Source organism: Streptomyces sp. NPDC001980 (assembly GCF_040296885.1).
Taxonomy (GTDB): domain Bacteria; phylum Actinomycetota; class Actinomycetes; order Streptomycetales; family Streptomycetaceae; genus Streptomyces.
Map to the genome: position 1 here is coordinate 1 of NZ_JBEOYD010000056.1, position 54,134 is coordinate 54,134.

The following is a 54,134-nucleotide window of genomic DNA, read 5'->3' on the forward strand; positions in this document are numbered from 1 at the left end:
CCGCCCGCCTGGACCAGGCGGGCGGTTCCCTACGGTTCGGCAGCGCCCCAAAGGGGCGCTGGGGGTACCCCCGGCCGAAGGCTGGGGGAGGAACTGCGCGACCAGCCACGACGGCGCCGCAGTCGGCAGACGGCGGCACTTCCAGCGGAGCGCCTAGGCAAGCGCCTAGGCCCGCGGCCGCGTCGACACCAGCTTCCCCCACACCACCATCCGGTACCGGGACGTGAACTCCGGCGTGCAGGTGGTGAGCGTGATGTAGTACCCCGGCTCCTTGTACCCGTACGACGGCTTCACGATCGAACGCGGTACGGGCCGTACGACCCCCGAATCGCGCGCCGACGTCTGCGGCAGGATCTGGTCCACGACATACGTGTAGGTCGCCGACTCCGTCTCCACCTCGATCGGATCCCCGAGCCGGAGCCGCGGCAGATACCGGAACGGCTCGCCATGGGTGTTCCGGTGCCCGGCGAGCGCGAAGTTCCCGGCCTGGCCCGGCTGTTGGGTGCCGGGGTAGTGGCCGACGTACCCGTGATTGAGCACCTTCGGCTTGCTGACGCCCTCGGCGATCGGGACCCGTAGCCCGAGCCGCGGGATGACGAGGATGGCGTACGCCTGGGAGGCGACGACACGGGTGGTGTACGACGTCTTCGCCCCGCCGGCTCCGGAGGACCCGGCGGACGACGAGGCCCCCGCCGTACCGGAACCGCCCTTCCCCCCGCCACCGCCCGATCCCCCGGAGCCGTTCGCCGCCCCTCCACCACCCCACTCCCGCTCCAGGGCCTCGACCTTCCGCTCGGCCCCCTGCTTCGCCTCCCGGTTGGTCCACCACAACTGGTGCACGACCAGAAGCATGAGCACCACGCCCACCGTGACGAGGAGTTCGCCCCCGGTCCACAGCACCCGCCGACGCCGGGCCCGCCACCGCCGCTCACCGTGCCCCACGACCCGCACCGCGCACCTCCCACCGCCCCGGTCGGTCCCGCACGATAAGGCGCCGGCCTCCAACTCACCAGACCCGCTCGGCCCCCGTCACCGCACCTCCCCACACCCTCTTCCTCCACGGGTTTTAGAAACCACTATCAGAAAGCACTGTCACAACCCTCGACAACCTCACACACCACACCTGATGCTTCCTGTTGGCATGCGGGGGGACGAGTCAACGCCGGTCCGGGAACCGGCGTTTGAGCCGCACGGAGAGGTTGAGAAACAGCCATGATCCGACGCAGAACACTCCTGGCCGCCGCGGGAGGCGGCCTCCTGGGCAGCGCCCTGGCGACCGGCACGGCCCACGCCGACGCCACGATCGCCGTCAGCCCGTCCACCTCGTACGGCACGTGGGAAGGCTGGGGCACCTCCCTGGCCTGGTGGGGCAACGTCTTCGGCACCCGCGACGACTTCGCCGACATCTTCTTCACCACCAAGTCGACGACGTACAACAGCACTTCGCTCCCCGGCCTCGGCCTGAACATCGCCCGCTACAACCTCGGCGCGTCCAGCTGGAACAGCGTGAACGGCGAGAGCATGGTCGCCTCCGCCAACATCCCCGCGTTCAAGCAGATCGAGGGCTACTGGCAGGACTGGAACAACGAGGACCCCACCTCCTCGGCCTGGGACTGGACCGCCGACGCAACGCAACGAGCCATGCTCGTAAAGGCGGTGAACCGCGGCGCGACGGCCGAACTCTTCGCCAACTCCCCCATGTGGTGGATGTGCCTCAACCACAACCCGTCCGGCGCCTCCGACGGCGGCAACAACCTCCAGTCCTGGAACTACCGCCAGCACGCCTCCCACCTCGCCTCCGTGGCCCTCTACGCCAAGAACAACTGGGGCGTGAACTTCGCGACGGTGGAGGCCTTCAACGAACCGTCCTCCTCCTGGTGGACGGCGACGGGCACCCAGGAGGGCTGCCACATGGACGCCACGGTCCAGTCGGCCGTACTCCCGTACCTCCGCAGCGAGTTGAACAGCCGGGGCCTGACGAGCACGAAGATCTCGGCATCCGACGAGACCAGCTACGACCTGGCCCGCACCACCTGGAGCTCCTTCTCCTCCACCACGAAGGGCTACGTGGACCGCGTGAACGTCCACGGCTACCAGGGCTCGGGCGGCCGCCGCGACCTCCTCTACACCGACGTCGTGACGACGGCCGGCAAGGCCCTGTGGAACTCCGAGACCGGCGACAACGACGGCACCGGCTACACCCTGGCCTTCAACCTGCTCTACGACTTCCGCTGGCTGCACCCCACCGCCTGGGTCTACTGGCAGGTCATGGACCCGTCCACGAACTGGGCGATGATCGCGTACGACGCGGACACCCTGGCGGCGGGCGCGGTCACCACCAAGTACTACGTGATGGCCCAGTTCAGCCGCCACATCCGCCCGGGGATGAAGATCCTCGACACGGGCGTGAGCAACGCGGTGGCCGCCTACGACTCCTCAGCCAAACGCCTGGTGATAGTGGCGTTGAACACGGCCACCGCCGCCCAGACCTTCACCTTCAACCTCTCCGGCTTCACGACGGTGACGGGCGGCACGAACGGCCTGGTCCCCCGCTGGAACACGGTGACGACGGGCGGCGACGCGTACAAGTCGTACTCGGACACCTACCTGTCCGGAAAGACGGTGGCGGCGTCCTTCCCCGCGAAGTCAGTCCAGACCCTCCAGATCGACGGCGTGACGATCTGACCCGAACCGTCCCGGCCCGGCGGCGGGGCCACACAGCTCACCGTGCCCCCGCCGCCACCGCTACCGCTACCCGAGCCTCACCCGCATCTCCACCCGCACCTCATCCCCCGCCTCCACCCCCTGCGACTTCCGCACCGCACTCTTCAACGGCAGCAGATACCCCCCGTCCTTGGGAAACAAGGACGTCTCGAACACCACCCCGCCCAAGGTCACCTCAACAGGAACGACCCCCCACCCGTACGAGGCCATGCCCGCCACGGCCCGAACCTCCTCGCACTCCTCCTCAGGCACCGGCACGAAGTAATAGGGAGCAGGCCCCCGCCACTCCACAACACACCCACCGAACTCAAACCGCACCGAACAACTCCCCTCGCTACCAACTGCACCGACTGCCCCCTATCCCTATCTCTTCTTTGTCACCGCCGGGCAGTACGGTGTCGTTCATGCGCCCCGACACGCCTGCCGAGAACGTCGACCACACCGCCGAAGCGGCACGCCTGGAGCGGACCGCCGGCCGCTACCCCGAGGACGCGGAAGCACTGCTCTTGCAGGCCGCGGCCCACCTGGAACTGGCCGACGACCGCCCCGCCGCCACCGCGCTCTACGACCGCCTCCTCTCCACCCCGGACACCCTGGAGAACGGGCCCCTCGTCCGAGCCCTCAAGGCGTCGAACCTGTGGGAGTACGACCACGAGGCAGAGGCCAGGGCGATCATCGACGGCATCCGCACCACGGCCCCCCGCGACCCGGCCCCCTGGGTCATCGTCGCGGAGTCCCTGGAATCCCACGACGAGTTGGAAGCGGCCCACGACACGTTCACGGAGGCGGCGACCCTCCTCCTCACGGACGTGACGGAACCCCCCTACGCCACGCACCCCCTCCTCTTCGGCCGCCACCGGGTCCGCCGCATGCTCGGCCTCCCCCACGACGACTGGGACGCCCGCGCCGACACCCTCCACTCCTCGTCCGTCTCCCTGGACGAACTCCACGACCCCAAGCGCGTCTGGTCCCTGGGCTCCGACAACCCGGAGGAACTGGAGGCGGAGATCTCCCGCCTACGCGCCGAACTCGGCGCCTACCGCGAGGCCCTCTCCCGCCCCTTCCCGGTGGCGGTCCTCCACTGGCCGGCAGGAGAACTGGCCGAGTTGCTGTCGGCGTACCCGACCCTGACCACCGAATACCCCTCCCACCCCGAGCACCTCTCGACCATAGAGTCGTCCCTACGCGAACTCTCCACCTCCGGCACCCCAAACCTGGGCATCGTCACCGGCACGGTCCCCTCCTACGAGGCCTTCGCCGCCTCAGAGGGCTCGTCCCCATCGGACACGACCCTGCTCCCGCAGTACGCGACGACCCTGGCGGCCCGCGGCCGGGCCGTGGTCTGGCCCCCTCAGCGCACCTCTGACTGCTGGTGCGGGGTGGAGCAGACGTACGCGGAGTGCCATGGGAGTCCCTCCGCCTGAGTCGATCTCCTCGCCGACGACGTCAGGGACGGCCGCCACCGCTGAAACGCAGACTCCGCAGAATGCCGGCGACGACTGGGGCGTAGCACTTCTCCCAGTGGGCGACCTGAGGTGTCGAGAAGACCAGCAGGCACATGTGCAGTCCCTCTCCGCCCGCCTCGGGCGGAATCGGGATCATGGCGTGGAACTGCGCGGTAGGCAGCTCTGCGCGCCCGGTACCTCCGTCCGAGGAGAACGCGGTGGAGAGGACCTGGGTCTGGCCACCGGTGAAGACGGCGGCCGGACCGCACGGGGCATGGACGACCGCTCCGCTCCAGCCCTCTCCCCTCGATCCGAGGACAGCCTGCACGGCTCCTCGTGCCGCCGTGGTGGCGCTGTGGCCGTACGGGTAGTCGACGACTGCGACAGCGAGCGACCCGAGCGAGAGTCGGCCCTCGAAGGTGTGCAGACAGTTGGCCGCGTACACCACGCCGACATCGCTCAGGAAGCGCGAGACGCGCCGCAGGACCCGAGTCGCCTCGTTCGTCGGCCCCTCCCCCTCACCGGCCGTGGCGACCGCCCCCAGAGGGATCTCCTGGAACTCCACGGGCAGCGAGAAGTCGACCCGTATCACTGCTCTACCCTCCCTGGCCGAAGTGGCCGGGAGGCGATCCGGGTGTCGGTCCGGGAGGCGGTGGCGGAGGCCCCACCCGGCCGGCCCGCTGCTGGTCGTAGAGATCCACCAGCCGTCGGTTCTTCTCGTACCAGCGCCTCGTCAGCGAGGGGACGAGTGCCGCAAGGACGGCCAGGGCCACGGCGATCAGCACCGCCAGCACAACGGCTGCGACAGGTCCGTGGCGCAGCGCCCAGGCCAGGACGAGACAACCGACACTGAGCACGGCGACGAGGCCGACCAGCCCTCGGATGCCGTTGCTCTCGTAGGCGGCCAGGCCTCGGCGTTTCGACGCCACCTCGACGGCGGTGAGGGTGGTCTGCGGTGCCGCTTGTCCCGCGCCGGGCGCCTGGATCGCCCACGCCATGAGAAGCGGGCCTCCTGCGCGCAATCGGTCATGGGTCTGCGAGGCCCGCTGACGAGCTGTCGGGGAATCGTTCCGTACGAAGACCAGGCGCATCGTGCTCCTGCTCCGTACTTCGGTCGCCGCGAGGTCGTAGCCGAACTCGAACCCGATCGCGGTGATCGTGTCGGACTGTCCCGCCTCCAGACCGCTCAGGCTGAACTCGACGCGGCCCCGCCCGTCGAAGTGGCCAGGAATCTCCGCTTCCTTCATCGCGACGCCTGCTCCTTCTCCCGAGCCGCCCTGTCCTTCTCGCTTCCGGCGTGCCAGGCGTTCTCGAAGGCCACCAGCAGCGCCCCACCGGGAACGACCACGTCCTCCGCGACCTGCCGCTCGTTCTCCGGAGCCCAGTATCCGAGTGCGGTCGGATCCCCCATGAATGCCGCAACGGTGTCCACGAGGCCGAAGTTGGCGGCTCCGACGGCAAGGCGGCTTTCGGCGGCCACGCGGGAAACGCCTTTGAGGACGCCCCCGAAGGGAAGCACACCCAGAGCGTCCTCAGCCAGCGTCCGGTCGGAGACCACGTCATCCCCACCGACGGCACGTGCAGTACCGTGCACCGCCAGCGCGCCGAGCGAGAAGCCCCCCGAGGCGAGCCCGCTCACCTCAGCCCCGCCTCATCGTGCAGTCAATCGTTCACACGCAGCACCCATCCGCGCGCAGACAGGCGGCATGTCCACCGGTCCGTGGCCAGACCCAGCTGCGCTACGCCTGCCACGGCCCACAATCCGCCCGCCACCACAGGCGCCCAAGCCGCCGCCCAACCACCCGGCGTGCCCAATCCACCAGACGCGCCCCAACCCCGGCCACGACCGCAGCCCACCCGAGGCACACTCCGGAAAGCCGCCCACTTTCCCCGGGCCGCCCGCTCGCTTCTACCCCGTGCTGGAGCGGCCCGGGTCAAGGGTGGCCCGGAGGGCCATCGGCGCAGCCGACGCGGACGCGGAGCGCAGCGGAGCGGGAGCGCCCTTGAGGCGGGCCGCGGAGGCACGACACTGAGAAAGAAGCGGGCGGCCCAGCTTCAGTCGTGGATGTCCAACAAAAACCAGGGCGACTCCCTCATTGCGCTTGATTCACCCTCGGCTGGCAAAATACTCCCGTGCCAGACGTCACCCCGTCCTCTCCTGCCGTTTCCGCCCGCATGAGCCGCCAGGGCTCTCGTGACACGGCCCCCGAGGTCGCGGTCCGGAAGCTCCTGCACTCGGCCGGCTTCCGCTACCGGGTGAACGTGCCGGTCCCCGGCATGCCACGCCGCACTATCGACATCGTTTTCAGCAAGGCAAAGATCGCGATCTTCCTGGACGGCTGCTTCTGGCACGGCTGCCCCGAACACGCGACGCAGCCGAAGGCCAACGCAGCCTGGTGGCGCGCGAAGCTCGACAAGAATGTCGCTCGCGATCTAGAGACGACCGAGCACCTCACCACCGCAGGGTGGAAGGTCCTGCGCTTCTGGGAGCACGAGTCTCCTGCGGACGTGGCTCATCGCATCGCAGCCTCTTTGGCATCTGAGCGACCCGTCACGTGTGAGCCTCCCGGCACGTCCGACCTCACTCAGAGCGAAGAAAACAATCATCAATCGTAACTCTGATTCACTTATCAACTACCACCTCACCCCATAATGTGTAGGAGTTGTGCAAGAGGGGTGCCGACCCACACAGCGGAGCAGTCTGACGACGTCAGGGCTCTACCGCGGGGCCGGCGTGACGAGCGAGAGCGGGGGCGGTCGAGTCCTGTGACCGACGAATTCGATGACATGTACGAGACGTTCAAGGCGATCCTGGACGCTTTTCCCCCGTCCGAGGCCGTGAAGCGCTTGGAGCTGATGGGAGTCCGCGAGGACGTCATCCAGCGGATCCGTGATCGTCACGAGCAGCAGACGATACGCATCAAGGAACTCGAAGAACCTCACGCCGTCGTCCTGGGCAACCGGGACACCTGGTACACAGGCCCGCAGCCAAAGGACAAATGCTGGCCGGCAATCGAGGAACTGCTGCTCAAGGACGGGTGGTCCAGGGACATCGCCATCCGAAACCTCGACGATTCCTCCACCCGCGTCGTCTCACTGCTGAACCATCCAAAGGAAAAGAAGTTCTCCACGCGGGGCCTCGTAGTCGGCTACGTCCAGTCTGGCAAGACCACGAACTTCACCTCGGTCATGGCAAAGGCAGCCGACCGCGGCTACAAGTTGTTCATCGTCCTCGCGGGCATTCACAACGGCCTGCGACGCCAGACACAGGCACGTCTCGTCCAGCAGCTCGTGGAACCCAACCCTTCCCTGTGGTCCCAACTGACCGACCTTGACAAGGACTTCACCCCTACGGCGAATCCGGCCTCGTACTTCGGAAACAGCAACAAGACGCGTGTGCTCTGTGTCGTGAAGAAGAACGCGACGGTTCTGCGCAAGCTCGCCGTGTGGCTCGACAAGGCAGCGGACTACCTCAAAGACTGCCCGGCACTGATCATCGACGACGAGGCGGACCAGGCCACGGTCGCCACGAAGTCCATCAATCCGTTGATCCTCAGCATGATGAAGAGCCTGCCGCGTTCCGCGTACGTGGGATACACGGCGTCGCCGTTCGCCAACCTACTGATTGACCCGAGCGCCGAGGATCTCTATCCGCGAGACTTCGTCGTCAATCTGCCAAAGCCACAAGGGCACTTTGGTACGGAGGTTCTCTTCGGACGTTATGCCTTGGACGGAGAGGATCCCGGCCAGGTCGACGACGGCTATGACATGATCCGATCCGTACCGGACGACGACATTCCGTGCGTGCGCCCCCAGACGAAGGACGACGTCGAGGGCTTTGAGCCTATCATCACCGACACACTCCGGAGGGCGGTCGAGTACTTCTGGCTCGTCACAGCAGCTCGCCGCGTTCGCCGCACCGGTAATCCGCACAACACGATGCTGATCCACACGAGCGTAAACACTGCCGTACACAACAGCTTTGAGCGTCCTCTGCAGCGCCTGTTGAACCGGACGGCGGAGACCTTGACCGACACGGCCTTCATCTCCCGATTGCGCGACCTTTGGGATGAGGAGACGGCGCTCGTTCCCGCCGAGGACTTCGGCGAGACGAAGGTGTCGTTCGACGACCTCGTGTCCGAACTTCCGGGAGTTCTCAGCAGTTGCCGCATCATCATGGACAACTCCGGTAGCGAGGCTCGTCTCGATTACGAGAACGGTCCAGTCGTCGCAATAGCCGTGGGTGGCAACACCCTCTCTCGTGGACTCACCCTCGAAGGTCTGTCGGTCAGCTACTTCGTGCGCGCCGTCTCTGCCTACGACACCCTGCTTCAGATGGGACGATGGTTCGGCTTCCGAAACGGGTACGCCGATCTGCCCCGCATCTGGATGACCGACGAATTGGCCGAGTGGTTCCGCCACCTCGCCACGGTCGAGACCGAGATGCGCCGCGACATCGACATCTACATCACCGAATCCGAGACGCCTCTGACCTTCGCCGTGCGTCTGCGCACCCACCCTGCCCTTCGCGTGACTGCAGCTGCCAAGATGCGCGATGCGGTCACGGCAGCATCCTCGTACGGGGGCCAGCGGGTCCAGACTCACTACTTCCACACGAACGCGGACTGGCTCAGTGGCAACACCGCCGCCGCACGGAATCTGGTCGCTGCAGCGCTGTCGAATGCCGTGCGGGTGGAAGATCGCTCGGCCGAGGACCGCTTCGTCATTCGTGACGTGCCGTACGACGTCGTGACCGACTTCCTGGCGTCTTACAAGTTCCACGAGAAATCACCTGAGAATGATGCCGACCTGATCAGTGGCTACATCCGAAAGCGGGTCGCAGTCGGCTCGCTGCGCCGGTGGAACATCGCGATTGTCGGGAGTTCGGCAGGGCAGCCATTCGATTTCGCGCCTGGTGTGTCCGTCGGGCGCAACCTCCGTAGTCGTGTTGCCACAACTACGCCCACTCCAGATTTCGCTGACATCAAGACGCTCATGAGCCGTCGTGATGCGGCAGTGGATCTAGCCGGAGACACGGCGAAACTCACCGAGGATGGCATTATCAACGAACGTCGCGTCCAACTTCCGGACACCGGCCTCTTGGTTCTGTATCCGATCGACAAGACGTCTGAGCCAGATCCGGGAAAGAAGTTGCGTGCTCCTCTGAACGCAGAAGAAGACGTCATAGGCGTCGGCCTCGTCTTTCCGAAGCCGCAGCGCGGGGATAGCACCGTGGAGAAATACATCTCCGCAGACTTGTCCGGCGTGCGATTGGAGGACGAAGACCTCAGTCTCCTCGAAGGTGAGGACGCGTGAACGGCGAAACGTTCCGGGTACTCGTGGAGGAGCATTGGTCCGCACTGGAGGCAGCTCCGGCCAGCGGCGAGCGTCGACTCCGGGTTTCACAACTTCCTGTGGCAACAGGGCAGGGCGCCCTGGTGGCAGCGGTCGATCACGACGGGCACCGTCACATACTGGTACCAGTCCACTCGCACCTGAAGTTGCGTTCCGCGCTCGATGGTCCTGTCCTCCACTTGCGCAGGCGAGCTTTGGAAGACGAGGACACCTATCAGACATACGCCGATCTCACCTGCCTCCGCTCAGACTTCAATGATCTGTTCACGGAGCTGTGCACAAACATACTGAGTGCGACGGAGAAACTGCCGGACAATCCGATCAAGGCTCTCTACCAGGTGCTCGATCGCTGGAAGGCGCTAATCCAGGCGCAGGGCGCAGTGCTGGGTCCTGAACAACTCGCAGGACTTTTCGCAGAGTTGCTTGTGCTCGACCGACTCCTGCACCTGGATTCCAGCGCACACCGCCTGTGGCACGGGCCGGAGGGTCATCATCACGACTTCTCCAACGGGAACCTGGCCATCGAGGTGAAGGCGAGCACCAGAGGGGAAGGGCGAAGGCTGCGAGCGCACGGGCTCGACCAACTCGATGCCCCCAAGGACGGAACCCTGTGTCTGACCTGGTTCCGGTTGCAACGAACCATGTCGGGCGGTGTTGGCTTCCTGGAACTGATTGAAAGAGCCCTGCGCTCCGCCGACGACGAGGTCAGTCTCCTTGAACTTCTCGCCCAGGCCGGTTACCAGCCCAGCGACGACGACCGATACCGCGACGCACGCTTCGTCGTTGATGAAGAGCGTTGGTACGAAGTAACCCCCGCCTTCCCCTCCCTGACCCGCCGATCACTTCTGGACGCAGGGGTACCGATTTCCGTTCTGGACGTCGAATACACCGTGGACCTTTCCGGCGCGCCGGCACCCATGACAGTCGATGCGGTGACGCGAACGATCGACCGCATGATCCAGGAGTCGGCGTGACGGAGCCCCGCTGGTTCTCCCAGCCCTACCCGCCCGAAGGCGCGAGCGCCGCCGAGGGCATTCGCAATCAGCTCGGCCGGCCGGAACTCGACCTGCTCACGATCTTGGTGCGCGAGTCGGCTCAGAACAGCTGGGACGCCCGGCTCAAGCAGTCGCAGGCACCCGTGGACTACCGCATCGACATGTGGACGGTCGGGCCCGCCCACGCTGCTGCCTGGCGAGAACTTCTTCTCTCAGGAGCGCCCGCCAATGCCGACCATTTCCCGCTGCGCGACACGCTCAAGCGAGGCTCGATCCGTGTTCTCGCAGTGTCGGATCGTGGTACCCGCGGTCTCGGCGGTCCGACGCGCGCTGACAATGCGGTAGGTCCCGACCGTGACTTCGTTGCCTTCATTCGCAACATCGGCGAGCCACGCGACAGGGCACTCGGTGGCGGCACTTACGGATTCGGCAAAGGGATCTTCTACCTACTGTCCAAGCCCGGCACAGTAGTCGTCCACACCCGCTGCCGAACCCCGCAGGGAACGCACGAGACCCGCCTCATCGGCTGCACGCTCTGGAAGAGTTACACCGACGCCGAGCGCCGGTACACGGGCAGGCACTGGTGGGGCGACACCTCGGGCAGCGTGGTCGAACCGTTGGTGGGCGACAAGGCGGAAGCCGTGGCTCAACGTCTCGGTCTGAGAGCCTTCGGGCCGGACGAGACCGGAACGACGGTTGCGGTGATCGACCCAAACCTGGACGACCTCGAACCAGCCCAAGCCGCAGAGTATCTGGGCGACACCATTGCCTGGCATCTCTGGCCCAAAATGATCTCCACTGCGGGCAACCCACCCGCGATGCGCTTCTCCATGACCTACGACGGAGTTCAGCACCAGGTACCCGATCCGCGTTTCACCCGGCCTCTCAACATGTTCGTCGCGGCGTACGAGGCGATGCTCGGTCCGACCGGCAGCAACCTGGAATGCCTCAGGCCCAAGAAGCACCTCGGACGACTCGGCTTGGTGAAGCGCATCATGCCAGCGCTTGAGCCAACACGTGCCTCGCTCATGCTCGACATCGATGGCCTGATCCATCATGTCTGTCTGATGCGACCTGCCGAACTGGTCGTCACCTATCACGCCGGGCCGAAACCACCGAGTACAAATCAGGGCTACGCAGGGGTTTTCAGGGCTGACGAGTCCATGGACGAGGTGTACGCCAAAGCCGAGCCTCCCACCCACGACGCATGGCATCCTCAGTCACTCGACAGGCCCGAAAGCACTTATGTGCATACGACATTTCGGCGCATTAGTGACGCCCTGGAACAACTGCTCTCCTTGAGCGGCACGGCTCGTCCCGGCGCAAGCCAGGTCGCCCTGGGCGCTGCCAGTTCACTCTTCTCAGGCCTGGTCGGCGGCGCCTGGGGAATCGGTGGCGCCACCGCCTACTCCAAGCCGGGAAGCACTGCTATTGCCTCATCCAGGTCGGATGAGGCCCACGAGGCAACCGCACCCCGGGTGGCCGGTCGTCCGAGTACCGATCCACGAGGCACCGGTGGAACAGGTAGCACCTCCGCCTCCCAGGTCGGAGGCTTTCCGAATGACGACCACCCGTTCCTTGAGACATCGGTCGACGGCAGCCGCAGTGCTCCACGTCGTCGCCCCCGAGTGCAGTATCTCGGTGATCCTTACTACGACGACCGCGAAGATACCTCCGTGCTCGTTCAGGAATTCCGGCTGCCCGTTCCCGGACCGCAGCTCCTACGCATCGATCTCGCTGTCACATTGCCCGGTTCCGGCGGCCGAGAGACCGATCCACCGATCGGTGCGAGCATGCCAGAGCTCATCGGATGGGAGGACGAGACCGGGCGGCTCCACACGTCGGATCCCCAGGTGGTGGAAGGCGGAGAGTCCGTCTGGCGTGCCGTGGTACGACCGGCGCCGGACACCATGACGGAGATCGGCGTCAAGGTCGAGGCGGTGAGGACAGCATGACGCGGCGCGTACTCCCGTACCGGGCGCCGGCTCAGGATGTCGTGGTGACGGAGCCGTGGCGTTTGATGGTCGAGGACGGCGAGGTGTCTCTGCCCGAGGCATTGCCGGACTGGGACTACCAAATGGATCTGCATCTCCGCAGAGCGCTCCGCGTGGACCTGGACCAGGTTCGCCGTCAGACAGGGCTTCCTGAAAGTGCTGCTCTCATGCTCTCGGTTGTCTGGACGGCCACGGGTTCCAACCTCAGCGGTCCCGCGCAACAGTTGCGCCTGTCCGAATCCGGCACAAGCTCAGTGGAATTCGACGTCCGACTCCGCGGTGCCGACCTTGGTGGCCTGCTGCTCCTGGACACAGCCCTCGTGCTGGCCGAGCGCATGCCTCACGCCCGGCCGTCGGCGCCGCGACGAGCAGGATCCGTGCTGTGGAGCGACCGTGAGACTCTTCGTCTACAGGGCGACGCGCCACAATTCCCCATGGCAGTCATCGACTTCGCACGAACCTCGTTTCCCGACGACGCCGCCTGGCACCTTCAGATCAGCGGAGGTCTGGAGAGCGCGACCATGGGCGCACTCCTGCTGCTTGTCAACGAGCAAAACACCGTCACCGCCACAGCGTTTCAGAACGCAGCCAGACCTCGCCCTGTGGACCGTATCGTCCTATCGGCCGTGTACGCGGACGCAGCCCGGATCATGGTCGAACACGCCCTGGCGCAGGAAGAATTCGCGGAGGATTCCGACTTCCCCGACGGGTCGCTGGGCTCCACACTGCTAAGCCTCTTCGATCAGCTGTTCCCCGGCCAGTCGATCACTGACATACGTCTCCGTCACCGGCAGTCGCCCGCGCTGTTCTCGTCGGATCTGCAGGCAGCCGTCAAGATCTTCGAGGTGTCATGACGAGTTTTCTCTACCCTCGACTCCTCGTCGAACAGGCCAGACCGCTGTTCGACGAGTATCGGGAGCTCACGCCGGCAGAGCTGTCCCTTCACGTGGCATTCACTCACGACTCCGCTGTGTATGTGGCGACAGGCGGCGACCGGGTGCCCACCGATCAGCTCCGCGAACTGCGCGAGGGTGTGTTGGAACTCGCGACGCAAGCCGGCTTCCCCAACGATTCCGACCGAGCGCGCAACGCGGAGTTCGACCTTCGACTAGCTGCCCTTTTGCATGCCGAAATGGGAATGGTTCCCGCCGAAGCGGCGGCACGCGACGTCTGGGCCTTCGTCGCTCTCGTCGTGCTTCCCGACGTCGCGTTCTGGCGCTATCCGCAACCGCCGAGGGACCGAGTCCTCGGTACCGACCTCACCAGGCATGTCTTCGGTCGACTCTGGTGGCGGGCACAGCTGGTTCGCGCGCCCGAGGAGGCGGAGCCATACAGCGCCCTCCGAATTCTCGGCGAGGCGGCCTTCGACCAGATCTACGCCCGGCGTGCCGCGCTGGGCGGAAGTCCTCACCTGGTCCGGGCGATCCTGCGAGTCTGGGCTGAACTTGACCTGACAGGACTGAACGAGCGCGAGACGCTCCGCGACTTCCTCAAACGCCTGCTACGACTCGCTCCGTTCGTACTGTTCGACGGAGTTGAGGAGCACGCCCTGGACAGTGAGTTGCGGGCCGTGGCGCAGGAGTCTGTGAACGCTCAGCGCCCCGAGCCCTCTGCGGACGCAGTTTCAGAACCAGCAAATTCCCACATCCGCGTCGTGAGAACCACGCCTTCAGAGTCGCTCAATGCCGAACCGTCGCCCGTTGTCGTACCGCGTCAGATCTCCCCGGCAGACCGGCGACTAACCTCCCTGGAGATCTGCGCAGGGGCAGGTGGACAGGCGCTCGGCCTTGAGCGTGCCGGATTCGATCCCCTACTGCTCATCGACAGTAAAGCCGATGCTTGTTTCTCCATCGACCTCAATCGACCCGCTTGGAACGTCGTATGCATGGACGTCGTCCAATTCAACCCCGGCATGCGGCCGGACGTGATCGAGGTCGACCTCATCAGCGGCGGACTGCCTCGTGTGAGGTCATCAGCGACCGTCGGGCGGACGGAGGACAACGAAGAACGACGAGTTCTGCGGGCCGCCATCAAGCTTACCCGCGAAATTCGCCCCAGGGCCGTTCTCTTCGAGAATGTTCCTGACCTAATCGACGGCCCGGAATTTGCCGCCGATCGCGCCTGGATAGATCACGAGCTACAAAAAAATGGTTTTCGCACCAGCTGGAAGATCCTCAACGCGGCAGACTTCGGCGTTCCGCAAAACCGAAAGAGTGGCTTTCTGGTCGCTCTTCGAGATCCATACTTCGGGCGTTTCTCGTGGCCTCAGCCGAGCGAGAATCCGCCTCCCACTGTGGGCGAGGTGCTCGGCCGCTCCATGTCTGCCGGCGGATGGCTCGGCTCCGAACGCTGGATCAAGAACGCGGACCGCATCGCGCCGGCGCTCGTCGGCGGCTCGGATCGCAGAGGTGGAGCCGACCTCGGCCCGACAGGCAGCAAGAAGGCCTGGGCCGCACTCGGAGTCAATGGAAACAGCCTTGGGGACGGGCCACCGGGCCCCGACTTCCCTGCGGACGAGTTGCCCAAGCTGACAGTGGAACAGGCAGCGACGATTCAGGCCTTCCCAGAAGACTGGAAGCTCTTCGGCGGCAAGACCTCCAGGTATCGTCAAGTTGGTCATGCGATGCCGCCTCCGTTGGCCGCAGCCGTCGGCCACGCCCTCGCAACCGCACTACGAAGCTAAGATCGCCCTATGCTCACGCCCCGTTCCGACACCCCCGAACCCATCACCGTCGTCGACCTGTTCAGCGGCTGCGGGGGTTTCACCCAGGGGTTCCACGAGTTCCGGCCCGCAGGGAAGCACGATGGCGGCCCGGCCTTCCACAGCATCGCTGCCGTCGAACACAACCGCGCTGCAGCAGCCACGTACGCTGTGAACTTCGGGCGGCTTCGGCGAGACAAGCGGATGCCCGCAGCTCGTCTCCATGTCGGAGACATCGAGGACTGGGAGCCGACCCCGGAAGCGCTCCACGCGGATGTCGTCGTCGGCGGTCCGCCGTGCCAGGGCTTCTCAGCCTTGAACCGAGCCAAAAAGGGCACGGAACGCAACCGCCTATGGGAAGAATACGTCCGCATCGTTGCGGAAATCCGCCCCAAAGTGTTCGTCATCGAGAACGTGGACCGCTTCCTTAAGTCGGACGAGTTCCGCAGTCTCCTCAACGAAGTGCAGGAGGGGGGCCAGCTCGCGGATTACCGACTCGTCGCCCCTCCCGGCCACGAGCCCACGGACTCCGAAGAGTCGAAGACCAAGCGATATCTTCTCAACTCTGCCGACTACGGCGCAGCACAGGCTCGGCGCAGGGCCATCGTCATCGGGATTCGGCGTGACATCGAAAACGGCCGCAGAATGGCCTATCCCTCGAGATCACACTTCCGCCGCCCAAAGGGGTTTGCTGCATCAAGTCGGCCGATTGAAAGTGTCGATGCAGCGATCTCGTACTGGGAAGCCGTCGACGACATCTTCCGGGAATCCTCTAAGAGGAAGCTCGGCGATCTCCCCACCATTGAAAAGCGAGTTCCCGAACTGAAGGCCGAACTCCCTGGAATATTCAGCACCGAGGATCTTCATTTCGGCCGCAACCCAGAAACGCTCTCTCTCGCCCGCTACAACCGCATTCCAGCCGGCGGGAACCGGAAGAACCTCAGTGGCTGGTGGTACACCCAGGACGAATCCGGTGAGTTCGTCTACTTCAAGACGTCAAATCCGCCCGGCGTGAGGACGGATGTCGAATACCTCTCAACAACCAGTTGGGACAACCACAACTCAGGAACCGGCGATGTCATGGGCCGACTTCGCCTCGGCGAACCGTCGGTGACCATCCGAACGGAATTCTTCAAGCCCGAAAAGGGGAGATATCTCCATCCCTGGGAGAATCGACCCATCACCCACTTCGAGGCCGCCCGCATCCAAGGATTCCCTATGGATTTCCGATGGTGCGGCACAAAGACCGAGATCGCGACACAGATCGGCAACGCCGTACCCATCCCTCTGGGTAAGGCCATCGCAGCTGCAATTCATTCCTTTTTGCGCGATTAGTCGCGACAAGGAAGACAATGCCGAGATCGACGCACTGTGCGGCCAAGGCTGCTTCTACGGCAGGGACACCGCCAGCAGCTGCTCCACTGACAAGTCCACCTGACCAACAAGATCACGTTCTTCAACTGGAGTACTAGCCTGGACCCCATGATTCGCGCAGTGGTCTTCGACGTAGGTGAGTGTCTGGTCGACGAGACCCGGGAGTACGGGACCTGGGCCGACTGGCTCGGCGTGCCTCGTCACACCTTCCACGCGATGTTCGGCGCGGTCATCGCCCAAGGCCGCGACTACCGAGAGGTCTTCCAGGGATTCCGACCTGGGTTCGACCTCTACGAAGAGCGGGAGAAGCGGGCCGCCGCCGGGCAGCCGGAGTCCTTCGCGGAGGAGGATCTCTACCCGGACGTCAGGCCCGCGCTTGCGACTCTGCGGGCTCAGGGGCTCTGGCTCGGGATCGCCGGGAACCAGACCGTTCGGGCGGGGCGGATTCTGCGTGAGCTGTTCTCACGCGATGTCGATCTGATCGGTACGTCGGACGACTGGGGGGCGAGTAAGCCCGACCTGGAGTTCTTCAAGCGGGTCGCCGACGCCGTGCCGTTTGCCGTCGGCGAGATCCTGTACGTCGGGGACCGCTGCGACAACGACATCCGTCCCGCCCGGCAGGCCGGCATGCACACCGCCCTCGTGCGCCGCGGGCCTTGGGCCACCATCCAGTGGAACGATCCCGAGGTCAGGGAACTCCCGACCTTCCGGGTCGAGGGACTGCTCGAACTTCCGGAACTGGTACGGAAGTTCAACGGCCCAGTGCGCTGAGCGTCGTCGACCAGTCGTACAGGCGGTCATCGAGGTCACGGACGCAGCGCTCGGCCTGGTGAGGCGTAAGTGCTCGGCGTACCTCTCGTACCCGGTCCATGCCGGTCGCGTACCAGGTGACCGCCAGCTGGTCGAGGGCCTTGCCCGCGTACTCGCACGCCTGCTCCGGGTTCCCGGAAGTCGCCTCGACGGCAGCCAGGTCGCCATAGACCACCGAGCGTTGTTTGTCCTCGGCCGGTGTCATCGCGGTCAGGGCTCGCAGCAGGCTTTCGCGGGCCTGCGGGAGGTGGCCGGCGATCATCTGGGTGTTCCCCTTGAAGGCCGCCAGACGGGCCGGGGAGAACCAGTCCAGCCATTCCGGCGAAGGGTGTTCGTTGCCCGCCGTCAGGACGTCCTCCGCGTGGCCCAGGAGGTGCAGCGCGGTACGGCTGCTACCCGACCTCGTCTCGCACTCGGCCTCCACCGCGTCCAGCCAGGCCAGGAACTCGGCGGAGGCGGGGGCCCGTCGGGCGTAGGTGCGCGCGGCCGTCATACGCTCAAGCGCGCCGTCACGATCCGCCGCCCAACCCGGGACGAACGCCATGTGCGCGATGATCGCCGACCCGAGCAACGCGTCGTCCGCCTCCCCTGCTGCCTGCAAGGCCAACAGGAGGGTGTCGTTGGCCGTGGTCGGCTCGCGGAGATCGAAGAACTCGATACGGCCTGCCAGGAGGTAGGTTTCCGCCATCGCGGCCGCGATCTCACGACGTGTCGAGTCCGTCGTCTCCGGCAACAGGGCGCATCCCAGCGTCGCGTGCGCGACAACGGCCGGGTGCAACTCGGCCGGTGCGACCGACCAGTAGAGCCGGCGGTGGGCGCGGGTCACCGCCATGAAATCGGCGCCGGCTGTGGAGGGTTGAGGGGCCATCGCGACCTTGCGGGGCATCGATACCCGGCCGCCGATGGCCAGGGGCCGCCGAGCGTGCTCTGCGTGCTGTGGCCCGTCCGTACCCCATGGGGGCGTGAATCCCAACGCCTCCATGTTCTGTCCGAGCAGGTGCACGAGAACGCGTTGGCAGTCCGGTTGCGGCCAGGGCGGGTTGTCCGACTCCCAGCGGCGGACCTGTCGTACACCGATCGACAACCCTCGAACGCCCATCTCCTTGGCGTGCTGGGTGAGTGCATCGGCCAAATGCTGCTGGGAGTTGAAACCCGCGGCTACGCGGGCGGCCTTGAGTCGGACGTTGCCGGTGGGCCTGGGCATGGGAGCACCTCCTGCTACGGCTTTTCCAACTCTCCCACACAGAGTCCTTTTTCAGGCATGGCCTCCCTCTTAAGGAGTCGCAGAGGCCCCTATGGAGTCCCTTCAACGACCTCTTCGAGTCCTCGAATCTGACGCTTGGTTACTGGAGGCTTCGTGTTGTTCCCAGGACAGGAGGCAGGTTGTGGACACGCAAGAGGCTCTGGACAGAGCGATCTCCGAATGGCTCGCACGAGCCCATCCGACGCCTGCGCAGGCCTGGCACGAGTGGACGGTTCAGGGTGTGGCCCTATTACCGCTCGGCGATCGGTTCGCAGCGGTGCGGATGGCATCGGACGAGGTGCACGCCGCCGTGGATTCGAGCGACCCGGACCAGGTCGCCGTCTGCCTCGGCCTCCTCCTCGGCGGCTCGATCATCTACGACCGCCGCGTGGCGGGCGGCACGTACTACGCCTTGATCCAGGGACACGCCGGTCTGGTCTGGGCGTACGACGACATCGCGACGTGTTTGGGGCATGGCACCTATCTCGGTGTCCCACGGCTCGACCGGCAGCAGTCCCCGGGCACCTACTGGCTGGTTCCGCCGCGCTACGAGGGCGATCTCTGCACCCCGCGTTCCATCACGGCCCTGGTCAAGAGGGGGCGGTCACGACTGGCCGCCCGCTCGGATGTCTGATCCTCCTCCGCGAAGAACCTCGAAAGGAATGGTGAGCAATCACATGACGACTACGGCCGTTCAGGCTCCCTGGGCCATGCGGTTGGTGACCGATCGGCTGCCGGTCGGGGCTCCGTCGTACGTTTCCGTGGTGCTGGATGCTGCCTCGCAGACCGCCGTGTACACGGACGCCGCCGGGCAGGTGGTCGAGATGGGGAAGCACGGGACGTCGAAGACGACGGGTACGGCGTCGGTCTCCGGTGGTGGGGACGGGCAGAAGCCCCAGCCGCAGACGCAGGACGACAACACCACCGACTACGAGTCGGACTGAGCTGTGGAGTCGGTCGTTCTGGTGCTCACCGCATTGGAGGACGTCACCGCGGACCGGGTCATCGAGGCTCTGAACGAGCGCGGCGCGGCCGTCGTACGCGTTGATCCGGGGGATGTCGGGCCGGACCTTGGTTTCGGATTCCGGCTCGGGCAGGGAGGCGGCTCGGCATGGGGCGGGCGGTTGCGTACCGCGAGCCGGGAGGTGGATGTGGAGGCTGTGACGGCCGTCTACTGTCGTCGGCCGACCCCGTACACCGCGCGCTTTCGGCAGCTGCCACGTCAGTCGCGGGAGTTCGCCGTCGCCGAGGTACGTCATGGACTGGGGGGTGTGCTTCACGGTCTGCGGGGTGCGTTGTACGTCAACCATCCGTCCGCCGTGGCCCGCGCCGACTTCAAGCCCGCCCAGCTCCAGAGGTTCGCCGCTCTCGGTCTGCGTGTTCCGGCGACCCTGGTCACCAATGACGTTGTGGAGGCACGGAAGTTCGCAGCCGAGCACGAGCGCGTCGTCTACAAGTCGTTCCGTGGGCTGCCGGAGGGTGAGGACGGGCGTGCCGGGGCGATCTGGGCCCAGCGCATCGAGCCCGGTGCGCTGGACGACTCGATCGCGGTGACCGCGCATCTCTTTCAGGCCGAGATTCCGAAGAGCGGGGATGTACGGGTCACCGTGGTCGGGCGTCGGGTCTTTGCCCAGCGGATCGCTGCTCCGGACGGTGCGCTGGACTGGCGGCGGGGTGACTGGGACCGTCTCGTCCACACCCCCGTCGCCGTGCCGGAGTCCGTTCGGGGCGCTCTGCACAGCTACTTGGCCTCGTTCGGGCTGGTTTTCGGCTGCTTCGACTTCGCGCTCACCGGTGACGGGACGGCTCCGGAGGACTGGTGGGCGATCGAGTGCAATCCGAACGGGCAGTGGGGCTGGCTGCCGGACGCCCCGGCCATCGCCGACGCGTTCGCCGAGATTCTGAGCAGAGAGGAAATCGAAGACCTTGACGACACCAAACGGGCTTGAGGGCAACGCCGTTCTGCTTCGGCGGAAGATGGCGAAGGGGCTCGCGGGGGACGGAGCGGTGGATGATCCGCGCTGGTTGGCGGCGGTGGAAGAGGTGCCCCGGCATCGGTTCGTGCCGGGCTTCTATCTGGCGTCCGGCGAGACCGACGAGAACGGGCTGGTGGTGTGGGAGCCCGTCACTGCTGAGCTCGACCACGGCAGGTGGCTGGCCGCCGCGTACTCCGATGCCACGCTGATCACCCAGTTCGACGACCGGGAGCCGGACTGGAGCGCGCCCGAGGTGCGGCACGGTGGGGCGCCCACCTCCTCCTCGACCCTGCCGTCGCTCGTCCTGAGGATGTGGGCCGACGCCGAGGTGAGTGAAGGGCACACGGTGCTGGAGATCGGCACCGGCAGCGGCTACTCCACCGCGCTGGCCTGCGAGCGCCTCGGGTCCGCCGACGTCACCAGCATCGACGTCGATCCCGACCGGCTGGCGGTGGCGGCCGACGCCCTGTACGGCTGCGGTTACACGCCGACGCTCGCCGTGGCGGACGGGCGGTACGGCTACTGGCCCGAGGCTCGCTTCGATCGGATCGTGGCCGCTTGCTCGTTCCGTTCCGTGCCCGGCGCGCTCATCGCGCAGACCCGACCGGGCGGGAAGATCCTGCTCACGCTGTCGGGCTGGTTGTACGGCTATGCGCGGGTCCTTCTCACGGTCGCGGAGGACGGTACGGCGGAAGGGCCGCTGCTGCCGGGCACCGTCTCCTTCATGTCGGTCCGGGCACACGCCGCTCCGGCCTTCGGGAACCCCGCCCACTGGGCTGCGGGGCTGCCTGAGAAGGCCAGGGCAGCGCGGTACGGGCCGGAGCGGATCACGGCTGCCAGCCCGGAGGCGTTCCATCTGCGCTTCCTCGCCCAATGCGCGGTGCCCGATGCTCAGATGACCTCCGTGGGGAAGGTCGTACATCTTGTCGACGTCGTCCATGGCTCTGCCGCGTCGCTCACGCCGTGCGACGGTGGGTGGGAGGTGCGGGAGGCCGGACCGGTGCGGTTGTGGGAGCGCGTCGAGGAGGTCGTCGACGCCTTTGACTCTGCTGGGCGCCCTGGGCCGGAGACGTTCAGACTGCGGGTGTCCGGGAGGGAGCGGAGGCTGGTCCACGCGCAGGTGTCCGGGCTTGAGTTGCCGGGGGCTTGAACTGCTTCTGGGGTAGGGCCCGGTATCGAGGTCACCTGCCGAAACGTCGCCTGCAAGGTGCCCCAGCCGCCCGGAAGGGTGGGGTGGGGCTTGCGTTGGAGGCCCTTGGGTGGGCTGCGAGGGGCCGTCGGCGGGGGCGGCATGGTTCAGGGGGGTTGGGGGCCAGGCGTGCAGTTCGGGGGTGCCGGTGTCGGGCGGGTGGGTGGTCCTTTCCTGCGCCTCATCGGGCAAGGTTCCGAGGTTTCCTCGGGTAGGGGTCCGGAGTCTCCACGGGCAGAGTTTTGGAGCGCTTGTCGGTCGCTGCGCCCGTGGGCCCGGCGGTGGCCGTCGTTGTGTGGGGGTCTCCTTCACGCGTTCAAGTGCCGTTTGAAGAGGTGAAGTTGACTCGCCTTCACGCAGAGGGGGATCATCCACTTCCAGGCGTCGACGGACGGAGCCCCGCGTAGGGCGCGGAGCCGTGCGCGTACCGGGTCGGTCGATGAACCGATGTCCCGTCGTATGCATCCTCCATTCCGCCATTTGATCCTCCGAGGTCCGGGGACTTTTTCATGAGCACAAGCAATTCCAGACGCGGGGACGCCGCGTCGAAGCGCCGTCGGCCAGCTCTGCTGACTGCTGTTGCCGCGCTGGCCGTTGTAGGTGGGGCGGGCGTGCCGGTGCCGGCGTTGGCGGCCGGTGGGGCCGAGGGCACGGGCGCGGTGAGCACGCTGCAGCAGGAGTTCGCGGCCGCCGCCGACGCGTACCACGTGCCGCGGCAGGTGCTGCTGGCGGTGGCGTACCAGGAGTCGGCCTGGGACACACATGCCGGGCAGCACAGCACCGACGGCGGGTTCGGGCCGATGCATCTCACGGACGTCACCCCGGCGATGATGGCCGGCGGCGACGCGGGGGCGGCGGGGCGAGGGGACGTGGCGAAGCTCGCCGCCGAACCGGCCCTGCACACCGTTCAGGCCGCCGCGAAGCTGACCGGGCTGTCGGTGGAGGAGTTGCGTAGCGATCCGGCGGCCAACATCCGCGGGGGTGCGGCGCTGCTCGCCTCGTACCAGAAGGACGTGACCGGCTCCGTAGCCGCCGCGGATCCGGGTAACTGGTATGGGGCCGTGGCCCGTTACAGCCAGGCCACCGAACGGCAGGGCGCGACGGCCTTCGCCGACCGGGTCTTCGCCACGGTGGGGAAGGGCGTCGGTCGTACGACAGCTGACGGCGAGCACGTGAAGCTGGCGGCTGACAGCGATGTCGACCCGGCGACCGGCCAGTTGGCCTCGTTGGATCTGAAGTCCGCGGCGGACACCAGCACCGAGTGCCCGGCCACCGTCGCCTGTACGTTCGTGCCGGCGTCGCCGTCCAACGGCCAGGTCTCCAACCGGCCCGCCAACGGCATCCGGATCGACAGCATCGTCATCCACGACACCGAGGGCTCGTACGACTCCGCCATCACCAGCTTCGAGCAGCCTGGCGGCTCCGCAGCGCACTACGTCATGCGGTCCTCGGACGGCGCGGTGACGCAGATGGTGCCGACGAAGGACCTCGCCTTCCACGCGGGCAACTACTCCACCAACATGCACTCGATCGGCATCGAGCACGAGGGCTACGCCGCGCACGGTGCGACCTGGTACACCGAGGCGCAGTACGAGGCCACGGCCGACCTGGTGAAGTACCTCGCCGCGCGGTTCGACATACCGCTGGACCGGCAGCACATCATCGGTCACGACAACGTCGCCGGGCCGAAGTCGTCACTCGTCTCCGGCATGCACTGGGACCCGGGCCCGTCGTGGGACTGGAACCACCTCATGAGCCTGCTCGGGGTGCACACCGGTCGGCACGGCGTCGGCCCCGTCGGCTCGGTGGTCACCATCGCCCCCCGGTTCGAGGAGAATCTGCAGACCGTGCAGATCTGCCCCTCCGACGACCCGACCGGCGCCACCACCGCCTGCACCGAGACGCAGCAGGCGTCGGACTTCGTCTACCTGCGCACCGCGCCCAGCGACACCGCGCCCCTCTTCGGGGACCAGGCGCTGCACCCCGGCGCGGCCGGCACCGACCGGATCAACGACTGGGGCAGCACGGCCGCGGCGGGGCAGCAGTTCGTGGTCGCCGATCAGGACGGCGACTGGACGGCCGTCTGGTACAGCGGCGCGAAGGTGTGGTTCTACAACCCGCACGGCTGCAACACCGCGCCCGCCCACGGCGTGAAGGTGATCTCGGCGGCCGGCGACTCGGCGGTGGCGGTGTACGGGTCCAGCTACCCGGACGCCTCCGAGTACCCGGCGGGTCTGTCGCCGTCGACGCAGGCCGCGCTGAGCATGTACACGGTCCCGGCCGGTCAGGCGTACGTGGCCACCACGGCGCCGTCCCTCACGGACGACTTCTTCCCGTCCAGCGGCGCGGTCGTCACCGGCGCCAAGGCGATGTACACCATCCAGTACAACCACCGGGTCGCCCTCGTGTACGCCTCGGACGTCACGGCGACGGACAACTGACGGTCCGCCGACTCCCGACCGTCCGCGGACGTCTGATGTTCCGCGGACGCCTGACGGTCCGCTGACCGCACACCGGCGCGCGCGCATGTGGTGCCCAGGAGGTTCGTTCCGGCCTCCTGGGCACCACTCGTTCAGCGGTCGTCGCGCGCGGCGAGCCGCCTGGTGACCTCGGTCTTGACGGTCTCGTGCAGCTCCTCCGACGTGAAGCCGAGGTCGCGCAGGATCTGCGCGGCCGGGCTCTCCGCGACGCGGATCAGGCCCAGGAGCGTGTGTTCCGTGCCGACCCAGTCGTGGCCGAGGTCTGCCGACGCGCGGCGGGCCTGGCCGATGGCCTCCTTGCTCTCCTCCCGGAACGGGATGTGGCCGCGCAGCGCCTTCTCCCCTGCCGGCGGCAGCGCTTCCTGGATCGCGTCGCGGACGCGTTGTTCCGACTCGGTTTTCGCGACCAGCACCTCGTACGCCAGGCCCCGCGGTTCGCCGAGCAGGCCGAGCAGGAGGTGTTCGGTGCCGATGGAGTCGTGCCTGTGCGTGCGGGCGGCCTCCTGTGCCAGCACGATGCCGTGCCGGTTCAGATTGGTGAACCGCTCGAACGCGGCGGGCGCGTGGCGTTGCTGGGCGGCCTGTTTGGACACTCCGATGGCGTCGCCGATCTCGGTCCACGACGCGCCGGTCTGCTTGGCCTTGCTGACGTAGTGGTCGATGAGCTGGTCACCGAGGTCGGACAGGGTCTGGGCGCGCAGCCGGGCCTCGCTGATGCGGGCCAGTGCGCCGGCTTCGGGGAGTTCCTCGTCGAGTCGGGCGATCAGGTCGGCGAGACTGATGTCGAGTGGGCTCATGCGTCAACTTTAAATTGACGATCCCTCATCGTCAACTTGTAATTGACGATTTCGGCCACCGTCTCGTACGGCTCCGCCTCCCTTGCGGCCCGAGTTCACCGGAGGCGGGCACGGTGGACGCCGGAGCCCTGGGCACGCGAAATCCTGCGCACCCAGGACACCTTCCGCTCGCCTACCGGAACGCCGGCAGGTTGCGCCCGACCCATCCCCCGAACCCGCCCGCCGGGCGCCCCAGCACGGTCTCCACGTCCGCGCTGATCCTCAACTCCGCGGCAAGCGGCGCCCCGAGGACGTCCAGCGTGCCCGCGACCGCCTCCTGCGGCATGAAGCGGGACATGGCCGCGTGAGCCTCCTCCCGGGGAAGCTCCACGAACGTCACCTCCTCGCCCAGCGCGTCGGAGATGACCGCCGCCTGCTGACGCGGGCTGATCGGTTCCGGGCCGGTCAGCTCGTAGACGCGGCCACCGTGGCCGCCCTCGCCGTCCTCGCGGGGCGCGCGGAGCGCCTTCGCCGCCACCGCCGCGATGTCCGCCGGGTCGACGACCGGGAGGGCCACGTCGGCGAAGGGGGCGAAGACCGTGCGCTTGGCGCGGATCGTGTCGGCCCACGCGAAGGCGTTGGAGGCGAAGCCGCCGGGGCGCAGGATCGTGAAGTCGAGGCCCGATGCGCGTACCGCCGCCTCGAACTCGCGCAGGCGGGCGTGCGAGGGTGCGTCCGGGCGGGTCGCGCTGACCTGGGAGGAGACCAGGACGACCCGTTCGACGCCGGTGTCCGCGGCCGCCCGGAGCAGCAGCGTCGGGTTCTCGCCGAAGGCGTTGAGTTCGCCGCCCAGGACGATGAACAGGGCCCGGGCGCCGGTCAGCGGCGCCCGCATGCTCGCCGCGTCCCCGACATGGCCCTCGGCCCACCGGACGCCGGGGACCGCGGACGAGGCTTGCCGGGGGTGCCGGGACACCGCCACCACCTCCTCGCCCGCCTCGGTCAGCAGGTCCACCAGCGTCCGGCCGATGTTGCCGGTCGCGCCCGTCACCGTGATCATTGCCGTCTCCTGTGAGTTAGTTAGCTGACTGACTTACTCGACTGACGCAGACGCTAGCACGAACGGCTCCCGGGTTGTCTATAGTCAGTTGGGTGACCAACTCAGTGGACCGGCGGGTGCGGGCGTCGCAGAAACGGCAACGGCTGATGGCGGCTGCCGCCAAGGTCCTGCACGAGCAGGGCGTCGAGCGCACCACCCTCGCCGACATCGCGAGCGAGGCCGACGTCCCGGTCGGGAACGTCTACTACTACTTCAAGACCAAGGACGAGCTGGTCCAGGCCGCGCTCAGCGAACACACCGCATACCTCGACGAACTCACCGACCGGCTCGACCGGTTGCCCGACCCACGCGACCGGCTCAAGGCGCTGGTCCAGGCGTGGGTCGAGCAGCGGGACGTCGCCGCCCGGTACGGCTGCCCCACCGGCACCCTGGCCGCCGAGCTCGGCAAGCGGACCGAAGGGACCCTCGACGCCGAGGCCGGCGCGGTGATCCGGCGGCTGCTCGACTGGGCGGCACGCCAGTTCCGTGAGATGCGGCTGTCCGGCGCGGACGACCCGGACGGCCCGGACGACCTGGCCCTCACCCTCGTCTCCGGCTACCAGGGCATGTCGCTCCTGGCCAACGCCCTGCGCGATCCGGGCATCATGACCCGCGAAGGCGCCCGCCTCCTCGACTGGCTCGACTCACTCCGATGACGGGGACGGTGACGGGGACGGGGACGGTGACTGTGACCGGGGCAGTGACGGGGGCAGTGACGGGGGCAGTGAAATTCCCCTGAGAATCCTTTGAAACATTTCCCCCGGTCCACCGCATCAATGAGGTGAGCGGCAGAGCGCCGGGGGCGGGGACGGGGACGGGGAGCTTGCGGATGAGTCTGAGAGCTGGGGAGGACTACGCCGAGTTCGCCGCGGCGCGGGCCGGGCATCTGTACCGGTCCGCCTGTCTGCTCACCGCCGGGGACACCTACCTCGCGGAGGACCTGGTGCAGGAGGCCCTCGGACGGATCTACGTCCGCTGGGGCCGGGTCTCCCGCGCCGAGAACCCCGCCGGGTACGCGCAGACCGTCCTCACCCGGACCTTCCTCGCCCACCGGCGGCGGTTCAGCAGCAGGGAGCGGGCCAGGGACTCGTTCCCCGAACTGGCCGACACCCGCGCCGATCCCGGCGGCACCGATCCCTCGCTGCGGCTGACCCTCCTCGACGCGCTGGCGCGGCTGCCCGCCAAGGACCGGGCCGTCGTCGTCCTGCGGTACTGGGAGGACCGGTCGGTGCACGAGACCGCGGACGTGCTCAACATGAGCTCGGCCGCCGTCCGCACGCGGTGCGTGCGCGCCCTCGGCCGGTTGCGCGAGTTGCTGGGCGAGGACCTCGCCGAATACGCCCGCCCCTGACATCAACCTTGTGGAGACGGTGGTTCGTCATGCCCGTGGAGCGGCAGCACAACGACAGCGACAGCAGTGATGACCAGGCCTTCGAGGTGCGGCTCTCCGCCGCCCTGCACGACGCCGGCGACACCTTCGACGCCGACCGGGGCGCGCTCGCCGCCGCCGGTACGGTGCGAGGGCGGCGGCTACGGCTGCGGCGCCGGACGACCGTGCTGGGCGGCGCCGCCGGGGTCGCGCTGGCCGGGGTCGGCGGGGCGCTGCTGGTGCCCTGGAGCGGGTCGCCGGCCGGACAGCCGCGGCCTCCCTCCTCCGTGAGCACCACCCCGCACCCCACGTCCTCCCCCGCCGCCCGCGCCGTCACCTCGGACGAGATGATCAGCACGCTGGAGAAGCTGCTGCCCAAGGGGAAGTTCGGCAAGGCGGTGGGGCGGGGTGTCGACGCGAGCGAGCCGCTCGTGGCGCCGTACGCGCAGGTCGTGTTCGAAGACGGGCACGGCCCCGGCGCCATCAGCGTCGCCGTCAACCGGGTACTGCCGGGCGGGTACGACGCCCAGCAGGCCGTCCGGTGTCCGGACAAGGTCTTCTCGCCGTACGACAGTTGCGTCACCAGCCATCTGCCGGACGCGTCCGTCGTCACCGTCGTCAAGGGGTACGAGTATCCCGACCGGCGGGTGGACACCAAGCTCTGGACGGCGAACCTCGTCACTCCGGACGGCCATCACGTCTCCGTCAGCGAGTGGAACGCCGCCGCCGAGAAGGGCCTGCCGGTCAGCCGGGACGAACCGCCGCTGTCCGCCGCCCAGTTGACGGAGCTGGCGGCCGCGAAGGAGTGGCGCGGGGTCGTCGACGCCATTCCGGAGGACCCCCGGCAGACCCAGGAACCGCCCATGGCGCAGGAGGACGGCAAGGCGATCCGGCAGACCCTCGCCTCGCTCGTTCCGAAGGGGCTGAAGGTGGTGGCGCACGGGAGCGATGACGACGACCAGTTCACCTACGTCGTGGTCGACGACGGCAAGGGGCGGAGTCTCGTCCAGATCAATGTGCAGCCGGACATGTCGGACGTCGCGAGTCAGTTGTTCGGGGCCGGGTCCGAGACCCTCGCCGACGGGACCAGGGTCGCCGAGCGGAAGCAGCCCGGGGAGAAGGGCGGCGCCGGGGTCGTCATGTGGACCGTCGACACCATGCGCACCGACGGCTTCCGCGTGGTGATCAGCGCCTTCAACTCCGGCTCCCAGCAGACCGCCGCGACCCGCACCGCCCCGGCCCTGACCATGAAGCAGCTCCGCGCCATCGCGCTCAGCCCCAGGTGGCGGGCCTAGGCCCAGAAGAGTCACGGGTTGACATGAGTTGACTAGGGTCGACTCAGGTTCGCTCGGTTCGGGTGCCGTCGGGCTAGCCTCGGGAGATCCGGACCGAAGGCGGCAGCAGCAGGAGGCAGGCATGGCCAGGGTTCCCAGTTCGGTGATCGCCGCGGGTGGGCTCGTCGGAGGGTACGGCGTGGCCCGGTGGACGAAGCAGCGGCCGCTGGGCGGAGCCGTGCTGGCCGTCGCCGGGGCCGCTGCCGCGCAGCAGTGGCGGCAGCGGGCGGGCGGGAAGGCGGCCGGGGCGCTGTCCGCCGCGTACGTCGCCGCGTTCGCCGCGTCGCATCCGCTGGCCAAGAAGGTCGGTGCCTGGCCGTCCGTGCTCGGCGTGGCGGGGGCGGTGGCGCTGGCGTCCTGGGCCGTGGCGGATCGGCGGGGCTGAGCCGGGCGCCTAGGCGTCCGAGGTGCGGAAGGCCCGGCGGTAAGCCTGGGGGCTGGTGCCGACCACTCTTCTGAAGCGTTCGCGGAAGGCCGTCGGGGAGCCGAAGCCCGACTGGGTCGCGATGCGCTCGACGGGGTGGGCGGTGGTCTCCAGCAGATGCTGGGCCCTGCGTACGCGGGCCCGGTGCAGCCACTGCAGCGGGGTCGTGCCGGTCTGGTCGCGGAAGCGGCGGTTGAGGGTACGGGTGCTCATGCCGGCCTGTGCCGCGACCTCCTCCAGGGTGAGGTCGCGGTCGCAGTTGTCCTCCAGCCAGGCCAGGAGCGGCTCCAGGGTGGCACCGGCCGGGGCCGGCGGCTGGTCGTGGACGATGAACTGGGCCTGGCCGCCCTCCCGTTCCAGCGGCATGACCGACATCCGGGCGGTGTGCGCGGCGACCGCCGAGCCGTAGTCCCGGCGGACCATGTGCAGGCACATGTCCATGGCCGCGGCCGCGCCCGCCGAGGTCAGGAACTGGCCGTTGTCGACGTACAGGACGTTCGGGTCGACGTCGACGCGCGGGTGCAGCGCGGCCAGGGTGTCGGCCGCGGCCCAGTGCGTGGTGGCGCGCAGGCCGTCCAGCAGGCCGGTGGCCGCGAGGACGAACGCCCCGACGCAGACCGAAGCGATCCGCGTGCCGTTCGCCGCCGCCGCGCGCAGGGCGTCGGCGACCTCGGCCGGCAGCACACAGGCGGGATCCGCGACGCCCGGCACGATGACCGTGTCCGCCTCGGCGAGCGCGTCCAGCCCGTACGGCGCCTTCACGGTGAACGCGCCGCCCGCCGCGGTCACCTCGCCCGCGGGCCCGCACACCCGCACCCGGTAGGCGTCGCGGCCGTCGGGCAGCCGGGCCCAGCCGAAGGTGTCGATCGGCACGGTGAAGTCGGACGGGATGACCTGGTCCAGGACGAGAACGGCGACGGTGTGCATGGCAGGAACGTAGCCGTTCGACGGGTTGTCGCCAAACATCGGTCCGGTTTCGCAGGAGGTGATACCTGCTGTCTGGCGAAAATCCGTCGAAGGGTGGCAGTATTGCCGCTTCTGCGCGATCATCGGGCCGCCTACGGTCGTCGCCGTGACCAAGTTCCTCCTCGCCGTCCATGTCCTCGCGGCGATCGTCGCGATCGGTCCCGTCGCCGTCGCCGCCAGCATGTTCCCGCCGGCCGCCCGCCGCGCCATCGAGGCGCCGGACGACGTCCGGGCCGCCGAGACCGTTCAGCTGCTGCACCGGATATGCCGGGTGTACGCCGTCGTCGGCGTCGTCGTCCCCGTCTTCGGGTTCGCCACGGCGAGCACCATGCATGTGCTGGGCAGCGCCTGGCTGATCACGTCGATCGCGCTCACCGCACTCGCCGCGCTCGTCCTCGCCGCGCTGGTGCTGCCCCGGCAGAGCGCGCTGGTGGAGGCCGGCGCGGGCGGCGGTACGCGGCAGATGACCGTCCAACTGGCCATGTTCACCGGGGTGTTCAACCTGCTGTGGGCCGCCGTGACGGTGCTGATGATCGTGCGGCCGGGATCGACGACCGGCGCCTGAGTGCCGTACCGGAGCGTCGTACCTGAGCGTCGCACCACGTCGTGGGGAGCGTCGTACCGGACTGCCGGGTTTCTGTTATCGGGAGGCGGGCCGGTCCGTCTCCCGGGGCATGCACGTGACTCGACAGATCAGCCGCCGGAGCATGTTGAAGGCCTCGGGCGCGGCCGCGGGTGTCGCCGCCGGGATCGCCGTGGTGGGCGCGCCCGCTCCCGCGGCCGCCGCCGGGGCCTTCGCCCATCCCGGCCTGCTGCACACCCGTACCGACCTCGACCGGATGGCCGCCAAGGTGAAGGCCGGCGCCGCGCCCTACACGGCCGGGTTCGCGAAGCTCACCGCCAACCGGCACGCGCAGAGCGGCTGGCAGGCGCGGCCGCAGGCCGTGGTGTACCGGGGGTCGGGCACCCCGGAGAACTACTCGCTCCTCTACAACGACATCCACGCCGCGTACCAGAACGCCCTGCGCTACCACGTGACCGGCGAGAGCGCGTACGCCGACACCGCGGTCGCCGTCCTCAACGCCTGGTCCGCCACGCTCACCGCGGTCAACGGTTCCGCCGACCGGTTCCTGGCCGCCGGGCTGTACGGCTACCAGTTCGCCAACGCCGCCGAACTCGTCCGGGACCACGGGGACTTCGAGCTGGCCCGCTTCCAGGAGATGCTCGGCAGGAACTTCGGCGCGATGAGCGACGACTTCCTCGTCCGGCACAACGGCGCCGTCGTCTCCAACTACTGGACCAACTGGGACCTGGCCAACATGGCCTGCGTCCTCGCCACCGGCATCTTCTGCGACGACCGCGCCCAGGTCGCCCGCGCGGTCGACTACTTCAAGCACGGCGCCGGGCTCGGCGCGATCCGGAACGCGATTCCCGTCGTGTACAACGACGAGGACGCGGACGAAGGCGGGCTCGGCGAGTGGCTCGAGGCGGGGCGCGACCAGGGGCACGCGCTGCTCGGGGTCGGCCTGATGGGCACGTTCTGCGAGATGGCGTGGAACCAGGGGATCGACCTGTACGGCTACGACGACAGCCGGTTCCTCAAGGGGGCGCAGTACGTCGCCAAGTGGAACCTGGGCGGGCAGGTGCCGTTCACCGCGAGCACCCGGCGGAAGGGGGCGATCGGGGGATGGTCGGGGAGTGAGACGGTGACGGCCGCGGCGGGCGTCGATCCGTCCATGATCCGGCCCATCTGGGCGATGATCGCCAACCACTACACCAGGCGGCGGGGCATGTCGGCGACGTACGTCACCCGGATCGCGGCGAAGGCGGCGCCGGAGGGCGGAGGCGGCGACTACGGGCCGAACAGCGGGGGGTACGACCAGCTGGGCTTCGGGACGTTGACGTTCACGCGGGACCGGGTGAGCGCGGGGGGCGGGGGTACGGCGGGGGGTACGACGTCTTCCCCGAGTCCGACGGCATCCGCGTCCGCGTCGGCGTCCGCGTCGGCATCCGCGTCCACGCCCGCGTCGTCTCCCTCGGCCATGGGCAAGGGGGACGACCTTGCCGCCACCGGGTCCGGGGACGTCGTGGGATGGGCCGCGGCCACGGGGATCACCGCGCTGGCGGGTGGTCTGCTGTTGCTGCGGAGGCGAGGGCGCAGGGACGGCTGAGCGCTCCGCTGGAAGTGCCGCGACATGCCGTCGGGCGACTGCGGCGCCGTCGTGGCTGGTCGCGCGGTTCCTCCCCCAGCCTTCGGCCGGAGGTACCCCCAGCGCCCTTCGGGGCGCGGCCGGACGCGCCCGGCTTGCTCCACCCGTGGGTCCTGGCCGCCCGTTCGGCCGTATGCGGGCGGCTCAGGGCCTTCTCTCCAGGCCCCGAGCCGCCAGGATGGCCGGAGGATCACGCCATGGTCGCCATGCTCGCCATGGTGCGGGTGAACCGCGAGCGTCTGGAGACACACACCGGTGACCGTTCTCAACGAGCCCGAGCCCTCGGCCGTCCCCCATTACGACAGCGAGGTGCCGCTGCGGGGCCGGCAGCCCGGCAACGTCGTGGTGAAGTGGATGACCACCACCGACCACAAGACGATCGGCACGCTGTATCTGATCACGTCGTTCGCGTTCTTCCTGATGGGCGGCGTGATGGCGCTGCTGATGCGCGCCGAGCTCGCCCGGCCGGGTCTGCAGATCATCTCGAACGAGCAGTTCAACCAGGCGTTCACGATGCACGGCACGGTGATGCTGCTGATGTTCGCGACGCCGCTGTTCGCCGGCTTCACGAACTGGATCATGCCGCTCCAGATCGGCGCGCCGGACGTCGCGTTCCCGCGGCTGAACATGTTCGCCTACTGGCTCTACCTGTTCGGCTCGACCATCGCGGTCGGCGGCTTCCTCACCCCGCAGGGAGCCGCGGACTTCGGCTGGTTCGCCTACTCGCCGCTGTCGGACGCGATCCGCTCGCCGGGCCTCGGCTCCGACCTGTGGATCATGGGGCTGGCCTTCTCCGGCTTCGGCACCATCCTCGGCGCGGTCAACTTCATCACCACGATCATCTGCATGCGGGCCCCGGGCATGACCATGTTCCGGATGCCGATCTTCACCTGGAACGTGCTGCTGACCGCGACCCTGGTCCTTTTCGCCTTCCCGGTCCTCGCGGCCGCGCTGTTCGCCCTGGAGGCGGACCGCAAGTTCGGCGCCCACGTGTTCGACGCGGCGAACGGCGGAGCACTGCTCTGGCAGCACCTCTTCTGGTTCTTCGGCCATCCGGAGGTGTACATCATCGCGCTGCCGTTCTTCGGCATCGTGACCGAGGTGTTCCCGGTCTTCTCCCGCAAGCCGGTCTTCGGCTACATGGGCCTGGTGGCGGCGACCATCGCGATCGCCGGTCTGTCCGTGACGGTGTGGGCGCACCACATGTACGTCACCGGCGGCGTACTCCTCCCCTTCTTCGCGTTCATGACCTTCCTGATCGCGGTCCCGACCGGGGTGAAGTTCTTCAACTGGATCGGCACCCTGTGGAAGGGCTCGGTGTCCTTCGAGACCCCGATGCTGTGGGCGACGGGCTTCCTCGTGACGTTCCTGTTCGGTGGTCTGACCGGTGTCATCCTGGCCTCGCCGCCGATGGACTTCCACGTCTCCGACTCGTACTTCGTCGTCGCCCACTTCCACTACGTGGTCTTCGGTACGGTCGTCTTCGCGATGTTCTCCGGCTTCCACTTCTGGTGGCCGAAGATGACGGGCAAGATGCTCGACGAGCGCCTCGGGAAGATCACCTTCTGGACGCTGTTCATCGGCTTCCACGGCACCTTCCTGGTCCAGCACTGGCTGGGCGCCGAGGGCATGCCGCGCCGGTACGCCGACTACCTGGCGAGCGACGGCTTCACCGCCCTGAACACGGTCTCGTCGATCGGTTCGTTCCTGCTCGGCCTGTCGATCCTGCCGTTCCTCTACAACGTGTGGAAGACCGCCAGGTACGGCAAGCCGGTCGGCGTCGACGACCCGTGGGGCTACGGCCGTTCGCTGGAGTGGGCGACCTCCTGCCCGCCGCCGCGGCACAACTTCGTCACCCTGCCGCGGATCCGCAGCGAGTCCCCGGCGTTCGACCTGCACCACCCCGACATCGCCCTGGCCGAGGCCGAGGCCCACGGCGTCCACTCATGACCGACCCGGGGCACCGGGTGGGCGGCGGACCGCGGCCGGGAGCCGGCGGGGACCTCGGCAACGAGGTGGAGGGATACCTGCTGTGGCGGGCCAGGGTCGTGGAGGCCGAGCAGCGGGCGCGGGAGTTCACCGGGCGCATGGACTGGCTGACCACGGGCCAGCGCGACGAGGTCGAGCGCCACTACGTCGACGACGGCCTGCGGCGCGCCCGGCAGGACCTCGAACGGATCGCCGCCCGGTGTGTGTCCCTGCGGGACGAGTACGAGCGGCGCTACCAGGGGCTGCGGGCGCGCTGCGTGGGGTGGGCGGTGGCCGTGTGCGGGGGCGTCGCCTTCGCGGCGACGGCGGTGACGGCCGTGGCGTTGAGCCGGTGAGCCGGTGAGGGTCCTTTCCTACGCGGACGCCTTCGCCGGCCCGCCCTCCTCCGCGACAGCCGTCAGCGGACGCGCGATGTCCTCCAGGGACCGGCGCTCCGCGTTCACCGCGCACGCCACCGCCACCAGCCCCGCCGCGCACATCAGACCCGCCCCGATCTGGAACGCCAGCGCCGTGTCGGCCACCTTCCCGGTCCCCGTGAGGTCGGCGAAGAGCAGGGGGCCGCTGATGCCGCCGGCGGCCGTGCCCAGGGCGTAGAAGAACGCGATGGACATCGCCCGCGTCTCCATCGGGAAGATCTCGGAGACGGTCAGGTAGGCGCTGGACGCTCCCGCCGAGGCGAAGAAGAGGACCGCGCACCAGCATGCCGTCAGGGTCCCCGCCGTCAGCACACCCCGGCCGAACAGCCAGGCCGTGAGGAAGAGCAGCAGGCCGGACAGGATGTACGTCGACGAGATCATCACCCGCCTGCCCACCGTGTCGAAGAGCTTGCCCAGGAGCAGCGGGCCGAGGAAGTTGCCGACCGCGATGACCGCGAAGTAGTAGCCCGTGTCCCCCGTCGGCACGTCGAAGAACGTCGTGAGGATCGCGCCGAACCCGAAGGTGATCGCGTTGTAGAGGAACGCCTGGCCGATGAAGAGGGAGAAACCGAGGACGGCCCGGCGCCGGTAGTCGTGGAAGACCGTGCGGGCGATCTCGCCGAAGGTGACGCCGGAGCGCTGGTGGATCACCAGCTCGCCCGCCGGTTCGGGGAGCGGCTCGCCCTTGTCGGCCTCCACCCGGCGCTCGATCGAGGAGACGATCTCCTCCGCCTCCCGCTCCCTGCCGTGGATCAGCAGCCAGCGCGGGCTCTCCGGGACGTTCCGCCGTACCAGCAGGATGACCAGGCCGAGGACGACGCCCAGCGCGAAGGTCAGGCGCCAGCCCACGTCCTTCGCCAGGAAGTCCGTGTTCAGCGCGACGATCGAGAGCAGCGCGCCGCCCACCGCGCCCACCCAGAAGCTGCCGTTGATGATCAGGTCGACGCGGCCCCGGTAGTACGCCGGGATCAGCTCGTCGATCGCCGAGTTGATCGCCGCGTACTCGCCGCCGATGCCGAAACCGGTCAGGAAGCGGAAGGTGAAGAACCACCAGGGAGCGAAGGAGATCGAGGTCAGGGCGGTGGCGGCCAGGTAGACCGCCAGGGTGATCATGAAGAGCTTCTTGCGGCCGTGGCAGTCGGTCAGGCGGCCCCAGAAGAGGGCGCCGGTGCAGGCGCCGGCCACGTAGAGGGCCGCGGCGGTGCCGGTGACCTGGGAGGAGGAGATCGCGAGGCCGCTGCCCGGTTCGGAGAGGCGGCTCGCGATGTTGCCGACGACCGTGACCTCCAGGCCGTCCAGGATCCAGACGGTGCCGAGGCCGATGACGATCGTCCAGTGCCAGCGGGACCAGGGGAGCCGGTCCGGGCGGGCCGGGATACGGGTGGTGATCGTCCGGCCGCGGGCCGGTCCCGTCCGCGCCCACACCCGTAGCCGTACCGCCCATCGCGCCTCCTCGGCCGGGAGAAGTACCGAAATCCGCGGCCGAGTGCCCGGCTCCGGGCGCCTTACGCGCCCAGGGCCCGCGACACCGTGAAGATCAGCACGCCGGCCAGCGACCCCACCACCGTGCCATTGATCCGGATGAACTGCAGGTCGCGGCCGATGTGCGCCTCGATCTTCCGGGTGGTGTGCTCGGCGTCCCAGCCGGCCACCGTGTCGGTGATCAGGGAGGTGATCTCCTTGCGGTACGTCGACACGACGTGCACGGCCGCGCCCTCGACCCAGCTGTCGACCTTGTCCTGGACCTTGGGTTCCTCGGCCATCCGGGCGCCCAGGGAGATCAGGGAGGCCCGGACGCGCAGCCGCAGCTCGCTGCGCTCGTCCTCGGCCGCCGAGACGATCATGGATCGTACGGCCGTCCAGGCGGACGCGATCAGGTCCTGCACCTCGCCGCGGCCGAGGACCTCGCCCTTGAGCCGCTCGACGCGGGCCCGGGTGTCGGTGTCGGACTGGAGGTCGTTCGCGAAGTCCGTGAGGAAGCGGTCGAGGGCGCCGCGGGCCGGGTGGGAGGGCATGTCCCGCATCTCGGAGCAGAAGCGCAGCAGCTCCTTGTAGACGCGCTCGCCGACGCGGCGGTCGACGAACCGGGGGGTCCAGCCGGGGGCGCCGCCCTGGACGGCGTCCATCACGGAGTCGCCGTGCAGCACCAGCCAGTCGTACGCCCGGGTGACGACGAGGTCCACGACGCGCTTGTGGCCGCCGTCGGCGACGACCCGCTCCAGCATCTTGCCGATGCCCGGGGCGATCTCCTGGGCGTCGGCCCGCCGCGTGATCGCCTCGCCGACGACCGCCTGGACGTCGGAGTCCCGCAGCACGGTGAGCGCGCCGCGGAGCGCCGTCGCGAGCTCGGCCGTCACCCGGTCGGCGTTCTTCGGCTCGGCCAGCCAGGCGCCGAGGCGGCTGCCGATGCCCACGGCGCGCAGCCGCTGCCGTACGACGTCCTGGGAGAGGAAGTTCTCGCCGACGAACTCGCCGAGCGAGACGCCCAGCTGGTCCTTCTTCGTCGGGATGATCGCGGTGTGCGGGATGGGCAGGCCGAGGGGGTGGCGGAACAGCGCGGTCACCGCGAACCAGTCGGCCAGTGCGCCGACCATGCCGGCCTCGGCGGCCGCGGCGACGTACTCCGCCCAGGGGCCGGCGCCGGCGGCGGACGCCCACTTCGCCAGCACGTACACCAGGGCGACGAGCAGCAGCAGGCCGGTCGCCGTGGTCTTCATACGCCGTACGCCGCGCTGGCGCTCCTCGTCGGCGGGCGTGAACGCGTTCATGGACTTGTAGGACGGGGCAGCCGCCTCCCCGTCCACCGCTTCCGTACGTTCCTCCATGTGCTCCACCCGTTCGCACCCGGCACCACCCTCACGGCGATCCCGCACCGCACCCATTGTCCCTACCTGACCTACTCCCGGGCCGAAACAAGAGTTCCCACCCGGCGGTGCCGAACCGGGCAGGGGGCACCCGCGGGCCGGTGGGGGCTCGTCGCGCACTTCTCCCCCAGCGCCCCTTTGGGTCGGCTGCCCCAGCGCCTCCCTCAGTAGTCGCCGTGCCTCCGCCGTCCCCGCTCCTCGCGGCGTTCTTCGCGGTGCTCGCGGCGCTGGTGGTGCCACTCCTGGCGGGCGGCGTGGAGTTCGTGGCGGGACGACTTGCGGTCGAGCTGCTCCTGGCGGCGTTCCTCCTTGAGGCGCTGGCGTTCCGCCTTCGTCACCTTGTGGGCCACCTCGACCCCGCCCCAGAACGCGAAGCCCGTCACCACCACCCTCGGGGCGCCCGGGTCCGGCGACATGTCGTGCTCGCGCTCGTCGAAGCCGCCCATGATGCCGATGCCGCGCATCACCACCTCGACGCCCGGCGGCACGATCACGCTCATCCCGCCCATGATCGCGATGCAGTTGATCACGACCTCGCCGTCCGCGAAGTTCGCCTCGCGCAGGTCGATCTCGCCGCCGCCCCAGAACGCGAAGGAGTTGAAGCGCCTCGGCACCGTCCAGCGGCCCTTGCGCTGGAAGCCGGACATCACGGCCACCGCCCAGGAGGAGGAGCCCTCGCCCCCGACGATCCGGCTTCCCCAACTCCCGCTCGGCGCAGGGGGCTTGCTGAGCGACACCGCCGGTGACGTGCCCGCCGAGGGCAGGTCCCTGGTGATCGGCGTCAGCTCACCGTACGTACGGGCCTGGTACGTCGCCTCCAGCCGCTCCTCGAACTCCTCCATGTCGAGCCGCCCCTCGGCGAGGGCGTCCCGAAGGATCTCGGCGACTCGTTCACGATCGGCGTCGGAGGCGCGCAACTCCGGGGCATCGTCGGTCATAGAGTGCAGACTACGAGTTCGCGGCGCCGGGGACTACGGGAACTATGCGGTGGCCCGGTCCGCGTACATCTTCGCGATCACCGCCTCGATGTCCGGCTCCCGGACCGACAGGTCCGCCAACGGGTACTCCGCCGCGATCCGCGCCACCAACGGCGCCGCCGACTCCGACGCCGGGAACGCCAGCCACTGCCTCGGACCCTCCACCTTCACCACCCGGGCCGCCGGGCCGGCGTCGATCGGCGGGAGCTCCCGCTCCAGGTCGACCACGAGGGTGCGCTCGCTCTCCCCCGCCTCGTGCAGTCCGGAGAGCGCACCGTCGTACACCAGCCGTCCGTGGTCGATGACCATCACACGGGAGCACAGCTGCTCGATGTCCTGGAGGTCGTGGGTGGTGAGCAGGACCGTGGTGCCGCGTTCGGTGTTCAGTTCGCGGAGGAAGTCGCGGACCCTGGCCTTCGAGATGACGTCCAGGCCGATCGTCGGCTCGTCCAGGTACAGCACGTCCGGGTCGTGCAGGAGCGCCGCCACGATGTCGCCGCGCATCCGCTGGCCGAGGGAGAGCTGCCGTACCGGGACGTCCAGGAGGGAGTCCAGGGAGAGGAGTTCGACCAGGCGGTCCAGGTTCTCGGCGTAACGGGCGTCCGGGATGCGGTACATGCGGTGCATCAGGCGGTAGGAGTCGATGAGGGGGAGGTCCCACCAGAGGGTCGTCCGCTGGCCGAAGACCACGCCGATGCGGTGGGCCAGGCGGGTGCGTTCGCGGGACGGGTCGATGCCGGCCACCCGGAGCCGGCCGCCGCTCGGGGTGAGGATGCCCGTCAGCATCTTGATCGTGGTCGACTTCCCGGCGCCGTTCGGGCCGATGTAGCCGACCATCTCGCCCCGCGCCACCGTGAAGGAGAGCGAGTCGACCGCCCGCACCTGCCGGCGTTCCCGTTTCAGGAAGCCGGTCTTCTTCCTGACGTCGAAGACCTTCTCGACCCCGTCGACCTCGATGAACACCTCGTCGGCCCTGTCTGCCTCGTCCACCCCGCCTGCCTCATCCACCCCGTCTGCCTCGTCGACCTCGTTGGACACGTCCGGCATCGGATCAGCTCCCTGCTCCCCGGTCATCCGATCAACTCCCCGTACTTCGATACGCCCTGAGGCCGGCCCGCCATGCCAGCCCCGCCAGCACGCAGCACACCACCGCCACCAGCGGCGACGACCACGCCGTCCACACCGGCAGCCGCAGCGGATACGGCCGCCCCAGCACATACGCGGCCGGCACCCAGTTGACGAAGGCCAGCGGCAGCATGAACGTCACCCCGCGCACGAAATCCTTCCCGAACACCGTCGGCGGGTACTGGAGCAGCGTCGTACCGCCGTACGTGAACGCGTTCTGCACCTCCGCCGCGTCCTGCGCCAGGAACTGGAAGGCCGCGCCCGCCACGAACAGCGCACAGAAGATCGCCGCGCCGGCGGCCAGCATCAGCGGGATCAGCAGCACCTTCGCCGGCGTCCAGTCGATGCCGGCGAAGACCAGCGCCCAGCCCAGCACCACCACGCCCTGGGTGATCCGGCCGAGGCGGCGCAACGCGAAGTGGTCCGCGCCGATCTGGGCCAGCACCGGGGCCGGCCGGACCAGCAGCGTGTCGAAGGAGCCGTCGCGGATCCGGGTGCCCAGCACGTCCATCGAGCCCAGCACCAGGTCGGCGACGCCGAACGCGGTCGCCGACAGGCCGTACAGGAAGGCGACCTCCGGCAGCGACCAGCCGCCGAGCGAGTCGACCTGCGAGAACATCAGCAGGATCGTGGCGAAGTCCAGCCCGGTCACCAGCAGGTTCCCGGCCATCGTGATGGCGAAGGACGTGCGGTAGATCATCGTGGAGCGGATCCACATCCCGGCGATCAGCCGGTACGCCCGCAGCCCCTCCCGGGCCCGCTCACCCGCCCCACGCCACCCGCCCGGAGCTCGCTCAGCCGCCCCGCGCCACCCGCCCGGAGCCCGCTCAGCCACCCTGCACCACCACCCGTCGCGTCGCCGCCGACTGCAGCAGCCGGCCCGCCGCCAGCAGCGCCACCGCCCACCCGGCCTGGAAGGCGAACGCCCCCGCCACCCCGGTCTCGCCCATCAGCACGTCCGCCGGCATCTGGATCTGCGCCGCCCACGGCAGGACGCGGACGACCTCGCCGAGGGCACCCGGGAAGACGTTCAGCGGCAGGGTCATGCCCGAGAAGAAGATCCCCGTGATCATCAGCACCTGGTTGACGCCCATCCCGTCCATCAGCCAGAACGCGCTCAGCGCGACCAGGTAGCGGATGCCGAAGCTGACGAGCATCGCGAGCAGCAGCGCGACCAGGAAGGCGGCCCAGGTGCCGGCGTCCGCAGGCAGCGCCATCGGGAAGAACACCGCGCCGACCAGGAAGGGGATCACACCCCGTCCCAGCATCTGGAACAGCGAGCGGCCCAAATCGGTCGCCAGCCACCACATTTGAAGATCGGCCGGACGGTACAGGTCAATCGCGATCGCGCCGGTGCGGATACGCTCCATCAGGTCTTTTTCCACGCCCCCGCCCTGGATCGCGAGCGTCGCGTACAGGCACTGCCCGAGCCACACATAGGTCACCGCCTGTGCCTGGTCATAGCCTCCGAGGTGCGGTTTCTCGTCCCACAGCGCCAAGTACGTGTAGACGAGGATGATCCCGAAGGCCGTGTTGGTGAACACCCCGGCGGCGGTGGCCGCCCGATACGTCGCGTACCGTCGGAAACCCCCCGCCGCGACGGCCGTGTACAACCGTCCCGCGCCCACGCCAACCGACCTCCCGGACCGCCCGACACCGAAGCGCAGGAGCCTACTGCGCCGACGACATCGCAGGCCACGCAATTTCCGTGACCGAAGCGTGCCGGAATCCGGGAACGGAACGCACGGTGCGAGAGTCTTCAACAGGGGGCCGCAGAAGCGTACGAGGTCGTACGGGAACGAACGTACGACGCGAAACAGGAGTCCGTGCACGACATGAGCGACGAGCCGCAGCCGCAACAGCCGAACCAGGGCGGCGGAGGCCCGACGGAGCCTCCGGCTGCGGCCGAGGAGAAGAAGACCCCGGCGCAGCCGACCGCCGGGACGAAGCAGCCGGAGCCGCCCGCGGCGGCCGAGAAGAGGACGACGGAGCCGCCCAGCGCGGAGCCGTCCGGCACGGAACCGCCCGGCGCGGAACCGCCCGCGGCGGCCGAGCAGGCGAGAGCGGAGCGGCGGCCGGCGGCCGAGGACACGCAGACCCGGCAGCTCGCCGCGGTCCGGCTGCCGAAGGCGCGACCGCCCGCGGCGGCCGAGGACAGGCAGAGCACGCAGGACAGACAGGACACGACGCAGGACAGGCAGAGCACGCAGAACGCGCAGGACGGGCACGACGGGCAGGACACGCAGACACGGCAGCTCACCGCGGTCAGGCCGCCCACGGCGGAGGCACTCACCGCGGTCACGCCGCCCGGGGCGGCACCGCCCGGCGCGGAGCCGCCCGCGGCCGGCGTGCAGACGACGGGGGGCGGGAAGAAGATGAAGCGGTCCAAGCGCACCGGATGGCGGCGGATCATCCCGACCTGGCGGATGGTGCTCGGCACCTTCGTGCTCGGGGTACTGCTGCTGGTCGGCCTGTTCTTCCTCGGCTACTCGATGGTGAAGATCCCGGCGGCCAACACGTTCGCCACCAAGCAGTCCAACGTGTACCTGTACGCCGACGGCTCCCAGCTCGCCCGGGACGGCGAGGTCAACCGGGAGAACGTGGACCTTTCCCAGGTCTCCGTGGACGCCCAGCACGCCGTGCTCGCCGCCGAGGACCGCGACTTCTACACCGAGTCCGCCGTCGACCCCAAGGCGATGCTGCGCGCCGGCTGGAACACCGCGACCGGCAAGGGCACCCAGTCCGGCTCGACCATCACCCAGCAGTACGTGAAGAACTACTACCTCGCCCAGGAGCAGACCGTCACCCGCAAGGTGAAGGAGTTCTTCATCTCGATCAAGCTGGACCGCAGCGAGTCCAAGGCCCAGATCCTGGAGGGCTACCTCAACACCAGCTACTTCGGCCGCAACGCCTACGGCATCCAGGCCGCCGCCCAGGCCTACTACGGCAAGGACGCCATCGACCTCGACCCGGCCCGCGCCGCCTACCTCGCCGCGCTCGTCAACGCGCCCAGCGAGTACGACGTCGTCGCCCACCCCGAGAACAAGGCGGCCGCGGTCGCCCGCTGGAACTACGTCCTCGACGGCATGGTCAAGAAGGGCTGGCTCAGCGAGTCCAAGAGGGCCGGCATGAAGTTCCCGATGCCCAAGGAGCAGACCGTCTCCACCGGCATGTCCGGCCAGCGCGGCTACATCGTCAACGCGGTCAACGACTACCTGATCAAGAACAAGATCGTCGACTCGGACGCCCTGGAGGCCGGCGGCTACCGCATCACCACCACCCTGCAGAAGAACCGGCAGAACGCCTTCGTCAAGGCGGTCGACGACCAGCTGATGTCCAAGCTGAGCAAGAACAACAAGGTCGACAACTACGTGCGGGCCGGTGGCGCCTCCGTCGACCCGAAGACCGGCAAGGTCGTCGCCATGTACGGCGGCATCGACTACGTGAAGCAGTACACCAACGGCGCGACCCGCGGTGACTTCCAGGTCGGCTCCACCTTCAAGCCCTTCGTCTTCGCCTCCGCCGTCGACAACGGCTCCACCACCCAGTCCGGGCAGACCATCACCCCGAACACCTACTACGACGGCACCAACAAGCGCACCGTCCAGGGCTGGCCCGGCGGCTCCTACGCACCGGAGAACGAGGACGAGAAGTCGTACGGCCAGATCACCGTCCGCAAGGCCACCGACCTCTCCGTGAACTCGGTGTACGCGCAGATGGCCGTCGACGTCGGCCCGTCCAAGGTCAAGCAGACCGCCGTCGGCCTGGGCATCCCCGCCGACACCAAGGACCTCCAGCCGTACCCGTCCATCGCCCTCGGCACCGCCACCGCCAGCGTCCTCGACATGGCGGAGGCGTACGCCACGCTCGCCAACCACGGCAAGCACGGCACGTACACGATGGTCGACAAGATCACCCGGGACGGCACGCAGGAGATCAAACTGCCGGAGTCGACGACCAAGCAGGCCGTCAGCCGGCAGGCCGCCGACACCACCACCTCCATCCTGCAGAGCGTCGTCGACAACGGCACCGCCACCGCCGCCCAGGCCGCGGGCCGCCCGGCGGCCGGCAAGACCGGCACCGCCGAGGAGGACACCGCCGCCTGGTTCGCGGGCTACACCCCCGACCTCTCCACCGTCGTCTCCGTGATGGGCCAGGACCCGGTCACGGCCGCCCACAAGTCGCTCTACGGCGCGCTCGGCCTGGAGCGCATCAACGGCGGCGGGGCCCCGACCGAGATCTGGGCGCAGTACACCAAGGACGCCCTGAAGGGCTCCACGGCCTCCGACTTCGACCTGGACCTCCAGGCCGGCGCCGAGACCGTGGCCCCGCCCACCCAGAACACGGCCACCCCGGGCACCGGCGGCCAGGACAACGGCGGCACCACCGGCGAGAACCAGGACAACGGCGGCACCACCGACGGCGGCCAGGACAACGGCGGCACGACGGACGGCTCCACCACCGCCGGCACCACCGACGGCGGCACGACCGACGGCTCCACCACCGACGGCTCGACCACGTCCGGTACGACGACCTCCGGCACCGACTCCGGTACGACGACCTCGGGAACGGACTCCGGGACCTCCACCGGGACCACGACCGACGGCACCAGTACCGGGACGACGACCGCGGGCACCGACACCGGCACCAGTACCGGCACGACAGCGGGCGACGGAGGCGGGTTCGGGTTCGTTCAGTGACCGCTGGTCGCCTTGAGCCCGACCACGGCGACCAGCAGCAGGCACACGAAGAAGATCCGGGCGGCGGTGGCCGGCTCCCCGAGCACGACCATGCCGAACACCGCCGCCCCGGCCGCCCCGATCCCCACCCACACGCCGTAGGCGGTACCGATGGGGAGCGTCTTCGCTGCGTAGGACAGCAGCAGCATGCTGGCGACGATCCCGCCGCCGGTGAGCAGACTGGGCACGAGCCGGGTGAACCCGTCGGTGTACTTCATGCCGACGGACCACCCGACCTCCAGCAGACCGGCGACGGCAAGCAGAACCCAGGCCATGACAGACACCTCCGAGACGATTCACCGAACACGGGGTGCGTCGTCTTTGCCTTCACGGTCCCGGTACGGCGCGTCTCGTCGGGCTGGCTCCTTCGAACATAGCAAAGAAACAACAAAGAGGCCTGGTGACCGCAGTCACCAGGCCCCTCCAAGCCTCTGAATCTCAGAGATACAGGCCGGTCGAGTCCTCCGAGCCCTCGAAACGGTCGGCGGCCACCGCGTGCAGATCGCGCTCCCGCATCAGCACGTACGCCACCCCCCGCACCTCGACCTCGGCACGGTCCTCCGGGTCGTACAGCACCCGGTCGCCGGGCTCCACCGTCCGCACGTTCTGCCCGACCGCGACCACCTCGGCCCAGGCCAGCCGGCGCCCGACGGCCGCCGTGGCGGGGATCAGGATGCCCCCGCCCGACCGCCGCTCACCCTCCCCGGTGTCCTGCTTGACCAGAACCCGGTCGTGCAGCATCCGGATGGGCAGCTTGTCGTGCTGGCTGCTCTGCTCGTCTCTCTTGGCGCTCACGCCTGTGAACCTACCTGCCTCTGATCAGCTCTTACGCCGCCGGGTACCACTGAAGACCAGCAGCCCGACCACGCCCACGGCGACGAGGGCGACCGGCACCACCCGCTCCAGTCGCGGCGCACCCTCTTCGTCCACGAACTGGGCCCGCACCTCGCTCACGACCCGGTTGACCTGGACGTAGGCCCTCCCGAGCGTGTGATCGACGTTGGCCGCCACCTTGGCCTTCGCATCGCCGACGATGGTCTTCGGATGCACCCGCACCCCGATCTCGTCCAGCGTCTCGGCCAGCACGTCGCGGCGGCGCTTGATGTCCGCCTCGATCTGCGCCGGGGTTCTGGTGTCCGACGTCTCCGCCACCGTAGGCCCTCCGAAGTCTGCCGTACTGCCGTACTGCCTGTTCTGGACAGTCTGTCAGCTCTCGCCGCCGCCGCATGGCCAGGACCCCCCGTTACGCTAGACCGATGAGCGAGCGACTCCAGCCCGGGGACGTAGCCCCCGACTTCACCCTCCCCGACGCCGACGGCAACGAGGTGTCCCTCTCCGCCCACAAGGGCCGCAAGGTCATCGTCTACTTCTACCCCGCGGCCCTCACCCCCGGCTGCACGAAGCAGGCCTGCGACTTCACGGACAACCTCTCCCTCCTCGCCGACGCCGGCTACGACGTCCTCGGCATCTCCCCCGACGCCCCGGAGAAACTCGGCAAGTTCCGCGAGAAGGAAAACCTCAAGGTCACCCTCCTCGCCGACCCCGACAAGAAGGTCCTCGACGCGTACGGCGCCTACGGCGAGAAAATGAACTACGGCAAGACCTACATGGGCGTCATCCGCTCCACGGTCATCGTCGACGAACAGGGCAAGGTCGAACGCGCCCTCTACAACGTCCGCGCCACCGGCCACGTGGCCAAGATCATCAAGGATCTGGGCATCTGAGGACCACCTGATCCACCGACGCCGACGGCTTGCACCGGGGTGACCTGGTGCGGGCCGTTTCCTCTTTTCCGGCTTCCGTGCGTGGCTGTCCCGGCTTCGACGAAAGAGGTCGACCACATCGACGGGGACTGGACCGACGACCGGAGGGAAAACCTGCGATTGCCGTGCCCCAACTGCCATTCCGCGACGAGCACCTGGTGCCGGGGAGGCGCACGGCGCAAGGCGTCGCCCCGTACACTGGGCGGAGCAAAACGGCAGCTCTAACAAATGTCCGTTTTGGGGCGGTCGTGGCGAAATAGGCGATACGCGCGGGTTTTAGGTGCCCGTGGGAGAAATCCCGTGTGGGTTCGAGTCCCACCGGCCGCACCCAGGCAAGAGGGGCCGCCCGTCCAGGCGGCCCCCTGCCGTGTCTCAGCCCAACAGCTCCCGCACCACCGGCACCAGCGCCCGGAACGCCTTCCCCCGGTGGCTGATCGCGTTCTTCTCCTCGGGGCTCAGCTCGGCGCACGTCCGTGTCTCGCCCTCCGGCTGGAGGATGGGGTCGTAGCCGAAGCCGTTGGTGCCCGTCGGTGCGTGCCGGAGCACACCCCGCAACTGGCCCTCGACCACGCGCTCCGTGCCGTCCGGCAGGGCCAGGGCCGCCGCGCAGGCGAAGTGGGCGCCGCGGTGTTCCTCGGCGATGTCGGAGAGCTGGGCGAGCAGCAGGTCCAGGTTGGCCTTGTCGTCGCCGTGGCGGCCGGCCCAGCGGGCGGAGAAGATGCCGGGGGCGCCGTTGAGGACGTCGACGCAGAGGCCGGAGTCGTCGGCGACGGCCGGGAGGCCTGTGGCCTGGGCGAGGGCGTGGGCCTTGAGGAGGGCGTTCTCGGCGAAGGTGACGCCTGTTTCCTTGACGTCGGGGATGTCGGGGTATTCCTCGGCCCCGACGAGGTCGTGGGGCAGGCCCGCTTCGGCGAGGATGGCGCGGAGTTCGGTGATTTTGCCGGTGTTGCGGGTGGCGAGGATCAGGCGGGTCGTCATGGCCAGCAGTATCGCAAGGGGCGGAGCGGCGCCTTACGGGGTGCAGACCTTGGTCAGTTCGCCGGCCGCGTCGGTGACGGGGGTGACGTCGGGGGTGGAGTCGCCGTTCTTTACGGCTGTGCGGACGTTGTCCACGGCCTGCTGGAGGTGGTCGACGGCCTTGTTGACGTCGGCGTCGTCGGTCTGGTCGCCGATCTTCTTGAGGTTCTGCTGGATGGAGTCGAGGGAGGCGTCGGTCTGGGTGGGGTCGTTCGCGGCGTTCTCCACGGCCTGTTGGAGGGCGGTGACGCTGTCGGCGATGGAGTCGGCGGTGCGGACGCAGTCCAGTGCCGTGTTGACGGAGTCGCAGCCGGTGAGGAGGGCGGTGGTGAGTGCGGTGGTCGCGGCTACGGCGGCGATGGCGGTGACGTGACGGCGTTCTCGGCGTCGGCTGGCGGCCATGGTGGTGTTCCCTCCCCGTGGTATGGCTGGCCGGGCGCACGGTTGTACGTGCCGTGCGCCCGTATGCATAGGGACGCGGGGTCGGCCGCCGGGGTTGCCCCCGCCTTACCTCGTCTTTTTCCTTCCCTTTTACTTCTTGAGTGCCTCTTCGAGCGCCGCCTGCTGGATCGTGGCCAGGTCGGTGCAGCCGGCGACGGCGAGGTCGAGGAGGGCGTTGAGTTCGTCGCGGGCGAAGGGTTCGGCCTCGGCGGTGCCCTGGACCTCGACGAAGCGGCCGTCGCCGGTGCAGACGACGTTCATGTCGGTCTCGGCCTTGACGTCTTCCTCGTAGCAGAGGTCCAACAGCGGCACTCCGCCGACGATGCCTACCGAGACGGCGGAGACGGTGCCGGTGAGGGGCTGGCGGCCGGCTTTGATGAGCTTGCGTTCCCTGGCCCAGGTGACGGCGTCGGCGAGGGCGACGTAGGCGCCGGTGATGGCTGCGGTGCGGGTGCCGCCGTCGGCCTGGAGGACGTCGCAGTCGAGGACGATGGTGTTCTCGCCGAGGGCCTTGTAGTCGATGACGGCGCGCAGGGAGCGGCCGATGAGGCGGGAGATCTCGTGGGTGCGGCCGCCGATCTTGCCCTTGACGGACTCGCGGTCGCCGCGGGTGTTGGTGGCGCGGGGGAGCATGGCGTATTCCGCGGTGACCCAGCCTTCGCCGCTGCCCTTGCGCCAGCGGGGGACGCCTTCGGTGACGGAGGCGGTGCAGAAGACCTTGGTGTCGCCGAAGGAGACGAGGACGGAGCCCTCGGCGTGCTTGCTCCAGCCGCGTTCGATGGTGACCGGGCGGAGTTGTTCGGGGGTGCGGCCGTCGATTCGAGACATGGTGACGAGCCTATCCGGAGCGTGCGAAGGGGCTCTTCCCAAGGTGGGAAGAGCCCCTTTTCCGGTGCGCCCGTGGGCTCACATCATGTCTTCGATCTCCGCGGCGATCGGGTCGGCGTCGGTGCCGATGACGACCTGGATGGCGGTGCCCATCTTGACGACGCCGTGGGCGCCGGCGGCCTTGAGGGCGGCATCGTCGACCAGCGAGGCGTCGTGGACCTCGGTGCGCAGCCGGGTGATGCAGCCTTCGATCTCGTCGATGTTCTCGATTCCGCCGAGGCCGGCGACGATCTTCTCAGCCTTGCTGGCCATGTTCTTTCTCCCTGATCCGAACCGCTTTGTCGCAGTAACCCACAGTTGGCCCATCTTTGCGAGCGGTCGTACCGCGTGTGCCGAATGATGGCGAGCAGCGCGGCGGAACCGTCTGTCGACTGGTCTACACCAGCTGGTGGGCGGTCGACAAACCCCGACGGTGACCCCGCGGTGCAGTCGAGCGGCCCGGAGGTCGTGTCCATGAGTGCCGAGAGCGCCGACCGTGCGGTCGGTCCCGCGCGGGAACGGTGGAACGCCCTCTTCCAGGGGCTGCAGAAGATGGGCCGCAGTCTTCAGCTGCCGATCGCGGTGCTGCCGGCCGCGGGGATCCTGAACCGGCTGGGTCAGCCCGATGTGTTCGGTGAGCAGGGGCTGGGCTGGTCGGCGGTCTCCAGGGTGATGAAGGGGGCGGGCGGGGCGCTGCTGGACGGTTCGGTCGGGTTGCCGTTGCTGTTCTGTGTGGGGGTCGCGATCGGGATGGCGCGGAAGGCGGACGGTTCGACGGCGCTGGCGGCGGTGGCGGGCTTTCTCGTCTATTACGGGGTGCTGCACCAGTTCCCGGAGGACTGTCCGGGCGGGTCGAGGACGTTGCCGGGGATCGGGTGCCAGGTGCGGGACGGGTCGGTGTCGACGTTCACGTTCCAGAATCCGGGGGTGTTCGGGGGGATCGCGCTGGGGTTGCTGACGGCGTTCTTCTGGGCGCGGTACCACCGGACGAGGCTGGTGGACTGGCTGGGGTTCTTCAACGGGCGGCGGCTGGTCCCGATCATCATGTCGTTCGTGGCCATTGCGTTCGCCGCGTTGTGCCTGTGGGTCTGGCCGCCGATCGGTGGCGGTCTGGAGAGTTTCAGTCACTGGTTGCGGGAGGCGGGGGCGTGGGGTGCGGGGGTGTTCGGGCTTGCGAACCGGGCGTTGCTGGTGGTGGGGCTGCACCAGTTCCTGAACGTGCCCATCTGGTTCCAGTTCGGCAGTTACACCACGCCCTCCGGGCAGACGGTGCACGGTGACATCAACATGTTCCTGGCGGGTGATCCGAGCGCGGGTCAGTTCACGTCGGGGTTCTTCCCGATCATGATGTTCGCGCTGCCGGCCGCCGCGCTGGCGATCACGCACTGTGCGAGGCCGCATCGGCGCAAGGAGATCGGCGGTCTGATGCTGTCGGTGGCGCTGACGTCGTTCGTGACGGGCATCACGGAGCCGATCGAGTACTCGTTCATGTTCGTCGCGCCGTTGTTGTACGGGGTGCACGCGGTGCTGACGGGGGTGTCGATGGCGGTGACGTGGGGGCTGGGGGTGCACGACGGGTTCAGTTTCTCGGCGGGGCTCATCGACTACGTCATCAACTGGAAGCTGGCGACGCGGCCTTGGGCGATCGTTCCGATCGGGTTGTGCTTCGCGGCGGTCTACTACGTGATCTTCCGGTTCGCGATCACGCGGTTCGATCTGAAGACCCCGGGAAGGGAGCCGGAGGACGAGGTGGAGGACGTCACGGAGGCTTGAGCAGGGTGTGGCCGAATGGCATACGCCGCGTAGTGCTCCGGTTGCGGAATTGACGGGTTCCTTATAACGCCCCCATCGTGTACAACAGGTCTACACCACTGAGTGGTGTAGACCACCACCGATGGAGGAAGTATGACAACCGCCACCGCGACGGCGGCCCCCACAAAGAAGTGGGGATCCGGTCTTTTCCAGGGCCTGCAGAAGATCGGCCGCAGCCTTCAGCTCCCCATCGCCGTCCTGCCGGCGGCCGGCCTGCTGCTCCGCTTCGGCCAGCAGGACATCCACGACAAGCTGCACCTGCCCGACAAGGTCACCTCGGTCTTCGCCACGGCGGGCGGCGCGATCTTCGACAACCTCCCGATGCTCTTCTGCATCGGCGTCGCGATCGGCTTCGCCAAGAAGGCGGACGGCTCCACCGCGCTGGCCGCCCTGGTCGGCTTCCTGGTCTACAAGAACGTGCTCACCGCGTTCCCCGTCACCGACGCGCAGATCCTGAAGGGCGCGGACGTCCCCGCGACCTACAACAACCCCGGTGTGCTCGGCGGCCTGGTGATGGGTCTGCTGGGCGCGGTGGTCTGGCAGCGGTTCCATCGGACCAAGCTGGTGGACTGGCTCGGCTTCTTCAACGGCCGCCGGCTCGTCCCGATCATCATGGCCTTCGTCGGCACGGTCATGGGCGTCTTCTTCGGTCTGGTCTGGAAGCCGATCGGCGAGGGCATCTCCAACTTCGGTGAGTGGATCACGGGCCTGGGTGCCCTCGGTGCCGGTCTGTTCGGCCTGATCAACCGTGCGCTGATCCCGGTCGGCATGCACCAGTTCGTGAACACCGTCTCGTGGTTCCAGATCGGCGACTACAAGACCGCGTCCGGCACGATCGTCCACGGTGACCTCACCCGCTTCTTCGCCGGTGACCCGACGGCCGGTCAGTTCATGTCCGGCTTCTTCCCCATCATGATGTTCGGCCTCCCGGCCGCCGCCCTCGCCATCGCGCACACCGCCCGCCCGGAGCGCCGCGCGGCCGTGATGGGCATGATGCTGTCGATGGCGCTGACCTCCTTCGTGACCGGTGTGACCGAGCCGATCGAGTTCACGTTCATGTTCATCGCGCCGCTGCTGTACGCGATCCACGCGGTGCTCACCGCCCTGTCCATGGCGATCACCTGGGCGCTCGGGGTGCACGCGGGCTTCACCTTCTCCGCGGGTGCCATCGACTACATACTCAACTGGAACCTGGCGACCAAGCCCTGGCTGATCATCCCGATCGGCCTGGTGTTCGCGGCGATCTACTACTTCGTCTTCCGCTTCGCCATCATCCGCTTCAACCTCCCCACCCCGGGCCGCGAGCCCGAGGAGGAGGTCGAGGACCTCACAAAGGCGTGAGTCCCCTCCGGCAGCGCACATGACGAAGGCCCCCGCCACGGCGGGGGCCTTCTCGTGGTACGGGCGCCTTCTCGTCGTACGGCCGTCTTCTCGTCGTACGGCCCTAACGCCGTACGCGCGTCAGATCTCGTACGTCGCCCGCGGTGCCGCGAGATCCACCGGGCCGTCGAAGACCTCGCGGGCGTCGGCGAGGTTGACGGCGGGGTCGGTCCACGGCGGGATGTGGGTGAGGACCAGGCGGCGGGCGGCGGCGCGGGCCGCGGTCTCGCCGGCCTCGCGGCCGTTGAGATGCAGGTCCGGGATGTTCTCCTTGCCGTGCGTGAAGGCGGCCTCGCACAGGAACAGGTCGGTGTCCCGGGCCAGGTCCTCCAGCGCCGGGGTGACGCCGGTGTCGCCGGAGTACGTCAGGGACTTCCCGGCGTGCTCGACGCGGATGCCGTACGCCTCCACGGGATGCCGGACCCGCTCGGTGTGGACCGTGAAGGGGCCGATGTCGAACGTGGACGGCTTGACCGTGTGGAAGTCGAAGACCTCGCTCATCGAGGAGGCGGTGGGGGTGTCGGCGTAGGCGGTGGTGAGGCGGTGCTCGGTGCCCTCGGGGCCGTAGACCGGGATCGGCGGGCACGGGCCGCCGTCGTGGCGGTAGTAGCGCGCCACGAAGTAGGCGCACATGTCGATGCAGTGGTCGGCGTGCAGATGGCTCAGGAAGATCGCGTCGAGGTCGTAGAGACCGCAGTGGCGCTGCAGCTCGCCCAGGGCGCCGTTGCCCATGTCGAGGAGCAGCCGGAAGCCGTCGGCCTCAAGGAGGTAGCTCGAGCAGGCCGATTCCGCGGACGGGAACGACCCCGAGCAGCCGACGACGGTGAGCTTCATGAAGCAGAAACCTCCGTTGGCGGAAACCCAGATGCGCTGGGAACTGGAGTCGGGAAAAAGGGCATGACGAGGGTCGTGCGGTTTGTCGAGCGTAAGGCGCAAAAGAGCCGGTCGCTCCTCCGCCAGGGGCCGTTGTGGGCGAACTCACCTGTGGTGTCACCGGTTCGGCTGGACCGGGGGCGCATGAGGATCACGTAAGGGCGCGCGTCGATTATCTCGCGCCGGTAACGTCGTCGTATGGACACGTCATGGTGGCTCGCGCTCGCGGCAGTCGTCCTGCTGGCGCTGGTCGCCACGCTCGTCGACGGCTGGGGCAGAGGCCACCGCCCGCGCGGGCACCGCACCCGCCCACCGGGGCACCCGCGCGACACGCGCGCGCCGGCCGGACGGCCCCATCCGGGGGACATCTGGTGGGCCAACGTGCCCTACGAGGACGGTCCCGGCGCCAAGGACCGGCCCTGCCTGGTGCTGGCCGTGCACGGCAACCGGGCGACGATCGCGAAGATCACCAGCAAGTACCACGACGAGCGCGCCGGGGTGATCCCGCTGCCGCCGGGCTCGGTCGGGGACGCCCAGGGCCGGCCGAGCTTCCTGGAGACGGACGAGCTGCGCGAGATCGCGGTGTGGGAGTTCCGGCGCCGGGTGGGCGTGGTCGACCCGGTGCTGTGGGACCAGGTGCGGCACCTCGCGTAGGACGCGCGGGCGGGCTCAGCTCACCTGCACGGTGACCTTCCACTCCTGGATCCCCTTGCAGGAGACCCCGCCGGGCGCGGTGGGCTGGGCGCACAGGGGGCGGGTGGAGGAGAGGGTGACGGTGCCGGGGGCCATCGCCTGGTAGGCGGAACCGGCGTCGCTGCCGCGGAGCATGATCCCGTAGTTGATCTCCTTGAGGGAGGCCGTGTCCCCGGCCACGGCGATCTTCTTCCAGGGGCGCTGCTCGGAGCCGGTCAGGGTGACCCGGAAGGCCCCGTCCCGGGCCAGGCAGAAGATGCGGCCGCTGTCGGCGGCGGTGAGCTCGGAGGTCAGGGGCGTGCAGCCGGCGGCGGAGCCACTGGGACTCGGAGTCGATGTCGGTGTCGGTGTCGGTGTCGGTGTCGTCGTCGGTGTCGGGGACACCGCGCCGCTGCCCTTGTCGCCGTTGTTCTCGCTCCCGCCCTGCGAGCCGCAGCCCGCCAGCAGGAGCAGGCTCGCCGCGGCGAGCGACGCGCGGTGGAACGTCGTACGGCGCATGGGGTGTCCGCCTTTCCGTCGGGGTACGGACCCTTGGTGCCGATATGACGTATCCGCCGCTCATACGGATCCCGCACCCGGACGGCTTCCGGGCGCGGGATCCGGTCAGTTCACGGGCGGGGTCAGCCGGTCGTGACGGCGGTGTCGTCGACGACGAAGCTGGTCTGGAGCGAGGAGTCCTCGACACCGCTGAACTTCAGGGTGACGGTCGAGCCC

Annotated in this window: 52 protein-coding genes, 1 tRNA gene, 1 pseudogene and 1 riboswitch; of the genes and pseudogenes, 30 read left to right on the forward strand and 24 right to left on the reverse strand. The window is 68.5% G+C overall.

All coding sequences use genetic code 11. The features are described 5' to 3' along the window. Positions 1-165: 165 nt before the first annotated feature. Positions 166-942, reverse strand: coding sequence for a class E sortase (locus ABT137_RS45505; RefSeq protein WP_351718656.1), 777 nt, complete (start codon positions 940-942; stop codon positions 166-168). A gap of 270 nt (positions 943-1,212) precedes the next feature. Here ABT137_RS45505 and ABT137_RS45510 point away from each other — a divergent pair, with 270 nt between their 5' ends. Continuing rightward, entirely contained in the window at positions 1,213-2,685 is a 1,473-nt protein-coding gene (locus tag ABT137_RS45510) for a glycoside hydrolase (RefSeq protein ID WP_351718659.1), read from the forward strand. Between the two features lie 66 nt (positions 2,686-2,751). Here the strand turns inward: ABT137_RS45510 and ABT137_RS45515 are convergent, their stop codons facing one another. Continuing rightward, positions 2,752-3,042, reverse strand: a complete 291-nt coding sequence (locus ABT137_RS45515) for a DUF1905 domain-containing protein (RefSeq protein ID WP_350778096.1) — start codon at positions 3,040-3,042, stop codon at positions 2,752-2,754. Between the two features lie 86 nt (positions 3,043-3,128). Between ABT137_RS45515 and ABT137_RS45520 the strand changes: the two genes are divergently transcribed. Next, complete coding sequence (locus ABT137_RS45520; RefSeq protein WP_351718661.1) at positions 3,129-4,148, forward strand: hypothetical protein; 1,020 nt, start codon at positions 3,129-3,131, stop codon at positions 4,146-4,148. A 22-nt stretch (positions 4,149-4,170) separates the two neighbouring features. Here ABT137_RS45520 and ABT137_RS45525 read toward each other — a convergent pair whose 3' ends face one another. From ABT137_RS45525 to ABT137_RS45535, 3 genes are read right to left on the reverse strand one after another with little or no spacing between them, the layout of a single operon-like run. Continuing rightward, on the reverse strand, positions 4,171-4,761 hold the full coding sequence (locus ABT137_RS45525) for a hypothetical protein (RefSeq protein ID WP_351718664.1): 591 nt from the start codon (positions 4,759-4,761) through the stop codon (positions 4,171-4,173). 4 nt (positions 4,762-4,765) lie between these two features. After that, complete coding sequence (locus ABT137_RS45530; RefSeq protein ID WP_351718666.1) at positions 4,766-5,416, reverse strand: hypothetical protein; 651 nt, start codon at positions 5,414-5,416, stop codon at positions 4,766-4,768. Then, entirely contained in the window at positions 5,413-5,808 is a 396-nt protein-coding gene (locus ABT137_RS45535) for a hypothetical protein (protein WP_351718668.1), read from the reverse strand. Before ABT137_RS45535 ends, ABT137_RS45530 begins: the two co-directional genes overlap by 4 nt. A 536-nt stretch (positions 5,809-6,344) precedes the next feature. Here ABT137_RS45535 and ABT137_RS45540 point away from each other — a divergent pair. From ABT137_RS45540 to ABT137_RS45575, 8 genes are all read left to right on the forward strand, one after another. After that, positions 6,345-6,785, forward strand: a complete 441-nt coding sequence (locus tag ABT137_RS45540; protein WP_351718753.1) for a very short patch repair endonuclease — start codon at positions 6,345-6,347, stop codon at positions 6,783-6,785. Between the two features lie 150 nt (positions 6,786-6,935). After that, positions 6,936-9,485, forward strand: a complete 2,550-nt coding sequence (locus ABT137_RS45545) for a Z1 domain-containing protein (protein ID WP_351718670.1) — start codon at positions 6,936-6,938, stop codon at positions 9,483-9,485. Further along, the gene (locus ABT137_RS45550) at positions 9,482-10,498 is read left to right on the forward strand and encodes a PD-(D/E)XK motif protein (protein WP_351718672.1); all 1,017 of its coding nucleotides are present in this window, start codon (positions 9,482-9,484) and stop codon (positions 10,496-10,498) included. The genes ABT137_RS45545 and ABT137_RS45550 overlap by 4 nt, the downstream gene beginning before the upstream one ends. Then, on the forward strand, positions 10,495-12,474 hold the full coding sequence (locus ABT137_RS45555) for a hypothetical protein (protein WP_351718674.1): 1,980 nt from the start codon (positions 10,495-10,497) through the stop codon (positions 12,472-12,474). The genes ABT137_RS45550 and ABT137_RS45555 overlap by 4 nt, the downstream gene beginning before the upstream one ends. Continuing rightward, positions 12,471-13,367, forward strand: a complete 897-nt coding sequence (locus tag ABT137_RS45560; RefSeq protein ID WP_351718676.1) for a hypothetical protein — start codon at positions 12,471-12,473, stop codon at positions 13,365-13,367. Before ABT137_RS45555 ends, ABT137_RS45560 begins: the two co-directional genes overlap by 4 nt. After that, entirely contained in the window at positions 13,364-15,196 is a 1,833-nt protein-coding gene (locus ABT137_RS45565; RefSeq protein ID WP_351718678.1) for a DNA cytosine methyltransferase, read from the forward strand. Before ABT137_RS45560 ends, ABT137_RS45565 begins: the two co-directional genes overlap by 4 nt. A gap of 9 nt (positions 15,197-15,205) precedes the next feature. Then, positions 15,206-16,549, forward strand: coding sequence for a DNA cytosine methyltransferase (locus ABT137_RS45570; RefSeq protein ID WP_351718680.1), 1,344 nt, complete (start codon positions 15,206-15,208; stop codon positions 16,547-16,549). 147 nt (positions 16,550-16,696) lie between these two features. Beyond that, a complete protein-coding gene (locus ABT137_RS45575) occupies positions 16,697-17,359 on the forward strand; it encodes an HAD family hydrolase (protein ID WP_351718683.1) in 663 nt (220 codons plus the stop codon). Here the strand turns inward: ABT137_RS45575 and ABT137_RS45580 are convergent. Beyond that, on the reverse strand, positions 17,340-18,602 hold the full coding sequence (locus tag ABT137_RS45580; RefSeq protein WP_351718685.1) for an NsdA family TPR-like regulatory protein: 1,263 nt from the start codon (positions 18,600-18,602) through the stop codon (positions 17,340-17,342). The genes ABT137_RS45575 and ABT137_RS45580 overlap by 20 nt on opposite strands. Before the next feature lie 322 nt (positions 18,603-18,924). Between ABT137_RS45580 and ABT137_RS45585 the strand changes: the two genes are divergently transcribed. The 5 genes from ABT137_RS45585 (at position 18,925) to ABT137_RS45605 (ending at position 24,247) form a co-directional block, all read left to right on the forward strand. After that, positions 18,925-19,275 carry a hypothetical protein gene (locus ABT137_RS45585; protein ID WP_351718687.1) on the forward strand — a complete coding sequence of 117 codons (351 nt, stop codon included), beginning with the start codon at positions 18,925-18,927 and terminating at the stop codon, positions 19,273-19,275. A gap of 76 nt (positions 19,276-19,351) precedes the next feature. Beyond that, positions 19,352-19,585 carry a putative ATP-grasp-modified RiPP gene (locus ABT137_RS45590; RefSeq protein WP_351718756.1) on the forward strand — a complete coding sequence of 78 codons (234 nt, stop codon included), beginning with the start codon at positions 19,352-19,354 and terminating at the stop codon, positions 19,583-19,585. Positions 19,586-19,588: 3 nt separating this feature from the next. Beyond that, a complete protein-coding gene (gene tgmB / locus ABT137_RS45595) occupies positions 19,589-20,590 on the forward strand; it encodes an ATP-grasp ribosomal peptide maturase (protein ID WP_351718689.1) in 1,002 nt (333 codons plus the stop codon). Further along, entirely contained in the window at positions 20,568-21,767 is a 1,200-nt protein-coding gene (tgmC, locus tag ABT137_RS45600) for an ATP-grasp peptide maturase system methyltransferase (RefSeq protein ID WP_351718691.1), read from the forward strand. Before tgmB ends, tgmC begins: the two co-directional genes overlap by 23 nt. Positions 21,768-22,315: 548 nt before the next feature. Next, positions 22,316-24,247: an N-acetylmuramoyl-L-alanine amidase gene (locus ABT137_RS45605; RefSeq protein WP_351718693.1), complete on the forward strand. Its 1,932-nt coding sequence runs from the start codon at positions 22,316-22,318 to the stop codon at positions 24,245-24,247. A 131-nt stretch (positions 24,248-24,378) separates the two neighbouring features. On the opposite strand, the gene ABT137_RS45610 is transcribed toward ABT137_RS45605, so the two are convergent. Next, positions 24,379-25,083, reverse strand: coding sequence for a Clp protease N-terminal domain-containing protein (locus ABT137_RS45610; RefSeq protein WP_351718694.1), 705 nt, complete (start codon positions 25,081-25,083; stop codon positions 24,379-24,381). Between the two features lie 172 nt (positions 25,084-25,255). Then, the gene (locus tag ABT137_RS45615; protein ID WP_351718697.1) at positions 25,256-26,122 is read right to left on the reverse strand and encodes an SDR family oxidoreductase; all 867 of its coding nucleotides are present in this window, start codon (positions 26,120-26,122) and stop codon (positions 25,256-25,258) included. Between the two features lie 146 nt (positions 26,123-26,268). On the opposite strand from ABT137_RS45615, the gene ABT137_RS45620 reads away from it, so the two are divergent. The 4 genes from ABT137_RS45620 to ABT137_RS45635 all read left to right on the forward strand — a co-directional run bounded on the left by ABT137_RS45620 (position 26,269) and on the right by ABT137_RS45635 (position 29,249). After that, positions 26,269-26,817 carry a TetR/AcrR family transcriptional regulator gene (locus ABT137_RS45620; protein WP_502984681.1) on the forward strand — a complete coding sequence of 183 codons (549 nt, stop codon included), beginning with the start codon at positions 26,269-26,271 and terminating at the stop codon, positions 26,815-26,817. Between the two features lie 173 nt (positions 26,818-26,990). Continuing rightward, positions 26,991-27,512 (forward strand): SigE family RNA polymerase sigma factor, encoded by a 522-nt coding sequence (locus ABT137_RS45625; RefSeq protein WP_351718701.1) that lies wholly within the window; start codon positions 26,991-26,993, stop codon positions 27,510-27,512. A 29-nt stretch (positions 27,513-27,541) separates the two neighbouring features. Further along, on the forward strand, positions 27,542-28,825 hold the full coding sequence (locus ABT137_RS45630; RefSeq protein WP_351718704.1) for a hypothetical protein: 1,284 nt from the start codon (positions 27,542-27,544) through the stop codon (positions 28,823-28,825). Positions 28,826-28,946: 121 nt separating this feature from the next. Further along, the gene (locus ABT137_RS45635) at positions 28,947-29,249 is read left to right on the forward strand and encodes a hypothetical protein (protein WP_351718706.1); all 303 of its coding nucleotides are present in this window, start codon (positions 28,947-28,949) and stop codon (positions 29,247-29,249) included. 9 nt (positions 29,250-29,258) lie between these two features. On the opposite strand, the gene ABT137_RS45640 is transcribed toward ABT137_RS45635, so the two are convergent. Continuing rightward, the gene (locus ABT137_RS45640; RefSeq protein WP_351718709.1) at positions 29,259-30,215 is read right to left on the reverse strand and encodes a GlxA family transcriptional regulator; all 957 of its coding nucleotides are present in this window, start codon (positions 30,213-30,215) and stop codon (positions 29,259-29,261) included. Between the two features lie 145 nt (positions 30,216-30,360). On the opposite strand from ABT137_RS45640, the gene ABT137_RS45645 reads away from it, so the two are divergent. The 4 genes from ABT137_RS45645 to ABT137_RS45660 all read left to right on the forward strand — a co-directional run bounded on the left by ABT137_RS45645 (position 30,361) and on the right by ABT137_RS45660 (position 34,788). Beyond that, positions 30,361-30,819, forward strand: a complete 459-nt coding sequence (locus ABT137_RS45645; RefSeq protein ID WP_351718710.1) for a hypothetical protein — start codon at positions 30,361-30,363, stop codon at positions 30,817-30,819. Between the two features lie 142 nt (positions 30,820-30,961). Further along, the gene (locus tag ABT137_RS45650) at positions 30,962-32,425 is read left to right on the forward strand and encodes an alginate lyase family protein (RefSeq protein WP_351718713.1); all 1,464 of its coding nucleotides are present in this window, start codon (positions 30,962-30,964) and stop codon (positions 32,423-32,425) included. A 294-nt stretch (positions 32,426-32,719) separates the two neighbouring features. After that, the gene (gene ctaD, locus ABT137_RS45655) at positions 32,720-34,414 is read left to right on the forward strand and encodes an aa3-type cytochrome oxidase subunit I (protein ID WP_351718716.1); all 1,695 of its coding nucleotides are present in this window, start codon (positions 32,720-32,722) and stop codon (positions 34,412-34,414) included. Next, complete coding sequence (locus ABT137_RS45660) at positions 34,411-34,788, forward strand: cytochrome C oxidase subunit I (protein WP_351718719.1); 378 nt, start codon at positions 34,411-34,413, stop codon at positions 34,786-34,788. The genes ctaD and ABT137_RS45660 overlap by 4 nt, the downstream gene beginning before the upstream one ends. 18 nt (positions 34,789-34,806) lie before the next feature. Here the strand turns inward: ABT137_RS45660 and ABT137_RS45665 are convergent, their stop codons facing one another. From ABT137_RS45665 to ABT137_RS45690, 6 genes are all read right to left on the reverse strand, one after another. After that, a complete protein-coding gene (locus tag ABT137_RS45665; protein ID WP_351718722.1) occupies positions 34,807-36,294 on the reverse strand; it encodes an MFS transporter in 1,488 nt (495 codons plus the stop codon). An 80-nt stretch (positions 36,295-36,374) separates the two neighbouring features. Beyond that, on the reverse strand, positions 36,375-37,694 hold the full coding sequence (locus ABT137_RS45670; RefSeq protein WP_351718725.1) for a DUF445 domain-containing protein: 1,320 nt from the start codon (positions 37,692-37,694) through the stop codon (positions 36,375-36,377). A 203-nt stretch (positions 37,695-37,897) separates the two neighbouring features. Then, entirely contained in the window at positions 37,898-38,671 is a 774-nt protein-coding gene (locus ABT137_RS45675) for a DUF1707 SHOCT-like domain-containing protein (RefSeq protein WP_351718728.1), read from the reverse strand. Between the two features lie 42 nt (positions 38,672-38,713). Further along, entirely contained in the window at positions 38,714-39,757 is a 1,044-nt protein-coding gene (locus ABT137_RS45680; protein ID WP_351718730.1) for an ABC transporter ATP-binding protein, read from the reverse strand. Between the two features lie 31 nt (positions 39,758-39,788). Then, complete coding sequence (locus ABT137_RS45685; RefSeq protein ID WP_351718758.1) at positions 39,789-40,553, reverse strand: ABC transporter permease; 765 nt, start codon at positions 40,551-40,553, stop codon at positions 39,789-39,791. 109 nt (positions 40,554-40,662) lie between these two features. Next, on the reverse strand, positions 40,663-41,448 hold the full coding sequence (locus tag ABT137_RS45690) for an ABC transporter permease (RefSeq protein WP_351718761.1): 786 nt from the start codon (positions 41,446-41,448) through the stop codon (positions 40,663-40,665). A 222-nt stretch (positions 41,449-41,670) separates the two neighbouring features. Between ABT137_RS45690 and ABT137_RS45695 the strand changes: the two genes are divergently transcribed. Further along, positions 41,671-44,535, forward strand: a complete 2,865-nt coding sequence (locus ABT137_RS45695) for a transglycosylase domain-containing protein (protein WP_502984680.1) — start codon at positions 41,671-41,673, stop codon at positions 44,533-44,535. On the opposite strand, the gene ABT137_RS45700 is transcribed toward ABT137_RS45695, so the two are convergent. The 3 genes from ABT137_RS45700 to ABT137_RS45710 form a co-directional block, all read right to left on the reverse strand. Beyond that, positions 44,529-44,849: a DMT family transporter gene (locus ABT137_RS45700; RefSeq protein WP_351718732.1), complete on the reverse strand. Its 321-nt coding sequence runs from the start codon at positions 44,847-44,849 to the stop codon at positions 44,529-44,531. The genes ABT137_RS45695 and ABT137_RS45700 overlap by 7 nt on opposite strands. A gap of 34 nt (positions 44,850-44,883) precedes the next feature. Beyond that, positions 44,884-44,952, reverse strand: a riboswitch (guanidine-III (ykkC-III) riboswitch). A gap of 60 nt (positions 44,953-45,012) precedes the next feature. Further along, the gene (locus tag ABT137_RS45705) at positions 45,013-45,369 is read right to left on the reverse strand and encodes a GroES family chaperonin (protein ID WP_046730549.1); all 357 of its coding nucleotides are present in this window, start codon (positions 45,367-45,369) and stop codon (positions 45,013-45,015) included. Positions 45,370-45,393: 24 nt separating this feature from the next. Beyond that, entirely contained in the window at positions 45,394-45,726 is a 333-nt protein-coding gene (locus ABT137_RS45710) for a DUF3618 domain-containing protein (RefSeq protein WP_351718733.1), read from the reverse strand. A 104-nt stretch (positions 45,727-45,830) separates the two neighbouring features. Here ABT137_RS45710 and bcp point away from each other — a divergent pair, with 104 nt between their 5' ends. The 3 genes and pseudogenes from bcp to ABT137_RS45725 all read left to right on the forward strand — a co-directional run bounded on the left by bcp (position 45,831) and on the right by ABT137_RS45725 (position 46,664). Continuing rightward, positions 45,831-46,298 carry a thioredoxin-dependent thiol peroxidase gene (gene bcp / locus ABT137_RS45715; protein WP_351718735.1) on the forward strand — a complete coding sequence of 156 codons (468 nt, stop codon included), beginning with the start codon at positions 45,831-45,833 and terminating at the stop codon, positions 46,296-46,298. Positions 46,299-46,331: 33 nt separating this feature from the next. Continuing rightward, positions 46,332-46,562, forward strand: a pseudogene (locus tag ABT137_RS45720) (HNH endonuclease); the annotation flags it as partial. Positions 46,563-46,579: 17 nt separating this feature from the next. After that, positions 46,580-46,664: transfer RNA gene (locus ABT137_RS45725), tRNA-Leu, on the forward strand. Between the two features lie 45 nt (positions 46,665-46,709). On the opposite strand, the gene rdgB is transcribed toward ABT137_RS45725, so the two are convergent. From rdgB to ABT137_RS45745, 4 genes are all read right to left on the reverse strand, one after another. After that, a complete protein-coding gene (gene rdgB / locus ABT137_RS45730) occupies positions 46,710-47,315 on the reverse strand; it encodes an RdgB/HAM1 family non-canonical purine NTP pyrophosphatase (RefSeq protein WP_351718738.1) in 606 nt (201 codons plus the stop codon). A 33-nt stretch (positions 47,316-47,348) separates the two neighbouring features. Next, complete coding sequence (locus ABT137_RS45735; protein ID WP_351718740.1) at positions 47,349-47,756, reverse strand: hypothetical protein; 408 nt, start codon at positions 47,754-47,756, stop codon at positions 47,349-47,351. Between the two features lie 129 nt (positions 47,757-47,885). Beyond that, entirely contained in the window at positions 47,886-48,623 is a 738-nt protein-coding gene (gene rph, locus ABT137_RS45740; RefSeq protein ID WP_351490935.1) for a ribonuclease PH, read from the reverse strand. 78 nt (positions 48,624-48,701) lie between these two features. Beyond that, positions 48,702-48,935 carry a PTS sugar transporter subunit IIB gene (locus tag ABT137_RS45745; protein ID WP_089106674.1) on the reverse strand — a complete coding sequence of 78 codons (234 nt, stop codon included), beginning with the start codon at positions 48,933-48,935 and terminating at the stop codon, positions 48,702-48,704. A gap of 201 nt (positions 48,936-49,136) precedes the next feature. Between ABT137_RS45745 and ABT137_RS45750 the strand changes: the two genes are divergently transcribed. Continuing rightward, positions 49,137-50,435, forward strand: coding sequence for a PTS transporter subunit EIIC (locus ABT137_RS45750; RefSeq protein WP_351718767.1), 1,299 nt, complete (start codon positions 49,137-49,139; stop codon positions 50,433-50,435). 132 nt (positions 50,436-50,567) lie between these two features. Continuing rightward, positions 50,568-51,815, forward strand: coding sequence for a PTS transporter subunit EIIC (locus tag ABT137_RS45755; RefSeq protein WP_351718743.1), 1,248 nt, complete (start codon positions 50,568-50,570; stop codon positions 51,813-51,815). Positions 51,816-51,935: 120 nt separating this feature from the next. Here ABT137_RS45755 and ABT137_RS45760 read toward each other — a convergent pair whose 3' ends face one another. Beyond that, positions 51,936-52,688, reverse strand: coding sequence for an MBL fold metallo-hydrolase (locus tag ABT137_RS45760; RefSeq protein ID WP_351718746.1), 753 nt, complete (start codon positions 52,686-52,688; stop codon positions 51,936-51,938). Between the two features lie 237 nt (positions 52,689-52,925). Between ABT137_RS45760 and ABT137_RS45765 the strand changes: the two genes are divergently transcribed. Next, positions 52,926-53,381 carry a type II toxin-antitoxin system PemK/MazF family toxin gene (locus ABT137_RS45765; protein ID WP_351718749.1) on the forward strand — a complete coding sequence of 152 codons (456 nt, stop codon included), beginning with the start codon at positions 52,926-52,928 and terminating at the stop codon, positions 53,379-53,381. 15 nt (positions 53,382-53,396) lie between these two features. Here the strand turns inward: ABT137_RS45765 and ABT137_RS45770 are convergent, their stop codons facing one another. Continuing rightward, entirely contained in the window at positions 53,397-53,918 is a 522-nt protein-coding gene (locus ABT137_RS45770; RefSeq protein ID WP_351718751.1) for a hypothetical protein, read from the reverse strand. Between the last annotated feature and the right edge of the window lie 216 nt (positions 53,919-54,134).

Excerpts from the sequence above, each read along its gene's own strand:
- ABT137_RS45750 (WP_351718767.1), top strand. The coding sequence starts at position 49,137 with ATGAGTGCCGAGAGCGCCGACCGTGCGGTCGGTCCCGCGCGGGAACGG.
- ABT137_RS45635 (WP_351718706.1), top strand. The coding sequence starts at position 28,947 with ATGGCCAGGGTTCCCAGTTCGGTGATCGCCGCGGGTGGGCTCGTCGGA.
- ABT137_RS45565 (WP_351718678.1), top strand. The coding sequence starts at position 13,364 with ATGACGAGTTTTCTCTACCCTCGACTCCTCGTCGAACAGGCCAGACCG.
- ABT137_RS45685 (WP_351718758.1), bottom strand. The coding sequence starts at position 40,553 with ATGTGGATCCGCTCCACGATGATCTACCGCACGTCCTTCGCCATCACG.
- ABT137_RS45650 (WP_351718713.1), top strand. The coding sequence starts at position 30,962 with ATGTTGAAGGCCTCGGGCGCGGCCGCGGGTGTCGCCGCCGGGATCGCC.
- ABT137_RS45605 (WP_351718693.1), top strand. The coding sequence starts at position 22,316 with ATGAGCACAAGCAATTCCAGACGCGGGGACGCCGCGTCGAAGCGCCGT.
- ABT137_RS45695 (WP_502984680.1), top strand. The coding sequence starts at position 41,671 with ATGAGCGACGAGCCGCAGCCGCAACAGCCGAACCAGGGCGGCGGAGGC.
- ABT137_RS45630 (WP_351718704.1), top strand. The coding sequence starts at position 27,542 with ATGCCCGTGGAGCGGCAGCACAACGACAGCGACAGCAGTGATGACCAG.
- ABT137_RS45510 (WP_351718659.1), top strand. The coding sequence starts at position 1,213 with ATGATCCGACGCAGAACACTCCTGGCCGCCGCGGGAGGCGGCCTCCTG.
- ABT137_RS45575 (WP_351718683.1), top strand. The coding sequence starts at position 16,697 with ATGATTCGCGCAGTGGTCTTCGACGTAGGTGAGTGTCTGGTCGACGAG.
- rdgB (WP_351718738.1), bottom strand. The coding sequence starts at position 47,315 with ATGACGACCCGCCTGATCCTCGCCACCCGCAACACCGGCAAAATCACC.
- ABT137_RS45660 (WP_351718719.1), top strand. The coding sequence starts at position 34,411 with ATGACCGACCCGGGGCACCGGGTGGGCGGCGGACCGCGGCCGGGAGCC.
- ABT137_RS45615 (WP_351718697.1), bottom strand. The coding sequence starts at position 26,122 with ATGATCACGGTGACGGGCGCGACCGGCAACATCGGCCGGACGCTGGTG.
- ABT137_RS45585 (WP_351718687.1), top strand. The coding sequence starts at position 18,925 with ATGGCATCGGACGAGGTGCACGCCGCCGTGGATTCGAGCGACCCGGAC.
- ABT137_RS45680 (WP_351718730.1), bottom strand. The coding sequence starts at position 39,757 with ATGCCGGACGTGTCCAACGAGGTCGACGAGGCAGACGGGGTGGATGAG.
- ABT137_RS45560 (WP_351718676.1), top strand. The coding sequence starts at position 12,471 with ATGACGCGGCGCGTACTCCCGTACCGGGCGCCGGCTCAGGATGTCGTG.
- ABT137_RS45540 (WP_351718753.1), top strand. The coding sequence starts at position 6,345 with ATGAGCCGCCAGGGCTCTCGTGACACGGCCCCCGAGGTCGCGGTCCGG.
- ABT137_RS45765 (WP_351718749.1), top strand. The coding sequence starts at position 52,926 with ATGGACACGTCATGGTGGCTCGCGCTCGCGGCAGTCGTCCTGCTGGCG.
- ABT137_RS45530 (WP_351718666.1), bottom strand. The coding sequence starts at position 5,416 with ATGAAGGAAGCGGAGATTCCTGGCCACTTCGACGGGCGGGGCCGCGTC.
- ABT137_RS45670 (WP_351718725.1), bottom strand. The coding sequence starts at position 37,694 with ATGGAGGAACGTACGGAAGCGGTGGACGGGGAGGCGGCTGCCCCGTCC.
- ABT137_RS45735 (WP_351718740.1), bottom strand. The coding sequence starts at position 47,756 with ATGGCCGCCAGCCGACGCCGAGAACGCCGTCACGTCACCGCCATCGCC.
- ABT137_RS45770 (WP_351718751.1), bottom strand. The coding sequence starts at position 53,918 with ATGCGCCGTACGACGTTCCACCGCGCGTCGCTCGCCGCGGCGAGCCTG.
- ABT137_RS45745 (WP_089106674.1), bottom strand. The coding sequence starts at position 48,935 with ATGGCCAGCAAGGCTGAGAAGATCGTCGCCGGCCTCGGCGGAATCGAG.
- ABT137_RS45700 (WP_351718732.1), bottom strand. The coding sequence starts at position 44,849 with ATGGCCTGGGTTCTGCTTGCCGTCGCCGGTCTGCTGGAGGTCGGGTGG.
- rph (WP_351490935.1), bottom strand. The coding sequence starts at position 48,623 with ATGTCTCGAATCGACGGCCGCACCCCCGAACAACTCCGCCCGGTCACC.
- ABT137_RS45580 (WP_351718685.1), bottom strand. The coding sequence starts at position 18,602 with ATGCCCAGGCCCACCGGCAACGTCCGACTCAAGGCCGCCCGCGTAGCC.
- ABT137_RS45755 (WP_351718743.1), top strand. The coding sequence starts at position 50,568 with ATGACAACCGCCACCGCGACGGCGGCCCCCACAAAGAAGTGGGGATCC.
- ABT137_RS45760 (WP_351718746.1), bottom strand. The coding sequence starts at position 52,688 with ATGAAGCTCACCGTCGTCGGCTGCTCGGGGTCGTTCCCGTCCGCGGAA.
- ABT137_RS45520 (WP_351718661.1), top strand. The coding sequence starts at position 3,129 with ATGCGCCCCGACACGCCTGCCGAGAACGTCGACCACACCGCCGAAGCG.
- ABT137_RS45570 (WP_351718680.1), top strand. The coding sequence starts at position 15,206 with ATGCTCACGCCCCGTTCCGACACCCCCGAACCCATCACCGTCGTCGAC.
- ABT137_RS45610 (WP_351718694.1), bottom strand. The coding sequence starts at position 25,083 with ATGAGCCCACTCGACATCAGTCTCGCCGACCTGATCGCCCGACTCGAC.
- bcp (WP_351718735.1), top strand. The coding sequence starts at position 45,831 with ATGAGCGAGCGACTCCAGCCCGGGGACGTAGCCCCCGACTTCACCCTC.
- ABT137_RS45675 (WP_351718728.1), bottom strand. The coding sequence starts at position 38,671 with ATGACCGACGATGCCCCGGAGTTGCGCGCCTCCGACGCCGATCGTGAA.
- ABT137_RS45620 (WP_502984681.1), top strand. The coding sequence starts at position 26,269 with ATGGCGGCTGCCGCCAAGGTCCTGCACGAGCAGGGCGTCGAGCGCACC.
- ABT137_RS45625 (WP_351718701.1), top strand. The coding sequence starts at position 26,991 with ATGAGTCTGAGAGCTGGGGAGGACTACGCCGAGTTCGCCGCGGCGCGG.
- ABT137_RS45590 (WP_351718756.1), top strand. The coding sequence starts at position 19,352 with ATGCGGTTGGTGACCGATCGGCTGCCGGTCGGGGCTCCGTCGTACGTT.
- ABT137_RS45640 (WP_351718709.1), bottom strand. The coding sequence starts at position 30,215 with ATGCACACCGTCGCCGTTCTCGTCCTGGACCAGGTCATCCCGTCCGAC.